Raw genomic sequence first — 55280 nt, forward strand, 5'->3', positions numbered from 1 at the left:
CTTCACGCTCACGCTCAAGGAGCCCTACGGGCTGGTGATCGATTCGCTCGGCAAGCCGAGCTCCAACGTGCCGTTCATCATGCCCAAGCGCATCGCCGAGACTCCGGGCAACACGCAGATCAAGGAGTTCATCGGCTCCGGCCCGTTCGTGTTCCGCGCCGACCTGTGGCGGCCGGGCGAGAAGACGGTCTACGACAAGTTCAAGGACTACAAGCCGCGCGCCGAGCCGCCCTCGGCCCTCTCAGGCGGCAAGAACGTCTCTGTCGCCCGCATCGAGTGGATCAACATCACCGATCCGCAGACCGCGGCCAATGCGCTGCTGACGGGTGAAATCGACATTCTCGAGCAGCCCCTGATCGAGATGCTGCCGTTGATCGAGAAGGACAAGAACATCGAGGTCAAGGACCTCAATCCGCTGGGCAGCCAGTACAGCCTGCGCTTCAACGTGCTGCACAAGCCGTTCGACAACGCCAAGATCCGCCAGGCCGCGCTCTATGCGCTGAACCAGAAGGACTTCCTGCTGGCCGCCATCAACGACCCGAGATACTTCAAGGAGTGCAAGGCGCTCTTCATCTGCGGCACACCCTATGCGACCGACGCGGGCTTCGAGGACAAGCTCGAATCCAACTTCGCCAAGTCGAAGGAGATCCTGAAGCAGGAAGGCTATGACGGCACGCCCGTCGTGCTGCTGTTCGCGACCGACACCAACACCGGCCGCCTGACCCCGATCGCGAAATCGCTGCTGGAACGCGGCGGCTTCACCGTCGACATGCAGGCGATGGATTGGCAGACCGTGCTGTCGCGCCGCGCCCGCAAGGAGCCGCTGAATGCCGGCGGCTGGAGTGCGTTCATGACCTCGTGGGTGTCAGCCGACCTGCTCAACCCCATCGTCTCGGCCTTCGTCGGCGCCGCCTGCGACAAGGCCGCCATCGGCTGGCCCTGCGACGCCAAGATCGAGGAGCTGCGCAACGCCTTCGCCAAGACGACCGATCCCGCCAAGCGCAAGGAGCTGGCGACCGCCGTGCAGGTGCGCGAGTCGGAGTATCCGACCTTCGCCCAGCTCGGCCAGTTCAACATCCCGATGGCGATCCGCAAGACCGTCACCGGCAACCTCTCCTCACCGGCGCCGGTCTTCTGGAACATCAAGAAGGCGCAGTGATCCAAGACGCGGTGAGGAGAACGGAGCGCGCCACTCCAGTGGCGCTCATCCTTTCCTCACCGACAATGCTTGAGCGCCACTGGAGTGGCGCGCTCCAATGATCAGCCGAGCTCGAGGCTGGTGATGCCGAACAGACCGGCATAATCGACCTCGGGGTCCGCGCCCGTGTACATGCGCGCGGCCTCGAAGGAGGGCTTCAGGCCGATCTGTTCGGCCAGCCGCACCGCCGGCTTGTTGCGATCCGGCACGTCGATCGCGACGGCGGTCGCGCCCAGAGTCGTGGCGAGCGCGCCCACCAGCGCGGACGCGATCTCCGGCGTCGCGCCATAGAGCGGCCCGACGCGCGAGGCGGCGGCACAGGCGCGCATCACGGCAAAGCCCACGATCTCGCCGTCACGCAGGGCGACGAGTGCGGCACGCTCCGGCAATGAGATCCATGTCGCCAGGAAGGAATCCCGTGGCTCAGGAAAGAACCGGCGGTCGTAGGCGGCGAGCCGGTCGAAGCCGATGCTGCGGGCATCGGCGAAGGTCACGCCGGCCGGTGGCTTCCCGGCCGGTGGGGCGCCTTCATGGCGGACATTGTTCCAAGCGAGCCGGAAGCCCGACTTCTTGTAGTTGCCCTGCTGCGCCACGACGCCATCGAGTCCGACATTGCGTCCCTCGAGCCGCGCCATGCCGGCGCGCCAGAGCTGGATGCCATAGCCCTTCCCGCGGACCGGCGGCCGGGCGATGTAGAAGCCCAGGAAGCCGAAGCCCGCGCCGTATTTCACGACGGAGATGCAGGCCTGCGGTGCGCCATCGAGGCGACCGATCAGGAACGCCCCGGGATCGGTGGCGAAGAAGGCCTGGGCGTCGGTATTGCCCGGATTCCAGTTCTCGTCGTTGGCCCACGAGGCCATGCGTTGAACGTCGTCGGCGCTGCCGACGTCAATATTGAAGTCCGGCATGATGCCCATCCCCCTCGCTCTTGCCCGGCAATCTGCGGATATTCGGCGGACGGTCAAGGTGCCTTGAGGCCCGTCCCCCGGCGCCGTCCGTCGGCCCGCCGCCGGATCGCCGGCGCGATCGCGAACTGTTTCAGGAGTTCGGCGCACACCAGGTAGGCCACGACCAGGGCGGCGACACTGACGGTGACGGCGGGCGGCGGCGCCTGAAAGCCAAACCAGGCGCCGGCCGGCGTGAAGGGCAGGACCATCGCCACCAGCAGCGCGGCGAGCGACGACAGGGTCAGGGCTGGATGCGGCCAGTTGCGCCACGGCCGACCGTTGGTGCGGATGATGAAGATCACCAGGATCTGGGTCGCCATGGATTCCAGGAACCACACGGTGCGAAACTCCTCGGGCACGGCGTGAAAGACCAGCAAAAGGCCGGCGAAGGTCAGCAGGTCGAAGGCGGACGATAGCGGCCCCATGATGCCCGCGAACACCATCAGGCCGCGCATGTTCCAGACCTGCGGCGCCGCCACCGCCTCGGGACGCACGGTGTCGAAGGGAATGCCGATCTCGGAGAAATCGTAGAGCAGGTTGTTGAGCAGGATCTGCGTCGGCAGCATGGGGAGGAAGGGCAGGAACAGCGACGCGACCGCCATGGACAGCATGTTGCCGAAGTTCGAGCTGGCCCCCATGCGCACGTACTTCAGGATGTTGGCGAAGGTGCGCCGGCCCTCCTCGACGCCGTCGGCGACCACTTCGAGATCGGATGCCAGCAGGATCATGTCGGCTGCAGCCTGGGCCACCCCGGTGGCGCCGTCGACCGACAGGCCGATGTCGGCGACCTTGAGTGCCGGCGCATCGTTGATGCCGTCGCCCAGGAATCCCACGACATCGCCGCGCGACTGGAGTGCCTTGATCAGCCGCGATTTCTGATCGGGGGCGAGCCGCCCATAGGCATCGACGGTTTGGACCTGGACCGCCAGCGCATCGTCGCTGAGCTCGTCGATGTCCGATCCCGACAGAACGGTCTCCGGATTGAGCCCGACCAGCCCGGCCAGCCGTTTCACCACGACCGGATCGTCGCCCGACAGGATCTTGACCCGGATCCCGGCAGCCGCCAGCCGCGCGATGGCCGCGGTGCAGGTGGCCTTGGGCGGATCGGCGAAGGCGCAGATCCCCTCGAACGTGAGACGCGTTTCATCGCTCGCCTCCAGTCCATGCGAGGCACCGGACCAGGGACGCGAGGCGACAGCCACCGCCCGTAGCCCCTGCTCTGCCAGCGCCCGCACGCGCGCCTGGGCGGCGAGATGACCGGCAGCATCCATGGCGACCAGGCCCGCCGCCGTCCGCATCGACGTGCAAAGCGGGATGAGCGCTTCCGGCGCGCCCTTGGCGATCAGCAGCTTTTCGTCCGGCCCGTCGGCCAGCACGGAGCCCAGGCGGCGATTGAAGTCGAAGGCATGGCGCGCGAGCAGGCTCCAGCCCTCGGCCGCCCCCGGCGAGCCCGCCACCAGGGCGGCGTCGAGCGCCCCGCGATCTCCGCCGAGCTCGGCGGAGATCGCGCCGAGACGCGCCGCACGGTCGTCGGCGGCACCTTCGGCATCGAGGCTCTGCGCCAGGGTGATTTCCGCCGAAGTAAGCGTCCCGGTCTTGTCGGTGCACAGGACTGTCATGGCGCCGAGATCGTGGATCGAAGCCAGCCGCTTCACGATCACCTTGCGCGCCGCCATGCGCAGCGCCCCGCGCGACAGGGTGACGGTGGTGATCATGGGCAGGAGTTCCGGCGTCAGACCGACGGCCAGCGCCACGGAGAACATCAGCGATTCCAGGACCGGCCGGCCGAACAGCACGTGCGTGACCAGCACCACCAGCACGAGGGCGATGGTCAGTCGCGCTATGAGCAGGCCGAAAGTATGCAGGTCGCGCTGGAACGGCGATGGCGCCTGTGCCTCGACCAGCGACGAGGCGGCAGCGCCGAACAGGGTCGAGCGCCCCGTGCCGACGACCAGCGCGAGGGCCTCGCCGGTCTGGGCAACGGCGCCCCGAAACAGTGCATTGGACGCTTCCCCGGCATTGCGGGCCGTCACCATGCCCGGGCGCTTCTCGACCGGATAGGGCTCGCCCGTCAGGGCTGCCTCGCCGACGGTGAAGGCAGCCGCGTCCAGCAACAGCGCGTCGGCCGGAATGATATCGCCCGCGCGCACCCGCACGAGGTCGCCCGGTACCAGGGTTTCGACCTCCACACGCACGAAGGCGCCGTCGCGCTTCGCCTCGGCCTTCAGCGCCACCGACCGCCGCAGCTCTTCGGCCGCCCTGAGCGCCCGGCCTTCCTGGAAGGTATCGAGGCCGATCGACAGCGCCAGAATGGTGACGATGATGGCGCCACCGATACTGTCGCCGGTGCCGGCCGACACGATGCCGGCGGCCAGCAGGATCAGCGACAGCGGCTCGAGCAGGCGACGGAAGATGGCGACCACGGCGTTCGCACGCCGCGGTGGCGCATCAGAGTTCGGTCCGTAGCAGGCGAGCCGCGCCGATGCCTCGGGCGAAGTGAGGCCGTCCGAACCACAACCCAATTCGGCCGCCGCCTCCTCCTTGCTGCGGGTCCAGAACGGAACGTGGTTCGGCGCGCCCATGCGGGGACATTATAGCCCCGCACCTTCAACCGGGAGCTATTCCGCCGCCTTGCGATGGACCGGGAAGAACCGGTTGTCGGGCCGCGGCAGGCCGAGGTTTTCACGGAGCGTCGTGCCCTCATACTCTGTGCGGAAGAGGCCGCGGCGCTGCAGCTCGGGCACGACCTTGTCGACGAAATCGTCGAGCCCGCCCGGTAGGTAGGGGAACATGACGTTGAAGCCGTCGCAGGCCTCCGTCACCAGCCACTCCTCCATCTGGTCGGCGATCATCGCGGGCGTGCCCAGCATGCCGAGCCCGCCATAGCCGCCGAGACGGCCGGCGATCTGGCGCACGGTCAGGTTCTCGCGCTTGCCGAGTTCGATCACCCGGTCGCGGCCGCTCTTGCTGGCTTCGGTCTCGGGAATGTCGTCGGGCAACGGCTTGTCGGGATCGAACTGGCGGGCATCGACGCCCAGCGCCATCGAGACGGCGGCGATCGAGCTGTCGTAGTTCACCAGACTGTCGAGACGCGCGCGCTTCTCCTTCGCCTCGTCGAGCGAATCGCCGACCACCACGAAGGCACCCGGCAGGATCTTGATGTGATCGGGATTGCGGCCGACCTTCTTCGCGCGTCCCTTCACATCGGCGTAGAAGGCACGCGCGCCGTCGATCGGGCCGCCGGCGGCGAACACCATCTCCGCCGTCTCGGCGGCAAGCTGGCGGCCGGCATCCGAGGCGCCGGCCTGCACGATGACGGGCCAGCCCTGCACCGGCCGGGCGATGTTCAACGGCCCGCGCACCTTCAGGTACTTGCCCTTGTGATCGAGCACATGGAGCTTCGCCGGATCGAAGTAGAGGCCGTTCTCGACGTCGCGCACGAAGGCATCGTCGGCCCACGAATCCCAAAGGCCGGTGACCACGTCGAAGAACTCGCGGGCGCGGGCGTAGCGCTCGGCATGGGGCATCTGGTCGTCGAGGCCGAAGTTCAGGGCGGCATCGGGATTGGACGTCGTCACCAGGTTCCAGCCGGCACGGCCCTCGCTGATATGATCGAGCGAGGCGAAGCGGCGGGCGATCGTATAGGCCGGCTCGAAGGTGCTCGAGGCGGTGGCGATCAGGCCGAGATGCTTCGTGGCCATCGCAAGCGCCGGCAGAAGCGTCAGAGGATCGAACGAGGTCACCGTTGCGCTGCGCTTCAGCGCGTCCATCGGCATGTTCAGCACGGCCAGGTGATCGGCCATGAAGAAGGCGTCGAACTTGCCGCGCTCCAGCGTCTGGGCGTAGTTCACCAGCGCCTTGAGATTGAAGTTGGCGTCCGGCGTGCCGCCGGGATAGCGCCACGCGGCGGTGTGGATGCTGACGGGGCGCATGAAGGCGCCGAGGCGAAGCTTCTTCTGGGTCATGGGGCGGTATGTTGCGCCGGCCGGGCGGACCGGCAAGGCCCGCTCGGACGACAAGAACTAATTCGACTGAAAATTTCTGCCGGTCAGCCGCGCGGCAGCGGCATCTTCTCCCGGCGCGTGGCCTCGCGCCGACGCGTCTCGGCGATCCCCCGATGGATCGCCTCTTCCTCGGGCTTCGGCCGCCAGATGAGCTTTGTCAGCCACAGGATGGCCGGCAGCCCGAGCAGGAGGGTCAGGATGGCGCCGATGATCAGGATCGTCGTCATGCCCGTCCTTCGTCACACGATCGGAGGATGCTTCTTGTCCGTGCCGGCCACGCGTTCCCAGGCGCGCGCGACCTGGAAGACGGTCGCCTCGTCGAAGTAGCGGCCGACGAACTGCACGGAGACGGGCAGACCGCCGACCGAGAGGCCGGCCATCATGGCGAGCGCCGGGTGGCCGGTGACGTTGAACGGCGTGCGCGCCTGGCGCGGATAGGTGCGCTCGACCTCGGCCGTATCCTCGATGCGGCAGGCCGGGTCCATCGAGCTGGCGCAGAGCAGCACGTCGACCTCGCGGAAGGCGGCCTCGACCTCGGCGATCATCTGCAGGCGGCGGCGGCTCGCCAGCATGTAGTCGCCCGCGCTCATGAAGGCGCCGGCCATCAGGCGCTGACGGCCCAGCTTCCCGTAGTCGCCGGGTCGCTCGCTGAGCCACGGTCCATGGATCGACCAGGCCTCGCTTTGCAGGATCACGCGGTTCACGGCGCCGAACTCACCGAGCGACGGCAAGGTGATGGTGCGCACCTCGGCGCCCTCGACCTGCAAGCTGCGCGCGACATGTTCCAGGGCCGCCGTGACCTCGGGGTTCGCGGGCGTGTCGATCTCGTGGAAGTGACGCACGAAGCCCACGCGCAGACCGCGTATGCCGCGGTCGAGCGCGGCGCCGTAGTGGCCTTGCGCCGCGGCCGCGCTGCCGGGATCGCGCGGATCGTGGCCGGCGATCGCCTGCAGCATCAGCGCATTGTCGGCGACGGTGCGGGTCATCGGCCCGACATGGTCGAGCGTGAAGGAGAGCGGGAAGACGCCGCGGCGCGAGACCAGCCCATAGGTCGGCTTCAGGCCGACGATGCCGCAGCAGCTCGCCGGGTTGCGCACACTGCCGCCGGTGTCGGTGCCCAACGCCATCGGGAACAGGCCGGCCGCCACGCCGGAGCCGGAGCCCGACGAGGAGCCGCCGGGATGATGATCGGTGTTCCAGGGATTGCGCGCCGGCGGCCACGGCAGATCGAAGCTCGGACCGCCGATGGCGAATTCGTGCGTCGAAAGCTTGCCCAGCACGATGGCGCCGGCGCCGCGCAGTCTCTCGACGCAGACCGCGTCGGCGGTCGCCATATTGTCCTGCAGGACCTTCGAGTGACAGGTCGTCGGCAGGCCGGCGACATTGATGATGTCCTTGATGCCGACCGGTACGCCGTGCAGGGGCCCCCGCAGCCGACCGGACTGGGCCTCGGTCTCGGCAGCGAGGGCGGCCGCCATGGCGGCGTCACCGTCGATGCGGATGAAGGCGTTGAGCCTGGGATCGAGCCTCTCGATGCGGTCGAGCAGCGCCTTCGTGAGATCGACCGGCGAGAGTTCCTTCGCAGCGATGGCGCGCGCGGCCGCCTCCACCGTCATCCAGTGCAGCTCGCTCATAGCGTCGTCCCCGCCTTCATCGGCGGCCAGGGCTCGGCCACCGGATCGGCCGGGCGCTTGATCTTCTGCGCCACGTCGGCTGCCTGTTTTGCAGCCGCGATGACATCCTCCGGGAACTCCGCCAGAGCCCGGGCGAGGCCGCTGCGACGCGCGAGCACTTCAATCGCTTCCTTGTCCACGCGATTATCCTCCTTCAGCTTTGAGGGAGGTCAGCATGAGTCGTGCCGACCGTCCATCCTTGGCAGAGAGTTTGTGTAGTGTTGATCGGGGGACGGCTTGGCTGCAGACCATACGACGGCAATTTTCATAGCCCAGCTGATCCTGCTGCTGTTCTTCGGCCGCTTGATCGGCGAAGCGATGACGCGGATCGGCCAGCCGGCGATTTTTGGTCAACTGCTGGCCGGCGTCCTTCTCGGCCCTTCCGTATTCGGCCTGCTTCTGCCCGAACTTCGGGCAATTGTGTTTCCAACCACACCCGCCCTCAAGAGCATGATCGATGCAGTCTCGCAGATCGGCATCCTGCTGCTGCTGCTGCTCACGGGAATGGAAACCAACCTCGCGCTGGTGACCCACAAACGAAAGGCGGTCGTCTCCACCTCGTTGATGGGCATCGCCATCCCGTTCGCGTGCGGCGTGGCGCTCGCCTATCTGCTGCCGGCCGAGCTGATTCCGTCGCCCACCGGCCGCCTGGTCACTGCCTTGTTCCTCGGCACCGCCCTGTCGATCTCCTCGGTGAAGATCGTCGCGATGGTGCTGATGGAGGTGGGCGCCATCCGGCGCGATCTTGGCCAGTTGATCCTGGCGACGGCCATCCTCGACGACACGCTGGCCTGGATCATCATTGCCGTCATCTCGGGCATCGCCGCCCACGGCATGGTGAGCGTCGCCGATATCGGCTCCAGCCTGGCACTCACCGCAATCTTTCTGCTGGCCAGCCTGACCGTCGGGCGGCGCCTCGTGGCGCGCATCATCCTGTGGTGCAACGACAATCTGACCATCGAAATGCCGGTCATCAGCGCCATTCTGGTGATACTCCTCTCGATGGCGCTGATGACCGAGCTGATCGGTGTGCACACGGCACTGGGGGCATTCATCGCCGGCATGCTGATCGGGCAATCGCCGATCCTGACCGAGCACATCGAGGGGGAGCTCCGCGGTTTCATCATCGCCTTCTTCAGCCCCGTGTTCTTCGCCGTCGCGGGACTCGGCATGGATATCCGAACGCTGTTCGATCCGACGCTGGCTCTCTTCACCCTTGCCATCATCCTGGTGGCCAGCATCGGCAAGTTCCTCGGCGCGCTCGTCGGCGGCAAGCTGGGCGGGTTGACGGGACTGGAATCGCTCGCCCTGGCCACCGGCCTGAACGCCCGCGGATCGACCGAGGTGATCGTCGCCAGCATCGGCCTGTCGATGGGAGCTCTGAGCAGCCAGCTCTACACGATGATCGTCGCCATGGCGGTGGTCACCACCATGATCATGCCCCCCAGCCTGCGCTACATGATGGCGCGGGTGCCCTTGCGCGAGGAAGAATCCAGGCGCCTCGACAATGAAGATGCCGAGCAGCAGCAGATCATCCCGCGAATGGAGCGCGCCCTCGTCCTCGGTGATGACAGCGGCAATGGCCAGTGGACGACCTCTCTTGCCGGCCTCTTCACGGGGAGCCACCGACTGCTGACCACGGTGCTGCACCATCCGACGGCGGCAGGAAACCCGGGAAAAGCCCAGGCGAGAGACAGGCTCACCTCGGCCATGCGGGCAGCGCTCGAACGAGGCCCCCCTGCGGCTGCCCAGCAACCGGCACCCGCGACCAGACCGCAGGTAGACCAGTTGCTGCAGGCGCGGACGGCAACGACCGCGGACGGGCTCGAGAAGGAAGTCGCCAAGGGTTACAGCATTGCCTTCGTGGGCGTCGATCAGCCGGTTTCCCCGGAAGCGGCGCGGTTCGAGGAGAGGCTTCAAAGGCTGGTTGCCGCCTTCGATGGCCCGCTCGCGATCATGCTGAACGGCGACAGGGCGGACATCGCGACCGGCCCCCTCGACATTCTGGTGCCGACGGGTGGCGGCCCCGATGCCCGACTCGCGACCGAGATTGCCGTGGCTCTGGCCGCCGCCAGCCATGGCAAGCTCTCGGCGCTGCACGTCTTCGATCCCAGCGACGACACGCTGCTGCTGCGTGGCCGCGCGCGCCGGGCTGGCATGTCGGTACTGCTCGGTGTCCATCGACTCGGCAAGCGCGCAGGCGTCCCGGTCCGGGGACTCACCGCGACGAACCATCATCCCGAGACCGAGATACGCCGCGCCGCCAGCCGCGGGCGCTACGATCTGATCGTGATCGGAACGACCCTCCGCCACGGCGATGCAAAGTTCCTGAGTTCGGGGGCGCTTTCCCTCATCCGGGAACTGCAGAGTCCAGTGCTGCTGGTGGCGCGCTGACCGGGATCAGCGCGTCGGCACGGCAGTCAGCGTTTCCAGGCCCGGCGGGTGCTTGTGCCAGGCACGGCCTTCGACGATCTGCCGCACGCCGTATTCGTAGAGCGCGTTCATGTAGGCCTGATCGAACTCGCCCTGCTTCGGCGCCTCGAAATCACGCCCGATATAGGCCAGGTTGTAATCGACCTTGTCGCGCTGCGAGACGAAGTAGGTCCTGATCACGTCGTTGACGCCGCTGGCCGCCAGCATCGTCGCAATCGCGCGGCCGGCGATGGTGATGGTGCGCCGCTCGGCCATCGCATAGTCCGGATCGAGCCGGGCGTTGCGGATGATGTAGGCGCGCCGCTCGCGCTTGACGCGGGAAACATCGATCGACGGCGGATAGAGGAAAAGCTGGGCGATGGCCCCGCCGTCGACATGCAGCTCCTGGTATTTCTTGCCGTCGAGTTCGACGTCGATCAGCACCGGCTGGAAGGCGCCGGGGATGGCGGCCGACGCGCGCAGGATCTTGCGGAAGAGATCGAGCGAACCCGGATGACCGCTGGCGGCGATGGCGCCGATGTTCCAGATGACCGGCCGCTGGGCATCGAGATCGGTCGTACCGATCATCAGCAGCCGCCCCTTGTTGTACTCGGCGGCGATCGCATCGAGCATCTTGTGGTCGGCATACCTCGCGATGATCTCGGCGAGCGGCCCCGTATCGGCCATGGCGTCGTCGAACAGGGCCGCCGTGAGACCGCGCCGGCGAAAGACCTTGTCCGGCGTCATGGTCGTATAGACCTCGCGCAACTGCCCATCGTAGTCGGAGCCCAGGAAGGCGAAGGGCGCGATCAGCGCGCCGGTGCTCACGCCGGTGACCATCTTGAAGGTCGGCCGCGTGCCGACGGCTGTCCATCCATTGATGATTCCGGCGCCGAAGGCACCATTGTCGCCGCCGCCCGAAACGGCGAGGAAATAAGCGGGCGGAACATCGGCCGGCGACCTGCCCTCGGCCCGCAGGGCGGCCGCCTCGCGCAGACCGGATTGCACGCCTTCGTCGACCATCAGCTTTGCATCGCCATCGGCGTAGAAGCGCGCATTGGGAATACCGAGCGGCATTGCCCGCGCAGTGTCGACGCGAGGCACCGCATCGCCGCGGTCCGGAATCGAACAGCCCGTTCCCAAGAGACCAACCATCGCAGCCGCCAGCAGAAGGCAGCGACGGCCTGTTGTGATTGTCGACATCCCCTCTCCCCCCCGACTCCCGTCGTCAGTCCAATTGTAGCACCATGGCCTTCAGATAGGCCGTTTCCGGCAGGTTCGGATGAACCGGATGATCGAGCGCCGCGCCGCTGCTCAGCAGGATGCGGCCGGTCCGCTGGGCATCGCGCAGGCCGCGGCGGACCTGCTCGGCAAACAACGGCAGATCGACCAGATGCGAGCAGGACGCCACGAAGAAGAAGCCGCCCTTGGCAACCAGCGGCGCCGCCAGACGCACCAGCTTGCGATAGCCCTGGGCGCCGATCTTGAGGTCCTTGCGGCTCTTCACGAAAGCCGGCGGATCGCAGATCACGACCTCGTAGCTGCGCGGCTTGTCCTTCTCCAGCGTCTCGAACACCTCGCCCTTCTGGAACGACACGATCTTGTCCACGCCGTTGAGGGCCGCCGCCTGCTGGGCCGCGTTGAGGGCGGGCTGCGAGCGATCGAGGCAGACGACGGACTTCGCACCGCGCGTCGCGGCCAGCACGCCGAAGCCGCCACTGTAGCAATAGGCGTCGAGGACGCGCGCATCCTTGGCCAGTCCCGCCATGAAGCGGCGATTGTCGCGCTGGTCGTAGAACCAGCCGGTCTTCTGCCCTTCCGAAAGATCGGCCACGAAGCGGGCGTCGTTTTCGATCAGCTCGATCGTCCCGGCCTCTCCCTTGGCGACCACGACCTCGCGCTTCAGTCCTTCGAGTTCACGCACGGGTGAATCGTTCTTGAGGATGATCGTCGTCGGCGCGAATTCCGCCTCCAGCGCCTCGAGCAGGGCCGGAGTCAGGGCCTCCATGCCGGCCGTATTGACCTGCACCACGAAGGCATCGCCGAACCGGTCGATGATCACGCCCGGGATGCCGTCGGCCTCGGCGTGGATCAGCCGGTAATAGGGTACGCCGACCAGCCGGTTACGCAGGGCTGCCGCACGCGTCAGCAGACGCCCGAAGAACAGCGCATCGGCCTGGGCTTCGGGGTTCGTGGTGAGGAGACGCGCGGCGATCAGCGAATGCGGATTGAATGTGCAGATGCCGAGCGCCTCGCCGCCGGGCGCCCGCAGGGTCGCCAGGCTGCCGACGGGAATCGCCTTGGCATCGGCGTCCATCAGGATCTCGTTCGAGAAGGCCCAGGGATGGCCGGAGCGGACGCGGCGATCCTCGCCGGCGCGCAGGATCACGGAGGGAAGTTTCTTCACGGCCAATTCTATTCTCCTCGGGCGACGCCATCGCGTCGTGGGTCGGCGCCGCCTTCCCACCCGTCGCCCGTGCGCCGGATGGCCGTCAGGCCGCCTTCATGCCGGCGGACTTGTACTTCATGGCCCAGCGCGCGCAAGGCGGCCGCCTGGTCGGCGATCGGCGTCCCCTCCTCCAGCTCGGTCGCACCGTTCAGGTTGGCGACCCGCGGCAGGTCGACGGCGGCCTGCGCCGACAGGTCCCAGTCGAGCATGCCGATCAGCGCCTGCAGCGTGTCGCCGATGATCCTGGCCCCGCCCGCCGAGCCCAGGGCGGCCACCAGCCGGCCGTCCCGGTCGAGGACGAAGGTCGGGGACATGGACGAGCGGGGCCGCTTGCCCGGCTGCACCCGGTTGGCGACTGGCTTCCCGGCAAGTTCGGGAAGGGGCGAGAAGTCCGTGAGTTCGTTGTTCAGGAGAAATCCACGCACCACGATGTGAGCGCCGAACGGCGCCTCGATGGTCGTGGTGAAGCTGACGGCATTGCCCCAACGATCGACGATGCTGACATGGCTGGTGCCGCGCTCGACATAGCCCGGGGGCACGCCGGGGCCCACCTCGCCCATGCTGCGATCCGGCGACATCAGCTTGCGCCGCTCCGCCAGGTAGGCGGGCGACAGAAGGCCGGCCACCGGCACGTCGACGAAGGCCGGGTCGGCGACGTAGCGATTGCGGTCGGCGAAGGCCAGCCGGCTCGCCTCGGCGATCAGATGGACGGCGCGAAGATCGTTGGGTGGATCGCGCTGGATGTCGAAAGGCTGGATCAGACCCAGGATCTGCAGGATCGCGATGCCACCCGAGGAGGGCGGCGGCATGCCGCAAACGGTCCAGATGCGATAGGGCCCGCACACCGCTTCGCGCTTGATCGGCTTGTAATCGGCAAGATCGGCCATCGAGAGCGTGCCCGGGCGGCGGTGATTGCGCACGCGCTCGACCATCTCCGCCGCGACCGGACCCTCGTACAGGACGCGCGCGCCCTGCGCGGCCAGCAGGCCCATCGTATCGGCAAGCGCCGGGTTGACGATGCGCTCGCCCGGCTTGCGCGGCGCTCCGTCGGCATCGAAGTAAGTCTCGCGAATCGCCGCCTCCTCGCGCAGAGCAGGAATCCTCTGCAGCCAGGCGGCCAGACGGGACGATACCGGAAAGCCGTCGCGTGCCGCGGCGATCCCAGGTCCGAACAGCTCACTCCAGGCGAGCTTGCCCTTCTCCTTGTGCGCGAGCTCGAGCATCGCCAGGAGGCCGGGAACACCGACGGAAGTGCCGGAGGCCACGGCTTCGCGGTACCCAAGGGGCTTGCCGTCAGGCGACAGGAACATGGTCGGACTGGCGCCAGCCGGCGCCGTCTCGCGCCCGTCATAGACGGTGATGGCATGGCTCGCGCCGTCGTAATGCAGCAGGAAGCCGCCGCCGCCGATCCCCGAGGCGTGCGGCTCGACGACGCCCAGCACCATCTGGACGGCGATCGCCGCATCGACGGCCGTGCCGCCGCGGCGCAGCATCTCCAGTCCCGCTTCGACCGCCAGCGGATGGGCCGCCGCCACCATCGACTGCGGCGCCGCCTGCACGGCCGGCACGCGCACGGCCGCGAGCAGCAGCAGCGCGACGCCCAGCACGCGCCGGAACATCATGCGCGCCGCGCCACGATGAAGAGGCGGCGGAAGGGAAACAGCGTGATGCCGTCGGGACGCGTCGGATAGGCCTTGCGCAGCAGCGCGGCATAGGCCTCGTAGAATTCGCTGCGTTCCGGCTCCTGCAGCAGCTCGAGATAGGGCCGCAGGCCGGTCGACGACGTGTACTGCGCGACCGGGTCCTTCCCGGTGAGCGGTTGCTGGTAGATCGTCTCCCACACTTCGAGGTCCGAACAGAGCGGCTTCAGCACGTCGTAGTAGCGCTCCGGCTCCTCGACGCGAACGATCGGACGCACCCTGGTGAGTTTCTCGCGCCACGGACCCGCCTGCGCCGCTTCGTTCATCGAGGCATGCGAAGGCGCCTCGTGATTGCGCGGCATCTGGATCGCGAGCTGGCCGCCCGGCGGCAGAAGCTTCAGCAGGCCCGGAAACATGTCGATGTGTCCGTCGAGCCATTGATAGGCGGCGTTGCTGTAGAGGATGCCGGGCGGCAGGGTCGGTTCGAAATGCGCGAGGTCGCCCTTGGCAAAGGTGACCCGCGTATCGACCGTCTGGCTGCGCGCCTTGGCGAGCATCTCTTCCGACGAATCGATGCCGATGACCGGCGCTCCAGGGAAGCGCTCGGCGAGGATGCGCGAGATGTTGCCCGCGCCGCAGCCGAGATCGTAGATCGCATGCCCCGGCCGCGCGCCGTTGGCCGGATCGAGTCGGCCCATCAGATCGAGCGCCGGCCGCGTGCGATGATCGGCGAACTTCAGGTAGAGATTGGCGTCCCACACCGTGGACTTGGCGTCGCTCACGTCACTTCTCCTCGAAAGCCTCGTCGATCGGCACGCGATAGCCGGTCGCGATCTTGTTGCCCTTCTGCGCCGCCAGCACGACTGCCATGAACTCGTCGAACATCTCCTCGGTCATGCCCTTCTGGCGCGCCATGTAGCCGTGCGAGTTGATGCAGTAGTCGCACTGGTTGGCGACCGAGACGGCGAGATAGATCAATTCCTTGGTGAGTCCGTCGAGCGCGCCCGGCGCCATCACCGACTTCATCTCGGTGGCGAAGCGCTCCATCGTGTCGGGATGGCGGGCCAGCGCCTTCCACACATTGTTGATGCCTGCCGGATCGATGCCGCGCGCCTTGGCGATGCCCTCGACGACGGCCTTGGCCCGCGGGTTCATGTCCTCGTATTCGGTCAGCTTGGCCATGCGTGATTGCTCCAGAAATGAAAAGGGCCGGCAGTGTGCCGGCCCATCTTGGCGTTTCTGCGCCGATTGTCAGTATGGAAGACTGGTCAGTACATATGCTGGCCGCCGTTGATCGACAGGGTCGAGCCGGTGATGAAACCGGCATCGTCGGCGATCAGGAACATCACGCCGCGGCCGATCTCCTCGGCCTTGCCCAGCCGCCCGACCGGGATCTTGGCCACGATCTTCTCCAGCACGTTGGCCGGCACAGCCGACACCATGTCGGTGTCGGTATAGCCCGGCGCGATGGCGTTGACGGTGATCCCCTTGGGCGCGCCTTCCTGGGCCAGCGCCTTGGTGAAGCCGTGGATGCCCGACTTGGCGGCGGCATAGTTCACCTGGCCGTACTGTCCGCCCTGGCCGTTGATCGAGCCGATGTTGACGATGCGGCCGAAGCCGCGCGCGTTCATGCCGTCCCAGACTGCCTTGCTCATGTTGAAGCAGGAGCCCAGGTTCGTGTCGATGACCGCTTCCCACATGTCGCGCGTCAGGCGGCGCATCGTCGAATCGCGGGTGATGCCCGCATTGTTCACCAGCACCTCGACAGGCCCGAGATCCTTCTCGATCTGCGCCACTGCCTCCTGGCAGGCGGCGAAATTGCCGACGTCGAACTTGTAGGCGTCGATACCATGCTCGGCCTTGAACTTGTTGGCGGCCTCGTCGTTGCCGGCATAGGTCGCGGCAACCTTGTAGCCCTTGTCCTTCAGCATCCGGGAGATGGCGGCACCGATGCCACGCGTTCCGCCCGTTACGACTGCTACCCGTCCGGCCATTTTTTCCTCCCTGATGATATCGCGCGTACAGTCTAGCCGGTTATCCCCCATCGCGGGCAAGAGTCAGATTGATGTCGCTCGACGTTCGAATTGACCGACGCCGCCGGATAGAGGCAATCGGCAGCATGGTCCTAGAACGGCGGCATGAAACCTTTCACCGCCCTGCTCGGCGCCGCCGCCGGAACCCACGCCGCCGACCAGATGGCGCTCGCCACCCTGCCCCTGACGGCGACCCTCGTCCTGGGTGCAGGGCCTGACCTGCTCGGCCTGCTCGTCGCCGCGCAGAGTGCAGCCTGGCTGCTGATCTCCCTGCCCGCCGGCACCTGGATCGACCGCCTGCCGCGCCGCCGCATGCTGATCGTGGCGCTGACGCTCGGTCTCGCCGCTTCGCTCGTCGCGGTTGCGGCGGCGGCCACGGGCTACGTCTTCCTTCTCGGCCTCGCCGCCATAGCCGGCGCGTCGGGCACCGTCGTCTATGTCCTGACCTCGGTCTCGCTGCTGCCGAGCCTCGTGGCACCCGGCGACCTGCCCCGCTCCAATGCGCGCCTCGAACTGGCGCGCGCCATCGTCAGTCTCGCCGCTCCCTTCGTCGCCGGCCTGCTCGCCCAGCATCTGTCGCCGACCTGGGGCTACGCGCTCGCAGCCCTGGGCGCCGCCCTGGCGCTGGTCTGCGTGCTCGCCTTGCCGGAAGGCGCCGCCCCGACGACGGCGGGTGCCGAGCGTCCCACCCTCGCCAGCGCCATCCGCCTCGGCACGGCCTTCGTGGTGCGCAACGAGCTGCTGCGCGGCATCAGCCTCTGCGCGGTTTTCTGGAACTTCGCCTTCTTCGCCCTGCTCGCGGTCTGGGCGCCGCTGGCGCTGGGACCGCTCGGCCTCGACCCGGCGCATATGGGCCTCGCGCAATCGACCTACGGCGCCGGGCTGATCCTGGGTGCGCTGGTGGCGCCCGCGACGGCCCGCCGCCTGCCGCCGTTCGTGACCCTGACCTTCGGGCCGGCCGTATCGATCGTAGCGGCCCTGATGTTCCTGGCCGCTCCGTCCGGTAACGGCCTCGTCCTCGCTGCCGGCGGCTATTTCCTGGTCGGCTTCGGTCCGATGCTGTGGCTGATCTGCCAGACGACGGTACGCCAGCTCGTGACGCCCTCAGCCCTGATGGGTCGGGTCAACGCCACGGTGCAGACCGCGATCTACGGCGTCCGTCCGCTGGGCGCCCTGGCCGGCGGGCTGGTGGCGGCCCACGCCGGGATGCACGCCGCCCTGCTGTTGATTGCCGTGGCTTTCGCGCTGTCGACCCTCGTCATCGTCCTGTCACCGCTGGCGCGCCTGCGCGTCCTGCCGGCACCAGCGACAGCCTGAGGCTTGACCCGCAGGCCGGTCCGTCGGACTTTGCCGCCGGAGGTCGTTGCATGATGAAGTTTCTAGGCGCCGCGTTGATGGCGCTTTCCCTGTCCGCTTGCCAGAACTCGCCTTCGCCCTGGTATCAGGCCTATGGCACGACGTCCTTCCCCGTCGCCAAGGACGGCATGGCGGCGCTCTACATAGTGCGCGACACCGCGCCGCCGGACGCGCCGAGCATTCCCATCTCGATGAGCCGCCATCCCGTCGGCGGGCTGACCGGTTCAACCTGGATGCGCCTCGACCTGCCGCCCAATCCCTACGATCTGCGCGCCTTCGGCAGCAGCGAGAGCACCGAGGTGATCATCACCGTCGTGCCCGGCGAGACGCGATTCCTGCTGGTGCAGCCCAAGGGAACCTACGATGCCGAACTCACCTGGCTGTCCCAGGAGGACGGGCGCCGCCTCGTCCGCGCGGGCACCCAGGTCGGCAGCTACTACAATCCCTGAACAGAAAACGCCCGAAGGAGCGATCCTTCGGGCGTTTGATCTCCAAGCGTCGACGGTAGATCAGTCGCGCTGGACGCACATCGCGATGCCCATGCCGCCGCCGATGCACAGCGTGGCAAGGCCCTTCTTGGCGTCGCGCTTCTGCATTTCATAGAGCAGCGTCGTCAGCACGCGCGCGCCCGAGGCGCCGATCGGATGGCCGAGCGCGATCGCGCCGCCGTTGACGTTGAGCTTCGCGGCATCGAGGCCGAGTTCCTTGCCGACGGCGACCGCCTGGGCCGCGAAGGCCTCGTTGGCCTCGACGAGGTCGAGATCCTTCACCGTCCAGCCGGCCTTCTTCAGCGCCGCCTGCGAAGCCGTGACCGGACCGATGCCCATGATCGACGGATCGACGCCCGTCGTCGCCCAGGACACGATCTTGGCGAGTGGGGTAATGCCGCGCTTCTTGGCCTCGTCGGCGCTCATCAGCACCAAAGCCGCGGCGCCGTCATTGATGCCCGAGGCGTTGCCGGCCGTGACCGAGCCGCCTTCCTTGGCGAATGCCGGCCGCAGCTTGGCCAACGTCTCGACCGTCGTGCCGTGACGCGGGAACTCGTCGGTGTCGACGACGACCTCGCCCTTGCGCGTCTTCACCGTCACCGGGACGATCTCGTCCTTGAAGCGACCGGACTTCTGCGCCGCCTCAGCCTTGTTCTGCGAGGAGGCCGCGAAGGCATCCTGCTCGGCGCGGGTGATCTGGTACTTCTGCGCGACGTTCTCGGCCGTGTTACCCATGTGATAGCCATGGAAGGCATCCCACAGCCCATCCTTCAGCATGGTGTCGAGCATCTTGAACTCGCCCATCTTCGTGCCGTCGCGCATATAGGCGGCGTGCGGCGCCTGGCTCATGCTCTCCTGGCCGCCGACCACCATGATGCTGGCGTCGCCGTTACGGATCGCCTGCCAGCCGAAGGCAACGGCGCGCAGGCCGGAGCCGCAGAGCTGGTTGATGCCGAGCGCGGTCTTCTCGACCGGGATGCCCGAATTGACGGCCGCCTGACGCGCCGGGTTCTGGCCCTGACCGCCGGTCAGGATCTGGCCCATGATGACTTCGTCGACTTCCTCGGGCTTCACCTTGGCACGCTCGAGCGCACCCTTGATGGCGACCTTGCCGAGATCGTGTGCCGCCACGGCACCGAATGCGCCGTTGAACGAGCCGATTGGCGTGCGAGCCGCACTCGCGATAACGATGTCCGTCATGAAATCCTCCTTGGCAGGCCGCCCTTGGCGATATTTATAGGCCTGCCGCGCGGCGGGGCAAGGACCGCCGCTCGCCTGGAGGGGCGGGCTTCATTCCGAACAGCGGCCGGATCCAGCGCCATGGACGCACCAGGACTGCGTAAATCAGCCAGGTCCCGGTGAAGGTCGCCACGACAGCCGCCATGAAGCCCGCGACCGGCGGCGCACCGATCTTCAGGAGTCCATAGACCGCCACGACCGTCACCGTCTGGTGGATCAGATAGAACGGATAGACCGCCTCGGTCGCCTCGGCGAGGAAGGCTGGCCGCCGGGTCAGGTGGCGGTGCGCGAAGCCGATGATCGCGAACAGCCAGGCCATGACGTTGACCCCCGACAGCAACGCGAAGAGCGGCCGCGCCTCGGGCGCGATGGACGGCCGGACCGTACCCACGAAGTAGCCGGCATAGAGACAGGCATAAGCGAGAACGCCGACCGCCAGCGAGAAGAAGCGCTGGCGCTCCAGCGCCGCCAGCAGATCGGACGAGCCGAAGAGGAAGGCGCCGTAAAGCAGCAGCGCGCCATAGGAGACGAGGCCGTGCCAGTCGCCGACCAGCCCGTTGATGTTCCAGGAGATCGGCGCCAGCCACAGGGTCGAGGCGGCGAGCGGCAGGACCATCGCCCAGTGCAGGCCGAAGTGCGCGGCGGTGCGGCCGGCCCGCGCCCAGGCCGCCTGCCCCGACGCCGACCGGGCCCACAGAAAGACCGGCAACAGTACCAACGTGAGGACGAGGACGTAGGCCACGAACCAGAGGTGGTGCCAACTCAGATTGCCCGCAGGATAGACGCCTCCGAACGCATGCGGCAGCCATTGCAGGAACGAGCCGGTGAACTGGCCGCGATAGAGACGCTCCAGATAGACCTGCGGCGGCACGATCACGACCATGCCGAAGGCCAGCGGCAACAGCAGGCGTTTCAGCCGGTCGCGAACGAAGGCCGATGGGGTGCGGTCGCCGAGCGCCAGCATGATGGCCGCGCCAGAGACCAGGAAGATCAGCGGCATGCGCCAGCGGTTCAGGAAGCGCATGGCCTCGCGCAGTCCCTCGAGACTGTCCGGGCTGGTGACGTGCCAGTTCCAGCCCGACCACGCCATGCCGGCGTGGTAGAAGATCAGCAGGCCGAAGGCGAGCACCCGCAGCCAATCCAGATCGGCACGGCGAAGGGCGGAGGCAGGAACGGCAGGATGCATGTCGGGGCTCCAGGGGGAACCCGTCCGACCTATCCTGCAAACCATTGAGTTCGTGTCGTTTTGTGACGACCGGCGCAGCCGGTGGGACGACCGGCAGGCGCCACGGGACGTCCGGTCAGGCCCTGACGGGCGCCAGGGCCTCGAAGCGCTGCCGATAGCGTCGGCTCAGGTTGACCTTGGCGCCGCTCTGCAGCCGGATGCGCCAGTCGCCGCTCACCCACGGCGTCACCTCGACGACGCGGGCGATGTTCACCAGATGGGACTTGTGCACCCTCACGAACCGTTTGGGATCGAGTTCGCCCTCCAGCCGGGTGAGCGAGGAGCGGATCTCGAACGTCTCGTCGCCGACATGCAGCATGGCGTAATTTCCCGAGGCCTCGATCCAGTCGATGTCGGCGACTTCCACCATCACTTCCCGGCCCTTGCGGCGAACGGCGAATCGCTCGGGCCGCGGTTCCGACGGCGCCGGCTCGGCCCGAGGCGTGGTCTCCACGACCAACGACGGGGCCGGAGGTGACAGATAGTGACGCAAGGCCACCGTGCCGGCGCTCAGCAGGCCATAGGCGATGATGTCCTTGGCGAATTCGTAGAGCATGCGGTCGAAGGTCAGCGGGAAACTGTGCGTCTCGCCCAGGATACCGCCGAACCAAACGAACCGGAGCGCCGCCATGCCGACCGTATGGGCGATGCTGAACGGCACGACCGCCGCGACATGGATGAGCAGGTTGCGCGGACGTTCGGCGATGGGCCAGCGTCGATGGAGCCAGTAGATCGCCGGCACCAGCGCCGCCACCACCAGATGGCTGGAAATCTGGATCGCGAGCGCCGTCCCGTAGGACATCCGCACGCCGCGCGCCGTCTCGTTGGCGATCTCGACATGGGCATGGGCGAACACCGAGACGGTGAGCAGCACCGCCCAGACCGCCGGCACGCGCCAGTCGACGGATCTAGCCGGCGGCGACACGGGCTCGCCGGGACGAAAGCGCCGCCAGCCACTCGATCAAAGGAGTCCAGCAGAGCTCGCGGGCACGCCCGCTGACGACCATGCCGATGTGGCCGAGGGGCAGGTCGATCCGGGTCGTGTTCTTCAGACCCTTCTTCGGGTCCACGAGAGCGGCCGCCGACAACGGCGGCACGATGCGGTCGCCCGACGGAATCATGACCAGCGACGGCAGCTTGATCTTCGACGGCACGACGCGCTTGCCGCCGACGACCCACTGGCCACGGCCCGGCGTGTTCTCCCCGTACCAGTCGACCAGGCATTCGCGGGCCGTCGGGCCGGCGAGCGGCGCGCCGCCGTTCAGCCAGTCCTCGAGCAGGACGAACTCCTTCGCGCTCTCGCCCTTGGGATCGAGCCCCACGAAGCGCCCGAACTTCTTCACCGACAGCCAGGGATCGAGCGACCAGAACAGGGTCTGCAGGATGTCGACCGGCAGTTCGCCCACGCGATCGGCGACCTCCGCGAGCAGCGGGCCGGTCGACAGGAGGAAGGCTTGCCCCGTGCGGTCGGCGTGGAAATCCCATGGCGCCGCCATCAGCGCGAGGCCCGCGACGCGACGCGGCCGGCGCGCCGCCAGGGCCACCGCGAGTGTGCCGCCCATGCAGTAGCCGAGGACCGCCGGCGCCCGACGCGCCCGCCTGGCGACGTAGCCGAGCGCCCGTTCGAGGCGAGCGACATAGGCGGTGGTGTCGAAGCGGCGCTCGTCGTCGTCGGGCGTTCCCCAGTCCACCAGATAGGGCCGCAGCCCCTGCGCCGCCATGGCGCGCAGGAGGCTCTTCTCCGCCGTCAGGTCGAGCACCTCCCAGCGATTGATCAGCGAGGGCACGACCAGAACCGCACGCGTCCCGCGCTTGCGCGCCGCGCGGTCGGTCGCGCCGTAATCGAGCAGGCGCGTATTGCCTTCGCGCCAGACGGCAGGCGGATCGACCAGCGTGCGATGAACGTCGTTGCGTTGATAAGCGAGCACGCCGTCGGCCAGCCGGATCTGGCGCCGACGAATCTCGCGCTGCAGCGCCTGTTCGAACTGGCCGGCGCCGGCCCTGGCTTCGAGCGAGGCGATCTCCGGCAGCAGGGCCGAGAGCGATTCAGGAACCTCGGAGGCGGGCTTCGAGGTCGGCGAGCCTTGCTTCAAGAGACTCCACGCGCTTTCGGAGCTCGCCCACGTCATCAGGGCCGTTCCCAGATGGAGCGGCAGCGGACGGGGACCTAGTCGTGTCTGCATGGGATGCTCCTTGTGCAACCTGCAATGCCGAAGCGACCTGGGAATTCGCGGCCGCGAACAAGCGGGCGATCTGCTCGGTGACCGCCTGATCCGACGCGAGGCCCGCCAGCTGGGCCTGCCACAGATCGAGGTAGCGCCGGGCCAGCCTGTCGAACTCGGCGCCGGAGTCGGTTGTACCAGCCGTCTTGTCGTCGTTTCCGGAGACCATGTCCGCACTATAACGCATAGCCGTGCCAGCGCTGCTTCCATCGGCGAAGGCCGGGTTGTCGCACTGCGGCATCGGCGCTAAGGTGCCCGTCCCTGAGTAAACGAGCGTTCACAGCGCGCGGGAGCTAGAGGAGCGAAGCGTAATGGCCGACCAGGCAGTACCCGACGGCGGACCGAAAGCGGCGCCGGTGGTGATCAAGAAGTACGCGAACAGGCGGCTCTACAATACCGCGACCTCGGCCTATGTGACGCTGGATCATCTGTCCCAGATGGTGAAGGACAAGACCGACTTCGTCGTCTACGACGCCAAGACCGGCGACGAGATCACGCGCTCGGTGCTGACGCAGATCATCTTCGAGGAAGAGAGCAAGGGCGGCCAGACGCTGCTGCCGATCCCGTTCCTGCGCCAGCTCATCTCCTTCTACGGCGACAGCCTGCAGGGCGTGGTGCCGCAATATCTCGAAATGTCGATGACGCAGTTCGCCCGCAACCAGGACCAGATGCGGCGCTACATGCAGAATGCCTTCGGCTTCAATCCGTTCCAGCAGTTCGAGTCGATGGGCAAGCAGAACATGGCGATGTTCGAGAACGCCATGCGGATGTTCAACCCGTTCGGCACGGGGCCCGGCGGCCAGCCCGATGGCCAGGCCTCGCCGCCGGCAGCGGCGAACGGCCACGAGGCGCCCAAGCCTTCGGAAACTTCGGCAGCCTCCGGCGAAACGGCGATCGACGACCTGAAGCGCAAGCTCGACGAGTTGCAGAGCCAACTCGCGGAACTCGGCAAGAAGCCCTGACCGCTCCATGACGTCGTCGCCATCGTCCATGGTCCGTCGCGTGATGTCGCCCTGCATCGGCATCTGCAAGCTCGATCAGAAGAGCGGCCTTTGCCTCGGCTGCCGGCGCACGATCGACGAGATCGGCCGCTGGGCGATGCTCGACGATCCCGCGCGCCAAGCCATCGTCGACCAGCTGCCGACCCGGAAGTTCTAACGTCCCTTGAACGACGGCTTGCGCTTCTCGCGGAAGGCCGCGGTGCCTTCCTTGTAGTCCTCGGTCAGGCCGGTCAGCACGTTCTGGTCGGCATCCATGTGGCTGCCGAGATCGTCGAGCGCATGGGCAAGGCGGTTGACGGTGGTCTTGGTCATGCGCACCGGAATCGGCGGCTGGCGCGCGATGCGTTCGGCGAACGCCATCGACGCGGCGAGCGCCTGGCCGTCGTCCACGACGTTCTCGACCAGGCCCCAGTCGAGCGCCTCAGCCGCACCGATCCGGTCGGACGCCAGGATCACCGCCTGCTTGGTGCGCGCCGGGCCCATCAGCGCCAGCATCCGCGGGATCGAGCCCCAGCTCATGTTCATGCCCAGCTCGATTTCGGGAATGCGGAAATGCGCCGAGCGGCCGCAGGTGCGGAAGTCCAGCGACACGACCAGCGCCGCGCCGCCGCCGATGCAGTGACCCTCGATCGCGGCAATCGTGATCTGGTCCATGTCCTGCCACGCCTTGCACATCTTCGGCCCCAGACGTTGGCGATGGATGCGCTCGCCGATCGGCAGGCCGTCGCGGGCACGGCCGTCTGTGTCCTTGAGGTCGAAGCCGGCGGAGAAGGCCTTGGATGAGCCCGTCAGGATCACGACCGAGGTTTCGAGATCATCCTCGAACGCGCGCGGCACGTCGCGCAGCTCGCGCATCGCCTGCTGGCTCAGCGCATTGATGTTGTCGCCGCGGTCGAAACGCACGACGGCGATGCGCCCCTGCGGGCCCAGCCCCTTCTCGATCCTGACGAACTGACGATCCATCGTGCGTTTCCTTCCGACTCTTTGCGCAAGCCTAACGGCTCGCCTTTACAAGGGCGAGCCGCTTCGATTGACTGGCCTGCATGTCGAAAGCCATTGAATCCGCCGTCTTCGAGCGCCGCGTCAACGCGTTGTTTGCCCCTTACACCAAGCCCGGTTCGCCCGGCGCCGTCGTCGGCGTGATGCGCGGCGGCGGGATCGAGTTCTGCAAGGGCTTCGGCCTGGCCAGCATCGAGCTCGGCGTGCCGATCCGGCCCGACACCCGCTTCCGCATCGCCTCGGTGAGCAAGCAGTTCACGGTGACGGCCGCCCTGATGCTGGCGGCCGAAGGCAAGCTCAAGCTCTCCGATCCGCCGCACAAATACCTGCCCGAGCTGCCGCCGCTGCCGGTCACGATCGACCAGATGATGCGCAATTCGAGCGGCCTGCCCGATTTCCTCGAGCTGCTGCGACTGGGCGGTCACGGGCTCGACAAGCCGGCGCGGCCCGAGGACCTGTTCGATGCCTGCACGCGCAACCGACATCTCAATTTCGCGCCGGGCAGCCGCTTCCTCTACAGCAACACCAATTTCCTGCTGCTCGGCCTGATCGTCGAGAAGCTTGCGGCCAAGAAGCTGGGCGAGGTCCTGGCCGAACGAATCTTCAAGCCGCTCGGCATGGCGCAGACCTCTCTGGTCGCCGAGATCGACGCCGTGATCCCGAACCTCGCCACCGGCTATCTCGGGGACCGCGAGCAGGGCTTCCGCCGTGCCGCCCATGCCTATCCGCAGGGTGGCGAAGGCGGCCTCACCTCGACCGTCGAGGATCTGCTGATCTGGAGCCGGCACTTCGACAAGCCAATCCTGGGCAAGACGATTCCCACCCAGCTCACCGCCATCGCCGGGCTCACCGGCGGCCATGCCAACAACTACCGCCGCGGCGTCGCGGTCGAGGAGCTGCGTGGCCTGCAGACGGTCGGCCATGGCGGCCTGTGGCCGGGCTTCCGCACGGAGTTCCTGCGCGTGCCGAAGGCCGGGCTGACCGTCGTGGTCATCGCCAATCTGGGCAGCATCGATCCGTGGCGGCGCGCCCGCACCATCGCGGCGCTCGCCCTGGAAGACGACAGGAGGATGAAGCCGGCCCTGCCGCCGATCACGGCGGCAGAGATCAAGCCGCTCGCCGGGACCTGGTTCAACGCGGCGGAACCGTCGCTGTTCGACCTGGCCTGGCGCAACGGCGAGGCGGTCGTGACACAGAATGGCATGCCCTTCGCGCTGGGCCGCCGTGCCGGCGGCTGGCTGGCGGCCGAACGCGGCTCCTACGAATTCGCCCTGAAGCCCGGCCCCAAGGGCACGCTCAAGGTCGATCTCGGCGCCGGGCGCATCGTCACCTTCGACACGCTCGCCAAGCGCGCGGCCGTACCGGCCGACCTCGCCGGCACCTATGTCTCGTCCGACTGCTCTGCAGTGTGGCGCATCACGCGCGACGGCAAGGACTGGACGATGGAAGTCGGCGGACCGTTGATCTCGGGCGGTGCGACGTGGATCGTGCGCGGCCTCGACGCCGACACGGTGGAGGTCGAATCGCCGGGCAGCTGGATCAAGGCCACCCAGCTCGCCCATCTGGTCCGCGACCGCGACGGCAAAATCGCCGCGCTCGAGGTCTCGACCGGCCGCATCAAGAAGATGCGGTTCGATCTCACGCCGTGAAGCTCTCAAAAAATAAAACCGTCGTCTCGACCGGAGCCGAGCGCAGCGAGGCGGAGCGGAGAGACCTTCGTTCCACCAAAAGCCGGCTAATTGGGGAGAGAAGGTCTCTCCACTCCGCGCTGCGCGCTACGGTCGAGACGACGGAAATTTTTTGAACTCCAAATCAGCGGAACGGGATCGCGTACATCAGGCCGCCGTTGGTCCACAGCGCGTTCTGGCCGCGCTCGAGCTTGAGCGCCGTGGCCGGGCCGACATGGCGGTCGTAGCTCTCGCCGTAGTTACCGACCTGCTTGATGACGTTGTACATCCACTTCTCGTCGACACCGGCGGCCTTGCCGAAGCCCGGCGTGACACCGAGGAAACGCTTCACCGCGGGATCGTCGCTCTTCAGCATCTCGTCGACGTTCTTGGACGTGATGCCCATCTCCTCGGCCTCGATCATCCCCATCAGGGTCCATTTCACGAGATCGAACCACTGGTCGTCGCCGTGGCGCACGATCGGGCCGAGCGGTTCCTTGGAGATGCGCTCGGGCAGGATGACATGCTCGCCCTTGCCCGCAAGCTGGCCCGCGCGCACCGCGGCGAGCCCCGACGCGTCGGTCGTATAGGTGTCGCAGCGGCCTGACGCATAGGCCTGCAGCAGCTCGTCGAGCTTCTCGATCAGCACCGGCTTGAAGGTCATCTTGTTCTTGCGGAAATAGTCCGCGAGGTTGAGCTCGGTCGTCGTGCCCGGCTGGACGCAGACCGTGGCGCCGTTCAGATCCTTGGCGCTCTTGATGTTGCTCTTGGCCGGCACGATGAAGCCCTGGCCGTCGTAGAAATTCACGCCGGCGATGTTGAAGCCGAGCGAGGTGTCGCGCAGCAGTGTCTGCGTCGCGTTGCGGGTGATGGCGTCGACCTCGCCCGACTGCAGGGCGACGAAGCGCTGCTGGGAGGTGGTGGGGGTGAACTTGACCTTTTCGGCGTCGCCGAACATCGCCGCGGCGATCGCCTTGCAGAGATCGACGTCGAGGCCGGTCCATTTGCCCTGGCTGTCGGCGAAGGAGAAGCCGGCCAGCCCCGTGTTGACCGCGCACTGGACGAAGCCCTTGGCCTTGACCGCGTCGAAGGTCTGGCCGGCCGACGCCGGCCCCGTTGCAAGTGCTAGCGACCCTGCGAGCGCGGCCGCTACGGTGATGGATTTGAATGACATTGCTGAAGCCCCCTTTTATCTCCCGGTGGCTTCAGCATAGCAAAAGACGCGCCGCCTAGATGGTGCGCTCGACCATCAGCTTCTTGATCTCGGCGATCGCCTTGGCCGGATTCAGGCTCTTCGGGCAGGTCTTGGTGCAGTTCATGATCGTGTGGCAGCGATAGAGCCGGAACGGATCCTCGAGATTGTCGAGGCGCTCGCCCTTGGCTTCGTCGCGGCTGTCGGCGATCCAGCGATAGGCCTGCAGCAGGATGGCCGGCCCCAGATAGCGGTCGCCGTTCCACCAGTAGCTGGGGCACGAGGTCGAGCAGCAGAAGCACAGGATGCACTCCCACAGGCCGTCGAGCTTGGCGCGCTCCTCCGGCGACTGCAGGCGCTCGCGCGTCGGCGGCTGGGTGGAAGACTTCAGCCACGGCTCGATCGAGGTGAGCTGGGCGTAGGGCACGTTGAGGTCGGGCACCAGATCGCGGACCACCGGCATGTGCGGCAGCGGGTAGATCTTGATGTCGCCCTTCATCTCGTCGATGAACTTGGTGCAGGCCAGCGTGTTGGTGCCGTCGATGTTCATCGCGCACGAACCGCACACACCCTCGCGGCAGGAACGCCGGAAGGTGAGCGAGCTGTCCATCTCGTTCTTGATCTTGATCAGCGCGTCGAGAACCATCGGCCCGCAGGTGTCCATGTCGACTTCGTAGGTGTCGACGGACGGGTTCTTCCCGTCCTCCGGGGTCCAGCGGTAGACCTTGAACTTCCGGATGTTCTTGGCGCCCGCCGGAGCGGCGTAGGTCTGGCCGACGCCGACCTTGGAATTGGCGGGAAGAGTGAACTCGGCCATTTGGTCCTCTCGAACTCAGTACACGCGGGCGGTTAGTACACGCGGGCTTTTGGCGGGAACGACTGGACGTCGTTGCTCATCGGCTGCAGGTTGACCGGACGATAGTCGATGCGGGTCTTGCCGGTCTTCTCGTCGACCCAGACGACCGTGTGCTTCAGCCATTCCTTATCGTCGCGGCTCGGAAAGTCTTCCTGCGCGTGGGCGCCGCGGCTTTCCTTGCGGTTGGCGGCCGAGCGGATCGTGCCCTGCGCCTGGAGGATCAGGTTCTCGAACTCCAGCGTCTCCATGAGATCGGAGTTCCAGATCATCGAGCGGTCCTTGACCTTGATGTCGTCCTTGCCGGCGAACACCTTGTCCATGTTGACGCAGCCCTCGTCGAGGGTCTTGGTCGTGCGGAACACCGCGCAGTCGTTCTGCATGGTCTTCTGCATCATGGCGCGCAGCTGGGCGGTCGACGTGCCGCCGTTGGCGTGGCGGGCCTTGTCGAGGCGGGCGATCGCCTCCTCTCCGGCGCGCGGCATGTCCTTGTGCGGCTGGCCCGGCGTCATCTGCTCGGCCACGCGATTGGCAGCGGAGCGGCCGAAAACGACCAGTTCGAGCAGCGAGTTGGAGCCGAGACGGTTGGCACCATGGACGCCGATCGAGGCGGCCTCGCCCAGCGCCATCAGGCCGGGCACGACGGTGTTGGGATTGCCGTCCTTCACCGTCATGACTTCGCAGTGATAGTTCGCCGGGATGCCGCCCATGTTGTAGTGGCAGGTCGGCAGGATCGGAATCGGCTGGCGGGTGACGTCGACGCCGGCGAAGATGCGCGCGGTCTCGGCGATGCCCGGCAGGCGCTCGTGGATGATCTTCGGATCGAGATGCTCGACGTGCAGCTCGATGTAATCCTTGTTCGGACCGCAGCCTCGGCCCTCGCGAATCTCGACGGTCATCGAGCGGCTCACGACGTCGCGCGAGGCCAGATCCTTGGCCGACGGCGCATAACGCTCCATGAAGCGCTCGCCGCTCGAGTTGGTGACGTAGCCACCTTCGCCGCGCACGCCCTCGGTGATGAGGCAGCCCGCGCCGTAGACGCCGGTCGGATGGAACTGCACGAACTCGAGGTCCTGCAGCGGCAGGCCGGCACGCAGCGCCATGGCGCCACCGTCACCGGTGCAGGTGTGGGCCGAGGTCGCCGTCTGGTAGACGCGGCCGTAGCCGCCGGTCGCCAGCACCACCTTGTGGGCGCGGAAGCGATGGATCGTGCCGTCGTCGAGGTTCCAGGCCATGACGCCGCGGCACACGCCTTCGTCCATGATCAGGTCGAGGGCGAAATACTCGATGAAGAACTCGGCGTGGTTCCGTAGCGATTGCTGGTAGAGCGTGTGCAGGATCGCGTGGCCGGTGCGGTCGGCGGCGGCGCAGGTGCGCTGGGCGATGCCCTTGCCGTACTCCGTCGTCATGCCGCCGAACGGGCGCTGGTAGATCTTGCCCTCGGGCGTGCGGCTGAACGGCACGCCGTAATGCTCGAGCTCGATGATCGCGCCGATGCCGTCGCGGCACATATATTCGATCGCGTCCTGGTCGCCGAGCCAGTCGGAGCCCTTGACCGTGTCGTACATGTGCCAGCGCCAGTCGTCCGGGCCCATGTTGCCCAGCGCCGCGGAGATGCCGCCCTGCGCCGCCACGGTGTGGCTGCGGGTCGGGAACACCTTGGTGATGCAGGCCGTCTTGAAGCCCTTGTTGGCCATGCCGAAGGTCGCGCGAAGACCGGCGCCACCGGCACCGACGATGACCACGTCGTATTCGTGGTCGATCACCTTGTACGCGGTGTTACCGATGTTGACGGTACCCGCGACGGGCGGGTTGCTCTTGCCGCTGCTCGCCTCGGCCATGACTTAGCCTCCGAATCCAATACGCATGATGGCCACGACGGCAGCCAGCCCGAACAAGACCGCGATAAACTTCACCGCCACGATCAGCGCCAGCTTGGCGCCGTCATTGTGGACATAGTCCTCGATCACGACTTGGAGGCCGAGCTGGCCATGATGCAGTCCGATGACGATCGTCAGGATCAGCAGCACCATCGCGACCGGCGATCCGATCCAGGCACGCACCATGCCGTAGTCGGCACCGCTCATCGTTACGAGCGAGATGGCGAACCAGATCACGAGCGGGATCAGGGCGAGCGCCGTCAGGCGCTGCACCCAGAAGTGATGTACGCCGCTCTTGGCCGAGCCGAGGCCGCGCGCGCGATTGAGGGGGCTTCTGAGATCGCTGTTCATCCGTCGCTCCTCAGATCAGCCGCAGGCCGACGATCCACGAGATCGCCGTCACCACGAGGGAAGCCACCACGACCAGCCAGCCGCTGCGATAAGCGTCCTTAATCTCGAAGCCGTAGCCCGCATCCCAGAAGAGATGCCGGATGCCGTTGAACAGGTGGAAGAACATGCAGAACAGCCAGCCGCCCAGCACGAAGCGGCCGACGATCGAACTGTTGAAGCCCTGGAACTTCGCATAGGTCTCGGGGCCCGCAGACGCGCACATCACCCAGACGGCGAGATAGAGCACCCCCACCGACAACGCGATGCCTGTGGCGCGATGCAGGATTGAAAGCATGGAGGTGAGCTGCGGTCGATAGACCTGCAGATGCGGAGAAAGCGGCCGATGCACCGGCCGGTTGGCGACGCTCATCCGGAATGACCTCTAATGCCGATATCGGCTGGCGCTGTTTTTAGCGCGCAGCCGCATCAAGTCAACGAATGTCGGCGTTGCGTGGCGTTAAGTCCCGGATTTGCAAGCGGGAATCCGCCTGCCGGGCGGTCGGCTAGGCTTTGCGCCTCGGCATCAGCAGCCAATAGTCGAGATCGAGCACCACCGCCGGATGGTATTTGCCATCCGCACCCTTGCCCGGCCACTCGCCACACGGGCAATCCTTCGCCGCAATGCTTCTCATTCGCAGAGCGCCAACATCGTCGCGACCCGGCAACGGCGCGGTCTCCAGCACTTCGGACCAGGCATAGATCGTGTCACCTCCAAAGGTCGGGGCAACGTGACTGCCGGCGTTGAAGGCGGCGACCCGGAAACCGTTGGCCAGCCCGTTGAACGACAGCGCGCGCATCAGCGAGATCACGTGACCGCCGTAGGCGAGACGGCGGCCAAAGCGCGTCTGCTTGCCGGCGAAAGCGTCGAAATGCACGCGTGCGGTATTCTGGTAGAGCCGCGTCGAGAACATGTGGTCGGAGTCCTCGAGCGTGAGGCCGCTCACATGGTCGATGCGCTCGCCCGGCGCGTAATCTTCCCAGCGATGCGACGAACCGGCCGCGCCGTCGTCATAGCCTGCGAGCGAGAGGCCGGCAGGCACCACGAGATCCTCCGGCTTCACCGCCGGTGCGGTCTTCGGCACGAGGGGCGCCTGCACCGGCGCCTCGGGATCGCGCTTGTGCACCATCACCCAGCGCACATAGTCGAGCACCATTTCGCCCTTCTGGTTGACGCCGGTCGAGCGCACCCAGACGACGCCGCTGGTCTTGTTCGAATTCTCGCGCAGGCCCAGCACGGTCGACTTCGCCGACAGCGTGTCGCCCGGATAGACCGGCACGCCCCAGCGGAACTCGGCGTAGCCGAGATTGGCGACGGCATTCAGCGAGATGTCCGGGACCGTCTTGCCGATCACCACATGGAAGACGAGCATGTCGTCGAGCGGCGCGCGCGGCAGGCCGATTGCCTGGGCAAACACGTCCGAAGAGTTGATGGCGAAGCGCGAACCGTAGAGCGCGATGTTCAGCGCCGCATCGGCCTCGGTCAGCGTCCGCGGCGTGGCATGGTGGAATTCCTGCCCGACGCGGAAATCCTCGAAGAAGTTGCCGTTGTTGGTCTTGCTGGTGCTGGTCTTGCCAGTGCTCTTGGGGCTCATGCTCGTGGGACTCATGGGGCGGCCTGCAGTTCCTTGATCGCGGTGGCGAGCGCCAGCGCGCGCTCGGCCTGATCGACGTGAAGGTTCTCGATCATGCGCCCGTCGACGGTGACGACGCCCTTGCCTTCGGCCTGCGCCGCCTTGAACGCCGTCACGATCTTGGCCGCCATTTCCAGTTCGGCCGCGGAGGGCGCGAACACCTCGTTGCAGGGCTCGACCTGCGTGGGATGGATCAGCGTCTTGCCGTCGAAGCCCATCTCCAGCCCCTGCTGGCAGACGGCGCGGAAGCCTTCGGCATCCTGGATGTCGTTATAGACGCCATCGAGGATGGTGAGACCGTGGGCGCGGGCGGCAAGCATGCCGAGGCCAAGCGCCGTGATCATCGGCAGGCGCATCGGCGTGTGGCGCGCGCGCATGTCCTTCACCAGATCGTTGGTGCCCATGATGAAGAGGGTGAGCCGCGGATGGGCGCCCGCCACCTCTTCGGCGCGCAGGATGCCCTTCGGCGTTTCCATCATCGCCCAGACCGCCATCGACTCGGGCGCGCCGGCAGCATCGAGCAGGCCGATGACGCTCGCCACCTCAGCCGCGCTCTCGACCTTCGGCACCACGACCGCATCGGCGCCCGACTTGGCGATCGCGGTGATGTCGGCCGCGCCCCAAGGCGTCGCGAGACCGTTGCAGCGGATCGCGATCTCGCGCTTGCCGTAGCCCCTGCTCTGCGCCGCGGCCACCACATTGGCGCGCGCTGCCTCCTTGGCATCGGGCGCCACCGCGTCCTCGAGGTCGAAGATCAGCGCATCGGCCGGCAGGGTGCGCGCCTTTTCCAGTGCACGCGTATTGGCGCCGGGCATGTAGAGCACGCTGCGGCGCGGACGGACGGACTTCGACATCTCTAGGCCTCCCCGAAAACGCGGCGGACTATAATGACGGCCTTCCTTGTGGCAAGGTGGCGCCGGCCATGCGCTTCCTCTCCCTCCAGAGCCATGTCGCCTACGGCTACGTCGGCAATCGTGCAGCTGCCTTTCCCCTGCAACGATTGGGCCACGAAGTCTGGGCGGTGAACACGGTCGAATTCTCGAACCACACGGGCTATGGCGCCTGGCGCGGTCGCGCGGCCTCGGCGGAGCAGGTCGCAGAGATCGTGCAGGGCATCGAAGCGTTGGGTCAATTCTCGCGCTGCGATGGCTTGCTTACGGGATATGTGGGTGACGCGGCGCTGGCCGATGTCGTCCTGGATACCGCACGCCGTGTGCGGGCGGCCAATCCGCGCGCCGTCTGGTGCTGCGATCCGGTCCTGGGCGACATCGACACCGGCATCTACGTCAAGCCGGGCATTGATACCTTCTTCCGCGATCGCGCGATTCCGGCCGCCGACCTCGTGACACCCAACCATTTCGAGCTCGAACACCTGACCGGCCGCACCGTCTCGACCATGGACGAGGCGCTGGCGGCCGCGCGCACCCTGCTCCAGGGAGAGCGCCGGGGCCCGCGGCTCGCCCTGATCACCAGCCTGCGCCGCGCCGATGCCCCGCCGGACACGATCGAGATGGTGGCGGTGACGCGCGAGACCGCCTGGCGCGTGGCAACGCCGATGATCGGCTTCGAGATCGCCCCGAATGGCACTGGCGATGCCGTCGCCGCCCTCTTCACCGCGCACTGGATCTCGGGCGACGAGATTGCGGACGCGCTCGGCAAGGCCGCTTCGTCGATCTTCGCGGTGCTGGAAGCCACACATGCGATGGGCGAGCGCGAACTGCAGCTGGTGGCGGCCCAGGACCGGCTGGTCGCACCGCCGCGTGCGTTCAGGGCCGAGAAGCTGTAGGCGCGCGATGACCGTGCCCGGTTTCGTGTTCAACCCTCTTGCGCTCGCCATCGAAGGGGCGGCGATCGGTTTCCTGATCGCCGTGCCGGTCGGGCCGGCGGCCGTGCTCTGCATGCGGCGTTCCATCACCGTCGGCGCCATGGCCGGCTACATGACCGGCATCGGCGCGGCGCTGGGTGACGCGGTGTTCGGCGCGGTGGCGGCGTTCGGCCTGTCCTTCGTGCAGCAGTTCGTGATCGAGCGCGAAGCCTGGCTGCTGGGGATCGGCGGCCTCGTGCTGGTGATCATGGGCTGGACCACGATGCGCCATCGGCCGCGCAATGTCGGCGATCCCGTCGCCGACGACCGCGAGCACCAGTTCTCGACGCACTTCCACTATGCCAGTTCGAGCTTCTTCATCACGGTGTTCAATCCTCTCACCGTGATGGCCTTCGGCGCCGCCTTCGCCGGCCGCAACCTGGCCGGCGTCGGCGCGAGCCTGCCCGACGCCACCCTGTTGGTCGCCGCCGTGTTCTGCGGCGCGCTGGCCTGGTGGACGATCATCTGCACGGCGTCGGTGGCGCTGCGCGGCCGCTTCACCGGCGCCGGGCTGCTGTGGCTCAACCGCGGGTCCGGCGCCATCATCCTGGGCTTCGGGCTGGCGGCCTTGATTTCCCTGCTGCCGCTGCCCTGGAAGAAGATCGGCGCCTTCTTCGGGATCTAGCTCAGACGATCTTGCAGACCTCGTCGAATTCGAAACGCGGGCTGCGCGCGAACACCTTCGAGTGATCGCCGAAGCCGATGTTGCACAGGAAGTTCGTCTTGAACTTGCCGTCGGGAAAGAACGCCGCGTCGACCTTGGCATTGTCGAAGCCGCTCATGGCACCGCAGTCGAGACCCAGCGCGCGGGCCGCGACGATCAGGTAGGCGCCCTGCAGGGTGCCGTTGCGGAAGGCAGTCGGCTCGGCCGCCGGCTTGCCCTTGAACCAGTGGATGGCGGTCTGGTCATGAGGGAACATCCGCGGCAGGTGTTCGAAGAACTCTGGATCGTAGGCGAGGATCGCCGTCACCGGCGCGGTCATCGTCTTTTCGGTGTTGCCCGCGCTCAGCGCCGGCTTGAGCTTCTCCTTGCCCTCCTTGGTGCGCACGAACACGATCCGCGCGGGCTGGCAGTTGGCCGAGGTCGGGCCCCATTTCATGAGATCGTAGATCGCGTGCAGCTGGTCGTCGGTCACCGGCTTGTCGAGCCAGCCATTGTGCGTGCGGGCGTCGCGGAAGATGGTGGCAAGCGCCTTGTCGTCGAGCATTAAAATCCCCTCAGGTGTTGGTGAACCGTAGCGAAGCGCCGTCGCGCGGTCGAGACGCCGCGGCGTGAGCGAGTTACGGTTTCGGAACCCGCCCTTTCGCGGCCACCATTGCATTGCACGAATTGTGCTAGCCTCTGCCGCCTTCCTTTGCGCAGGATTGTCCGATGCTGCCCGCTCTGCTCGATCCCGCGAAATTCAAGGATGCCTGGATTACCGCCCGGGGCGAAACGCGCGCCCATGTCGGCCTGAAGGCGCTCGAGACGCTGTGGTTCAACACCGGCACCCTCTGCAATCTCACCTGCCGCAACTGCTACATCGAATCCTCGCCGCGCAACGATCGGCTGGTCTATCTCACGGCGGGCGAGGCCGCGGCCTATCTCGACGAGATCGAACGCGACGGTCATGGAACACGGCTGATCGGCTTCACCGGCGGCGAGCCCTTCATGAACCCTGACCTCCCGGCAATGCTCGACGATGTACTGGCGCGCGGCTTCGAGGCGATCGTGCTGACCAACGCCATGAAGCCGATGCACAGGATGAAGCCGGCGCTGCTCGACCTGCTGGCGCGGCATGGTCGCGACAATCTCGCGATCCGGGTCTCGGTCGATCACTACGAGAGAGCATTGCACGAGGAGGAGCGTGGCCTGCGAAGCTGGAAGCCGACGATCGATGGGTTGGTCTGGCTGGCCGAGGCCGGCTTTCAGGTGCATGTGGCCGGCCGCCACTTTTCCGACGAGAGCGATGATGAAGTCCGCACCGGTTATGCTCGGCTGTTCGAGCGACTGGGCGTCGCGATCGATGCGCACGATCCTGCGACCCTGGTCCTGTTCCCCGAGATGGATCCGACCGTCGACGTTCCCGAGATCACGACGGCCTGCTGGGGCATTCTCAAGAAGTCGCCGGACAGCGTGATGTGTGCGTCGGCCCGCATGGTGGTGAAGCGCAAGGGTGCGTCACGGCCTTCCGTCGTGGCCTGCACCCTGCTGCCTTACGATCCGCAGTTCGAACTGGGCGAGACGCTGGCCGAAAGCGTCGGCGAGGTGCGCCTCAACCATCCGCATTGCGCCAAGTTCTGCGTCCTGGGTGGGGCCGCCTGCAGCGCGTGACGACGGCGATCGACATCGTCATCCCGACACTGAACTCAGGCCCGGCGCTCGTGTCGACTCTCGCGGCGCTTCCTGCCCATCCCGACCTCGCTTTCTCGGCCACCGTCTGCGACGGCGGTTCGCGGGACGATACGGTCACCATCGCACGCCGGGCGGGCGCTGCCGTCCTGACGGCACCCGCCGGACGCGGTGGCCAGCTCTCGGCCGGTGCCGCCATCGGCCTCGCGCCCTGGCTGCTGTTCCTGCATGCCGATACGAGGCTGGGGCCCGGTGCCGGCGACGTCATCGCACGCTTCGTCGCTTCGGCCGCCGGCAAGGCCGGCTATTTCCGGCTGCGCTTCGATGCCGCCGAGCCCGGCGCCCGGAGGGTGGAGCAACTGGCGGCGTGGCGCTGTCGCGCGCTCGGCCTCCCTTATGGCGATCAGGGCCTGCTGATTTCCCGCGCGCACTACGCGCGGCTCGGGGGATTTCGGCCACTGCCTTTGATGGAAGACGTCGATCTCGTCCGCCGCATCGGCCGCAACGATCTGGTCCTCCTCGAAGCCGACGCCATCACCTCGGCGGCCCGCTATCGGCGGGACGGCTGGTGGCTTCGCCCTGCGCGCAACCTCACCTGTCTGTCGCTCTATTTCGCCGGCCTTCCGCCGCAGACGCTGCGACGTCTCTACGGCAGATGAAGCGTCATCTCGTCATCTTCGCCCGGACGCCGCAGGCCGGCCGCGTGAAGCGCCGTCTCGGTGCGGCGATCGGCATGAGGGAAGCCGTCCGGTTCTATCGCCGGATTCTCGGGGACCAGATCCGGCGAATGACACTCGATCCGCGATGGACCGTCTGGCTGTTCGTGACGCCCGACAATACGCTCGGCCATCCCGCTTGGCACCTCGTGCCCGTCTCCCGCCGCAAGCCGCAGCGGCAGGGCGATCTGGGTCGGCGCATGAAGCTGCCGTTTGCGTCATTGCCGCCCGGCCCCGTCGTGCTGGTCGGCAGCGACATCCCGGAAATGCGCGCGTCGCACATCGCGCGGGCTTTCGCGCTTCTCGGCGCGCACGATCTCGTCTTCGGTCCGGCACGCGATGGCGGCTTCTGGCTGGTCGGGGCACGGCGCGTTCGCCCCCTGCCCCGTTCACTTTTTGCGAGGGTTCGGTGGTCGATTCCGACGGCGCTCGCCGACACCTTGGCCGGCCTGCCCGATCACATCACCGTGGCTCTGGCCGACACACTGGAAGACGTCGACGATGCCGAGGCCCTGCGGCGGCTGGCCGGCTAGGCCGGCGCCGCCTTCTTCAATACATCGAGTTCGCGCCGCACGTCCCCGAAGACGTCGTTCCAGGTACCGGAAACAGTCTGGCGGAAGAGGCGCGCCGAAGGATGCCAGGGCGCCTGCGTCCCCCCGAGCTGCCAGCGCCAGTCCGCGGTCGAGGGCAGCAGCACCCATGTCTTCACGCCCATCGCTGCCGCGAGATGCGCGACCGGTGCGTCGATCGAGATCAGCAGGTCGAGTTGCGACAGCGCGGTGGCGGCCTCGGCGAAATCGAAGATGCCGCGGCCGACATCGTGCACCAGCCCGCCGGCGCCGTACGACTGGATGTCCTTCTGGTGGACGCCGCCCTGCAGGCTGAAGAACAGCAGCTCCGGATCGCCGGAAAGTGCCAGGAACTGCTCGAACGAGACCGATCGCTGGCGGTCCTGCGCCTGTCCCGGCATGGCGGCCCAGTAGATGCCGACGCGCAGCTTCGCCCGCTCCCGCTGGCCAAGCTTGATACGGCTTTCCTCCGGCGCCTTGAGATAGGGCGTTGCGGACGCAAGCGCGGCGAACTCCACGCGGCAGAGGTGCGGCAGCGATACCATCGAGGCATGGACGTCGAACGCGGGCAGCGTCTCGCCCTCGGCGATGACCTCGTCGATATAATCGACCGCCCGCAGCAAGTCCTTGAGCAGTGCCTGGCAAAGCACGAGCACCGTGGCACCGCGCTGCTTCAGCTCGCGGGCGAAGCGCACGAACAACAGCACGTCGCTCAGGCCCTGCTCCGGATAGAGCAGGATGCGCTTGCCCTGAAGCGGTCCGCCTTCCCAGGCCGGTTGCGCGAAATCGGGCGTCGGCGTCTCGGGCAGGCGCTTGCGGATCTCGTAGGCGGCGAACCCTGCCTCGAGCTCACCCTGCATCAGGAGCGCGATCGCGAACTCGACCCGGGCGCGCCGGTTGTCGGGATGGATCGTCAGCGCGCGGCTGAAACAGCCGATCGCCTCCTCGAGGCGGCCAAGGTCGCGCAGACAGAGCGCCAGATTGAAGAAGCCTTCCGCATAATCGCGGCTGAGCGCGATCGACCGGTAGTGATGCTTCACCGCCTCGTCGAAACGGTTCACGGCACGCAGCGCGTTGCCGAGATTGGAATGCAGGGCCGGATTCTGCGGGTCGGCCGCCAGCGCCAGCCGATGATGCGACACCGAGGCTTCGAGCTTGCCCGCGAGGCGCAGCGCGACCCCGAGATTGTTGTGCAGTTCGGCATGATCGGGGCGAACGGCGAGCAGCCGCAGATAAGAAGTGATCGCCTCGTCGAGACGCCCCGCGCGATGGGCTTGCGACGCCAGGCGCAGTTGCTGGACGAAGCTGTCGGCCGCGTTGCCGAACAACGGCGTCGGTGCGCCGGAGGCCGCGGATTCACGCTTCGTCGGGTGGATGTGGGGCGTGTCGTTCACGCTCGCACTTTAGCCCAGCGGCTTCTCACAAGCATCCCGCCGCTCAAACGAAAATGGCGCGGACCGCGAGGTCCACGCCATTCAAATCATCAGAATGGTCCGTTTGGGAGCCTAGATGTAGCCCTTGATCAGCTCCTCGGCGATCTGGACGGCGTTCAGCGCCGCGCCCTTGCGCAGATTGTCACTGACGACCCACATCGCGAGGCCATTCTCGACCGTGGGATCGGAGCGGATGCGGCTCACGAACACGCCGTCCTGGCCGGTGACTTCCTTCGGCGTCACGTAACCGCCCGGCTCGCGCTGGTCGACCACCAGGACGCCGGGCGCCGCTGCAAGGATGCGCCGTGCTTCGTCGTCTTCGAGCGGCCGCTCGAGCTCGAGGTTCACCGCCTCGGCGTGACCGACGAAGGTCGGCACCCGCACGCAGGTCGCGTGGATCTTGATCTTGGGGTCGAGGATCTTCTTGGTCTCGACCACCATCTTCCATTCTTCCTTGGTCGAGCCGTCATCCATGAAGACGTCGATCTGGGGAATGACGTTGAAGGCGATGTTCTTGGTGAACTTCACCGGGTCGAGCGTCTGGTTGACGAAGAAGCTCTTGGTCTGGCTGACCAGCTCGTCCATCGCTTCCTTGCCGGCGCCGGACGTCGACTGATAGGTCGACACGACGACGCGCTTGATGCCGGCCGCGTCGTGGATGGGCTTCAGCGCGACGACCATCTGGATGGTCGAGCAGTTGGGATTGGCGATGATGCCGCGGCCCTTGTAGCCGGCGATCGCCTGCGGATTGACCTCGGGGACGACCAGCGGCACGTCCGGATCCATGCGCCAGTAGGAAGTGTTGTCGATCACGACCGCGCCGGCCCTGGCGGCGCGCGGGCTGTGTTCGGCCGACACCTTGGCGCCGGGCGAGCTGAGCACGATGTCGATGCCCTTGAAGTCGAACTTGGCGAGGTCCTGGACCTTGAGCACGGATTTGTCGCCGAACGAGGCCTGCAGGCCGACCGAGCGGGCCGAGGCCAGCGCGACCACGTCATCGGCCGGGAAGTTCCTCTCGGCCAGGATCTGCAACATTTCGCGACCGACGTTTCCGGTCGCGCCGACGACGGCGACTCTGTAGCCCATGACTATATGCGCCCGATGTGCGCGCACCCCTGATTGAAGGACAGGGGGAGATACGCGCACGGCCCCGCTTTGGCAAGGATAGGGCCGGCGCGGCCCGCTATTCGGCCGTCGCTCCCGAGGCCTTGATGATGGGCAGCCAGAGCGCCAGCTCGTCGCGGATGAGCTTGTCGACGGCCGCGGGCGGCTGGGGCGGCATCATGTCGATACCCTGCCCCTTCGTCTTCTCGCGCACGGCCGGCATGTTGGCGATGCGGATGATCTCACCATTCAGCTTCTCGATGACCGGTGCCGGCGTGCCCTTCGGCATGGCGAACCCCATCCACGTGCTGAACACGTAATCCTTCATGCCCTGCTCGACCATCGTCGGCACGTCTGGCAGCAGCTCGGAGCGCTGCGCGCTCGTGACCGCGAGGGCCTTCAGCTTTCCGCCCTTGATCTGACCGACCACGGTCGGCGTGTTGTAGAAGGCCATCGTCACCTCGCCATTGGCGACGCCCATGATTCCGGCCGGCGTCGTCCGATACGGAACGTGCTGCAGCTTCACGCCGGCATCGCGCTCGAACAGGACGGCCGACAGGTGATGGCTCGTCCCCGTCCCGCCCGAAGAATAGGTCAGCTCGCCCGGCTTCGCCTTGGCCTGGGCGATCAGGTCGGCCACCGTCTTCGCTGGATTGTCGGGATGCACGATCAGCACGTTGGAAACCGAGCCCGCGACCGCCACCGGATCGAAGCTCTTCACCGGATCGTAGCCGGGCTTCGGGTAGAGCCCCATGTTGAACACCATGGTGCCCTGGGAGATCAGCAGCATCGTGTAGCCGTCGGGGGCTGCGCGCGCCGCTTCGGCGGAGGCGATCGTGCCGCCTGCGCCGGTCTTGTTGTCGACCACGACGGTCTGGCCGAGCGCCTTGCCGAGTTCGTCGGCATAGAGGCGGGCGATGATGTCGGCCGTGGCGCCGGGCGCCAGCGGCACGATCATGCGGATCGGCTTGGAAGGCCAGGCCTGCGCCATGCTCCTCGTCGAGACGACGGCCAATCCGGCCGCCAGCAGGCTTCTCTTCGTCAGGACCATGGCTATCAGTCTCCTAGAGGCCGACGGACTTCGCGACCAGGGACGCGAGCTGCTTGCGCAGGCGCGCAATCAGCCCCTTCTCCGATCGCTTGCCGATCAGGTTTTTCATTTCGTAGGGATCGCTCTTCAGGTCGTAGAGTTCGTCGCACGCGACGCCGTCGAGCGATTTCTGCGTCCAGTGGATGTACTTGTGACGCTTGGTCCGGATCGCCTTGTAGCTCATGCCCACGAGCCACGGCATGGCGTTCTCGCTGAAGTACTCGCACATGAACGAGGTCCGCCAACCCTTGGGTTTGGCCCCCTTTGCCAGCGGCTTCAGCGATTGACCCTGCATTGTCTTGAAGTCCGCCGCTTTCCCGCCCGCCAGATCGACGAGCGTCGGCGCGATGTCGAGCGCCAGCACCAGCTCGTCGTTCATCGTGCCCGGCTTGAACCAGGCGGGGTAGCGGATGAGGAATGGAGACTTGATGCCTTCTTCGTAGGCGAAGCGCCGCTCGGGCCCGAGCCCGTGCTCACCGAAGAAGTAGCCGTTGTCGCCGAAGAACAGGATGAAGGTGTTGTCGAGTTCGCCCTGCTCCTCCAGCACCTTGAAGATATCGCCCATGCCCTCGTCGACCGAGGCCATCATGGCGGCGCGCAGGCGGATTTCCTCGTCCGTGCCGGCAAGAATTCCGTCCAGCACCTTGCGCGAGGCTTCGTTGACCCTCAGCGCATGGGCTTCGGTCCACGCCGGCTTGTCTTTCACGACATCGGCCGCCGGAAGCGCATTGGGCCGGCGCGGAAAGTGTTCGCCCTTGTAGAGGTCGGCATGGCGCGGCGCCGGACGGTAGCCGCCATTCGTGAAGTCGATCGTGCCGTCGGCCGCCTGGAAGGCGTCGGGATGCACCGCCTTGTGCGCGAAGAACAGCGCGAAGGGCTTGTCGCGCTTCTTCTTCAGGAAGTCGACAGCGTGCCCGTTCAACAGGTCGGTGATGTAGCCTTCGTATTTCTTCTCCTTGCCGTCGATGTTCAGCACGGGATCGATGATCGAGCCATGGCCCGGGAAGCTCACCCACTTGTCGTAGCCCGGCCGCGGACCGCCGGAATTGCCCATGTGCCACTTGCCGATATGGGCGGTCTCGTAGCCCAGGCGCTGCAGGATGACGTGGTAGTTCGGCAGGCGATGGCTGTGGGCGTCGCGCGCCACGTTGTCGATGATTCCATGGCGGCTGGCATACTGGCCGGTCAGGATCGAGGCGCGGTTGGGCGAGCAGAGCGGCGTCGTGTGGAACGCCGAGGTAAACATCGCGCCTTCATGTCCGATTCGATCGATATGCGGCGTCTTCATGTAAGGATGGCCGCAGATCCCCAGCTCGTCGAACCGGAGGTCGTCGATCAGCACGATCAGAAAATTCGGTTTGCGCTTCTTTGCCACTATCGGGTTCCTCGTTCTCAAATTCCGGCAAGCACACCGCGTGCCGAAATCAAGCTAACGAGCGGTGTTGACGGCGGCCAGAGCGTCGCGCCCATATCGGCCGCGAAAGGGAGAATCCATGACCGAGACTGCCCTGCCGCTGGCGGGATTGCGCGTACTGGACATCAGCTCATTCATCGCCGCACCGGCCGCTGCCGTCGTGCTGGGCGACTGGGGCGCCGACGTGATCAAGGTCGAAGGACCGGACGGCGATCCCAACCGCCGGATCATGCAGGATTCGGCGAACTATCCGAAAAGCGAGGTCAATTACCCCTGGCAGATGGATTCGCGGAACAAGCGCTCCATCGTGCTCGATCTCAAGCAGGAGGATGCCCGCGCGGCGCTCGACCGGCTGATCGCGATCTCCGACATCCTGATCTGCAACTTCCCGCCGCCGGTGCGCGACAAGCTGAAGCTCGCCTACGACGACGTGAAGCAGGTCAATCCGAAGCTGATCTATGCCTCCCTCACCGGCTATGGCGAAAGCGGCCCCGATCGCGACCGGCCCGGCTTCGACGCGACCGCCTACTTCGCCCGTTCGGGCCTGCTCGATGCCCAGCGCTACGAAGGCGGGCCGCCGGGCGTGCCCGGCCCCGCGCAAGGCGATCGCGCCACGGCGATGGCGCTGGTCTCGTCCATCCTGATGGCGCTCATGCATCGCATGAAGACGGGCGAAGGCTCGTGGGTCGGCACCTCGCTGCTCGGCAACGGCCTGTGGTCATGCGGCGTGATCGCGCAAGCAGCCCTCGTCGGCGCTTTCCTGCCGCACCGGCCGCCGCCCGACCGGCCCCGGTCGGCGCTGGGCAACATCTACCGCACGGCCGACGATCGCTGGCTGCAACTCACCATCGTACGGACAGACAAGCTCTGGGCACCGCTCTGCCGCGCGATGGGACTGGAGTCGTTGATCGACGATCCGCGCTTCGCCACCGAGCCCGAGCGTCGCGCCCGCGCCGGCGAACTGGCCGGCATCCTCAGCGACACCTTCGCCACGCAGCCCTATGAGCATTGGCGCGACGCGCTGGCCACGCACAGCGTCACCTTCGGCGTGATCAGCCGCCCGCAGGATGTTCCGGACGATGCACAGGCCGTGGCCTGCGGCGCCGTGGTCGAGACGGCGATTCCCGACATGCCGCGCACCCTGGCCGATCCGATCCGCCTCAGCTTCGCCAGCCAACGCATCGCGCATCCCGCACCGGACCTCGGCGAGCACAGCGAGCAGGTGCTGCGCGAGGCCGGCATGAGTGCCCAGGAAGTCGAGGCGCTCAAGGCGAGCGGTGCGCTTCGATGACGCCGGACGAACCGCTGCCGCTGGCCGGCCTCACCGTCCTCGACATCAGCTCGTTCATCGCCGCGCCGGCGGCCGCCGCCGCGCTTGGCGATTTCGGCGCCGACGTCATCAAGATCGAACCACCGGTCGACGGCGACCCGCACCGCAACAGCTTCCGCAACGCCAGCTACCCGCAGAGCGACCGGAACTTCCCGTGGCAGCTCGACGGCCGCCACAAGCGCTCGCTGGCGCTCGATCTCAAGACCGACGGCGCCCGCACCATCCTCGAACGGCTGCTGAAGCGGGCCGACGTGATGATCGTGAACTTCCCGCCGCCGGCCCGCGAACGGCTGCGGCTTCGCTGGGAGGACATCGAGCCGATCAACCCGCGCCTCGTCTACTGCTCGCTCACCGGCTACGGCGAGACCGGACCCGACCGCGACCGGCCGGGCTTCGACATCACCGCCTATTTCGGCCGCTCCGGCATCCTCGATGCGGCGCGTTACGACGGCGGACCGCCGGGCGTCTCGCTGCCAGCGCAGGGCGACCGCGCCACCGCCATGACCCTGGTGGCGGCAATCCTGATGGGCCTGCGGCGGCGCGACCAGACCGGCAAGGGCGGCTGGGTCGGCACCTCGCTCTATGCCAACGGCGTCTGGGCCAACGGCACCACCGCCGCCGGCGCGCTGATCGGCGCGCAGCTGCCGGTGCGCCCGCCACCCGACAAGCCCCGCAATGCGCTGACCAACCTCTACCGCACGCAGGACGATCGCTGGCTGCAGCTCCTGATGGTGCGCGACGACCGGCTGTGGGCCACCTTCTGCGACATCATCGAGCGACCCGACCTGATCGCGGATCCGCGCTTCACCGGTCGGCCGGAACGGCGCGCCCATGCCCAGGAACTGCACGACCTGCTGGCGCCGGTCTTCGCCGCGCGCACCTATGAGGACTGGGAGAAGCGCCTGTCGGGCACCGGCATCCCGTTCGGGGTCATCGGACGCCTGTCCGACGTGATCGACGACGAGCAGGCCGAACATGCCGGCATCTTCGCCGACACGACCAACCCCGAGATCCCGCGTACGGTGAACACGCCGATCCGGCTGGGCTTCGCCACGCCGCGCCCTGCCGGCCCGCCCCCCGAGGTCGGCCAGCACAATGATGAGGTGCTGCGCGAGACCGGCTTCAGCGAGGCCGAGATCGATGCCCTGAAAAAGTCCGGCGCTTTGGGGTAGGGTCTCCGGATGGCCTCCCGCTTCCGGACCTATGCCGAGTTCTGGCCGTTCTATCTGCGCGAGCACGCGAAACCGTCCACGCGCGCCGTCCACTATGTCGGCACCATCGCCTCCGCCGCGCTCCTCGTCTGGGCGATCGCGTCGCAGAACTGGTGGTGGCTGCTGGGTGTCCCCGTGTTCGGCTACGGACCAGCCTGGTTCGGTCATTTCTTCATCGAGAAGAACAGGCCTGCCACCTTCGAGGCACCCTTCTGGTCGCTGATCAGCGATTATCGGATGTGCGGCCTGTTCCTCACCGGCCGGCTGGGTGACGAGTTGATGAAACACCAGGTTCGCAGCCCTTAGAACGGGCCCGAATCAGAGGCGCCCTCGCCCCTTGCTTCCCGGGGGGGCCGACGCCACATTGCAGGCCACCCTCCCAATTCCGCTCGAGGACTCATGGAAACGATGCTGCAGGGCGCCGCGCCGCAGGCTGCCCCCGCCGACCTGATCAAGGACAGCGACCAGACGAAGTTCGCCAAGGACGTGCTCGAGGCCTCGCGGACCGTTCCGGTCATCGTCGATTTCTGGGCGCCGTGGTGCGGGCCGTGCAAGACGCTCCAGCCGATGATCGAAAAGGTCGTCAAGGAGGCCAAGGGCGCGGTCAAGCTGGTCAAGATCGACATCGACAAGAACCAGATGCTGGCTCAGCAGCTGCGCATCCAGTCGATTCCGGCCGTCTATGCCTTCTTCGGCGGCCGTCCGGTCGACGGTTTCATGGGTGCGGTCCCCGAAAGCCAGCTGAAGGAATTCGTCGCCCGCCTCATCCAGGCTTCCGGCGGCGCCACCGGCGATCCGGCGGCCGCGGAGCTGGCCGAACTGCTCGAACAGGCCAAGGCCGCGGTCGCGCAGAACGACATGGATACCGCCGCGCAGATCTACAGCGAGATTCTCGGCCTCGAGCCCACCAACGTCGCGGCCCTGGCCGGCCTCGCGCGCTACCAGGTCTCTCTCGGCGACGTCGAGCAGGCCAAGGAGCTGCTCGAGCAGATTCCGGCCAAGGAGCGCACCGGCACCGACGTCGTGGCGGCCCAGGCCGCCATCGATCTCGCCGAGAAGGCCAAGGACGCCGGCCCGATCGGCGACCTCAAGGCCAGGGCGGAGGCCGATCCGAAGGACTTCCAGACTCGCCTCGACCTCGCCATGGCCTATTGGGCCGGCAACCAGAAGCAGGAAGCCGTCGACGAGCTGCTCGCCATGATCAAGGCCGACCGCAACTGGAACGAGGCCGCCGCGCGCCAGCAGCTCCTGAAGTTCTTCGAGGCGCTGGGCTTCAGCGATCCCATTTCCGTCGACGGCCGCAAGCGGCTGTCGACCATCCTGTTCTCATGAGCGGCCCTTCATGAGCGACGAAGAGCGCTCCTCGCAAAGGCCGGCGCGCAATCCGTTCGAGCCGAGCTTCGAGCAGCTGCCCGAGACGCTGCCGATCTTTCCGCTGTCGGGCGTCCTGCTGCTGCCCGGCGGCAAGCTGCCGCTCAACATCTTCGAGCCGCGCTACCTCGCCATGATTTCGGACGCACTGGCCGGTTCGCGCATGATCGGCATGGTGCAGCCGGTTCAGCCCGGCGGCTTTGCCGGCGACGGAATGCCGACCGAAGACGGCCCGCCCAAGGTGCACCGGGTCGGCTGCGCCGGGCGCATCACCAACTTCAACGAGACCGAGGACGGACGGCTGATGCTCGTGCTGAGCGGCATCTGCCGCTTCGACATCGTGCGCGAACTCGACCTCGCCCAGGGCGGCTACCGCCGCGTCTCCTCGGTCTTCTCACCCTATCGCGCCGACCTCGACCACGCGGAAGACATCGTCGAACTCGACCGCGACCGGCTGATGGCGGCGCTGGCTGCCTTCTTCCGCGGGCGCCAGCTCTCGACCGACTGGGACGCCGTGAACAAGGCGGCCGACGCCAACCTCGTCACCTCGTTGTCGATGGTGCTGCCGTTCGGCCCGGCCGAGAAGCAGGCACTGCTGGAGGCGGCCGACAGCACGGCGCGCGCCAAGCTGCTGATCGCCTTCCTCGAGATGAACGCCTTCGGCGACGCATCCGACACGCCGCCCAGCCGCCGGAACTGATCGTCAGTCGACGTAAGACACAGGGGTGGACAGCGCCGGCTCCTCGTGTCGCGCCCAATAGAGTTCCTCCATGCGGCGCGTCAGCGTGCCGGGCCGGCCGTCACCGACGGAACGGCCCTCGTAGTTCACGACCGGCATGATGCCGCCGGCCGTGCTGCTGATGAAGATTTCGTCCGCCTCGGCCACCTCGCGCGCTTCTACGGGCCGCACCTCGACGCGCATCTGGAGGGCCTCGGCGATCTCCATCACGGTGCGGCGCGTGATCCCCTCGAACATGCCGCGGGCCGGCGTGGCGAGGGCGCCGTCGCGGACGACGAAGACATTGAAGCCCGGCCCCTCCGTCACCGTGCCGTCGGCGGCCGGCAGCAGCGCGATGGTCGCATCGCGGTCATAGGCCTCGAAGATTCCCATCGTCAGGTCGAGCCAGTGGAAATTCTTGATCCGCTGATCGAGTGATTCCGGCGGGATGCGCTGGGTATGCGACAGGATCATGCGCAGGCCCTCGCGCCGCTGGGTCTCGTCGGCGATCCAGACGAAGGGCTGCGCGAAGGCATAGAGGCGGTTGCGGCACAGGCGCGGGTCGCGCGTGCCCACCGGCGGCAACCCACGGGTACAGGTCACCTGAACGTAGGCATCGCGCAGGCCCGAGCGGCTGGCGCACTCGATCATGATGTCCGCGATTTCCTGTCCCGTCAGCGGCAGCGACATGCGGAGGCCGGCCATCGATGCCTGGAAGCGTTCGACATGGTCCATGAGGCGGAAGAAGCGGCCCTTCCAGACATGCGCCACATCGTAGGTCGCATCCGAGCGGACGAAGCCGCGATCGAGAATCGGGACCGCCGCCTCCGACAGCTTCATCCAGCGTCCGTCCATGTAGGCCACGCCCTGGATGGCGGCGGTCTCGCTGTCATTTTCCATCGCCAGGCCCTCGATCTGTTTCAGCGTCTCGGACCCGACCATGACTCATCGCGTCTCGATCGTCACATGCGCGAGTTCGTGCACCGGCACGAGCCGTTCGCGGATGGTCTCGCGGTCCACGGTGCCGGCGACGCTGACGATCGCGGCATGGGCGCCGGGACCGATCCGCCAGACATGGAGATCCGTGATGCGCGCGTCGCCCGGCCCCTCGACTTGTTCCCGCACCTCCGCTTCGAGATGCGGGTCGCTCGTGTCGAGCAGCACGGCGGCGGTATCGCGCAACAGGTTCCACGCCCAGACGGCGATCACGATGCCGCCGACGATGCCCATGGCAGGATCGAGCCAGACCCATCCGAGATAGCGCCCAGCCATCAGTGCGACGATCGCCAGGACGGAGGTCAGCGCATCGGCCAGCACGTGGGCGAACGCCGAACGCAGATTGTTGTCGTGGTGGGGATGATCGTGCCCGTGGTCATGATGATGCTCGTGGTGGTGTTCGTGACCCGGTCCGCCCGACAGCAGGAACACGCTGGCCACGTTGACGCCCAGCCCCAGGATCGCGACGACGGTCGCCTCCCCGAAGGCCACGGGCGACGGATCGAAGAGGCGCCCGATCGACTCGACGGCGATCCCCAGTGCGACCAGCGCCAGGACCAGCGCCGACGCGAAGCCCGAGAGATCGCCGACCTTGCCCGTCCCGAAGCTGAACCGGCGATCGGCGGCATGCCGCCGGGCGAAGGCGTAAGCGCCGGCCGCCACGGCGAGCGCGCCGGCATGGGTCGCCATGTGGAAGCCATCGGCCAGCAGGGCCATCGAATTGAAGACGATGCCGGCGGCGATCTCGCCCACCATCATCAGCGAGGTCAGGCCGACGACCCAGAGGGTGCGCCGTGCATTCTCGTCGTGCCGCTCGCCGAGGAACACGTGATCGTGGGACGGGGGCTCCGCCATCATGCCGCCCGCGTCATTTCGCGTAACGGCGGACGACGGCGATGAGCTCCTCGGCGCCGGCCGCGCGCGCCGCAGCGTCGAGCCCGGGCCGGGCAACATGCTCGCGGACGTGATCCTCGATCAGCTCGCCCATCAGCCCGGTGAGCGCGCCACGTGCACCGGCGACCTGCTGCAGGACCGCGGAACAATCGGCATCCTGCTCGATAGCCTTCTCGATGGCCGCCATCTGACCGGCGATCCGGCGAACCCGCGCGACCAGCTGCGCCTTCTTCTTCTGGAGATGTGCCATAGTATACCCCCCTATACTATTTCGGCCGACTGGGAAACCCGATCGGGGCGTCATCGGCACGGGCTAGGGGCCCCGACGGACGCCATGCTATAAGAAAAGGCACAAGAAGCAGGGAAACCCCGAACGATGAACCCTCCATCGGACGACTCCGCAGCCCCCCGCCGCGCCGGCGTGGATCCCAAGCTGCTCGAGATCCTCGTCTGCCCGGCGACCCACGGTCCGCTGGAATACGACGCCGCCGCCGGCGAGTTGATCAGCCGCAAGGCCGGCCTCGCCTATCCGATCCGCGACGGCATCCCCATCATGCTGGTCAGCGAAGCGCGCGTGCTGCGGGACGTGCCGTGACGGCCGAGTTCCCCAAGGCCGTGCCCGATGGCGGCAGCTACGAATCCGACGCGGCGCCCTGGCCCACCGAGTTGCGGGTCTTCAAGGAGGAGGGTCGGCTCGAGATCGACTTCTCCGACGGCCATGCCTGCGCGCTCCCCGCAGAATATCTGCGGGTCGAGAGCCCGTCCGCCGAGGTCCAGGGGCACGGCCCCAATCAGAAGAAGATCGTCGGCGGTCGGCGCCATGTGAAGATCGCCTCGGTCGAGCCGGTCGGCCACTATGCGATCCGCATCGTATTCGATGATCGCCATGACAGCGGCATCTACAGCTGGGCCTACTTGCGCGAGCTCAGCGAAACGCGGACCGAACGATGGGCCGCCTACGAGACGGCGCTGGCCCAGCGCGGCCTGAGCCGGGACACCTGAAGCGACCAACGAGCCACCCATGAAGATCATCATTGCCGGCGCCGGAATCGGCGGATTGACCGCAGCCATGTGCCTGCACCGCGCAGGACACGACGTGCACGTCTACGAGGCCGTGTCGGAGATGCGACCGCTCGGGGTCGGCATCAACATCCAGGCCGGGGCGGTCCGCATCCTGTGCGGCCTCGGTCTCGAGCCCGCCCTCGCCGCCACCGCCATCGAGACCCGCGAGTTGCGCTACGCCAACCGCCACGGGCAGACGATATGGGCCGACCCGCGCGGCCGCCATGCCGGCCTTCCCTGGCCGCAGTTCTCGATCCATCGCGGCGACCTGCAGATGATCCTGGTCCAGGCGGCCCGGGAAATGCTGGGCGCCGACCGTATCCGGATGGGGCGGCGCATCGCACGCTTCGCGCAGCATCACGGCAAGGTCTCCGCACAGTTCGTCGATCGCGACGGCATGCCTGTCGAGAATGTCGAGGCAGACATCCTCATCGGCGCCGACGGCATCCACTCCGCGGTGCGTGCGCACTACTACCCGGACGAGGGCCCGCCCAAGTGGCAGGGCATCCTGATGTGGCGCGGCGTCACCCTGGGCAAGCCCTTCCTGGGCGGCAACACGATGGTGCAGGCCGGTCATCACAATCAGAAATTCGTCTGCTATCCGATCAGCCGCGCCCACGCCGAACGCGGCGAAGCGCTGATCAACTGGATCTGCGACCTCCATATGGGCGATGGCGCGCTGCCGTCGCGCGAGGACTGGAACAAGCCGGGCCGGCTCGAGGACTTCCTGCCACGCTTCGCCGACTGGAACTTCGGCTGGCTCGACGTGCCCGAAGTCATCCGCAACGCCCATACGATCCTGGAATTCCCCATGGTCGATCGCGATCCGCTGCCGCGCTGGAGCCATGGCCGCATCACGCTGCTGGGCGATGCCGCTCATCCCATGTATCCGATCGGCTCGAACGGCGCCTCGCAGGCGATCCTCGACGGCGAGGCGATCACGCAGGAGCTGGCCGTCGGCGACGATCCCGAGGCCGCGCTCAAGCGTTACGAGGAGCGGCGCCTGCCGCCCACCGCGCGCATCGTCGAGAGCAACCGGCGCAAGGGAATCGACGTCATGCTCGACATCGTCGAGCAGCGCGCGCCGCAGGGCTTCACCGATCTGGAAACCGTGCTGCCGGCGGACGAACTCGAGAAGATCGTCGGCGACTACAAGAAACTCGTCACGCAGGACCGCGAGACGCTGCTGAAGCTCGCTGCTGCCTCGAAGTAGCCGGCACAAAAGAAAACCCGCCCCTCTCGGGACCGGCCGTGGCAGCGGTTTAAACCGACCATCACATCGCCGGCCGCTACCGAGGGAAAATATGCCAGAGAGCGATGACGAATTTATGGCGTTCAGATCAGCTTCTCGCTTCCTCTCCCCCGCCACGGGGAGAGGTTAGGTGAGGGGGTTACAGGAGGCGCGTCGCCCCCTCACCCGGCCTCTCCCCGTGGCGGGGGAGAGGAGACAGAAGAGAAGCGCGTGAGTCTCGCCCGGGCCATCGCGACGGTCGGCGGCTTCACGCTGTTGAGCCGGATCGTGGGATTCGTGCGGGACATCGTGCTGTCGGCGGTGCTGGGCTCCGGCGCCGTGGCGGACGCCTTCTTCGTCGCCTTCAAGCTTCCCAACTTCTTCCGCCGCCTGTTCGCCGAGGGCGCCTTCTCGGCCGCCTTCGTCCCGCTGTTCGCCCGCGAACTGACGGGCCACGGCCGTGAAGAGGCGATGGCGTTCGCGCGCCAGGCCCAGGCCGCGCTGCTGCTGGTGCTGGTTCCGTTCACCGCCCTGTTGATCCTCGCGATGCCCTGGGTGATGGCTTTGCTCGCGCCCGGCATGCGCGACGATCTGCCGACCTTCGCCATGGCCATCGAGTTCGGACGCATCGCCTTTCCCTACCTGCTGTTCATCTCGCTGACCTCGCTCTACGGCGGCGTGCTGAACGGCATCGACCGCTTTGCCCATGTCGCGGCGACGCCGGTCCTTCTCAACCTCGCGCTGATCGCCGCCGTGCTGGGGCTGACGCCGCTGTTGCCCAATGCGGGCTATGCAGCGTCCATCGGCGTGGCGATCGCCGGCGTGCTGCAATGGGTCTGGCTGCTGGTCGCCTGCGGGCGCGAGGAAGTCGGCATGACGCTGGTGCGGCCGCGCTGGACGCCGCGGGTGGCACGGCTGGTGAAGCTCGCGACGCCGGTCGCGATCGGCGGCGGCGCGCAGCAGATCAGCGTCGTGCTCGACGTCGTCTGGGCCTCGCTGCTCCCGGTGGGCACGATCTCGGCGCTCTATTATGCCGACCGCATCGCACAGTTGCCGCTGGGTGTCGTCGGCATCGCGGTCGGCACGGCGCTGCTGCCGTTGCTGGCGCGCGAGCTGCGGGCCGGCAACATGCAATCGGCCATGACCAACCAGAACCGCGCCCTCGAGTTCGGCCTGCTGTTCAGCCTGCCGGCCGCTGTGGCCCTCTGGCTGCTGGCCGATCCGATCATCCGCGTGCTGTTCGAGCGCGGCCGCTTCCTGCCCGAGGACACGCTGCGCACGGCGAGCGCGCTCGCCGCCTTTGCCGTTGGCCTGCCGGCCTTCGTACTGGTCAAGGCGCTGGCGCCCGGCTTCTTCGCCCGCGAGGATACCCGGACGCCGCTGTACATCGCCCTGGCCGCGATCAGCGCCAACGTCCTGCTGAACGTCTATTTCCTGTTCGCCACGTCGCTGGAGCTGGTCGGTATCGCGCTCGCCTCCTCGCTCTCGGGCTGGCTGAACGCAGCGCTGCTCGCCACGGTATTGCGTCGGCGCGGCCAGTGGATCCCGGACGGACGATTGATCTCGCGCGGCCTCCGCATTGCGGCTGCAAGCGCGGGGATGGGCGCGAGCCTCTGGTTCGGACTCCTGTGGCTCGCCCGGCCGCTGTCCCGTCCCGACATCGAGGGTGGCGTGGCGCTGGCCGGCATCTGCCTGATCGGGGCAGCGGCCTATGCGCTGCTGGGCGCCGCGCTGGGCGTGGTGCGGATCTCCGAGCTGCGCTACGTGATGCGCCGCCAGCCCGGCCTCAAATCAGCCGACCCAGGCGAACAACCGTGACGCCGGGCCGCAACGGCCGGGTCGACGAGGGCATGACCAGCACACAGTCGTCGTAAGGCGTCGTCACCGGCTCGTCGTCGTCGTGGCCGAGCACGGTGCCGGCCTTGGCGATCACGTCCTGGCCTTCGAAGCGCCGCGCCGGCGTGAAGTTGCCGCGCTTGGTGGCGACCGCATGCGTCACCTCGACGACGCGCTGCTTCGCCGGCGTGGGCTGGCGCCCGCCGACGGGCAGGTCGGCCTCTTCCAGGACACCCGTCTCCACGAGGAAGCGCGCCGTCACGTCCTTGGCAACGACGACCGACGAGGCCCGCCAGTGCTGGCCGGTCTCGATCAGCAGCGCGTTCTTCGGGCTCTTCGGATCGCCGAACCCGCCATAGTCGCGCATGCGCATGCCGGCGGCGTGACCGGCGTCGCTCACGATGTCGACCGGTGTTCCGATCCTCTTGGCGAACGCCACGCCCTTGTCCAGCGGGCCCGACAGCATCAGCGGCACGCAATCGTCATGCATGGAATGCAGGTCGAGCAACAGGTCCGCACGTTCGACGAACGGCTTCAGCACCTGCGCCCGCTTCGTCTCGACGGTGGTCGCGGGCTCATCGAGGCGGCCCCAGACGCGGTTGAAGTCCTCGTCGACCAGGCGCGACTTGAACGGCGTCCGCCGGTCGAACGCGTGATAGGCCTCGATGTTGTTGAAGGACAGGATCAGCGTGCCCTGGCGCGGCTTCACCTTCGCCGCGAGCAGCGCATCGACCACGATGGCGCCCGAGACCTCGTTACCGTGCGTCAGCGACGCCACCATGACCGTCGGACCCGGCTCGCCGCTCTCCAGCACGTGGATGTAGGGTGCGGCACCCTTCTCCCACTTGCGCAGGTCGGGGAAGGCGAATTCGATCGGCGGCGTGTCGGGCATAGCGTCGAGACCGTTGTAATACTCAAGGGGATACTGAACACTAAGCTCAACCCATCCAATCTCAAAGCTCTACCACGTCGTTCAAAATTCGATGTTCTTCAGCCGGCCCGACCTCAAGCCTCTCAACATCGATCTCATTTCGATCGAGGGCGGTGGCAGTTGTCCCTCTCAATTCTGGGGGCAGACAGCCGATGGACGCTCCCTCTACATCCGGTACAGGGGCGGCCATTTCGGCGTGGAGTGCGAAGACGTCAAACTGATCGATGCTTGCATCGGCCCAGGATTGCACGGCGACCTGCTGGTGGAGCAAGCATGCGATCTGGCCGGCCTCACAGTTCGCGGGAAGCGGCTGGTCCTTTCGGAAGAAGCGCGGCTCGAAGCGGCAGAACATGGACCCATTCTCGATTGGTCGGGGCGAACGACTTACTGGGAGAGACATTTCCAGGGCGCGCCGGCACAGGCCCTGCACTTCATCGATACCCTCCAGCTTCGCCATCCCCTTGGCGTTCTGCTGGAGATTTATTTCGAAAGCCTGCCACTGAAGGGCAAAGACACTCGCGGTCTCTTCCGCGCTTGCCGTTTGCGCAAGAGGTTATCGGAATGTCCGGACCTAGGCGCGGTTGTCTTCGGTGTCGAGGCAGACGATCAGAAAATCGCCGGCATCGTGGAGAGCCGTGACGTCAAGCTGAGCGCCGTGGCGACTGCGTTCCGATACTCG

Annotated in this window: 55 protein-coding genes (2 of these 55 running past the window's edge); 22 read left to right on the forward strand and 33 right to left on the reverse strand. The window is 67.0% G+C overall.

Annotation, left to right across the window (positions count from 1 at the left end; translation table 11 throughout):
- A protein-coding gene (locus ACT6UX_RS08765; protein ID WP_444774765.1) for an ABC transporter substrate-binding protein crosses the window boundary here: on the forward strand, positions 1-1159 show its 3' portion. 407 nt of this gene lie to the left of the window's left edge; 1159 of the gene's 1566 nt are visible here — the last part of the coding sequence; the start codon falls outside the window, past its left edge; it ends in the stop codon at positions 1157-1159.
- 101 nt (positions 1160-1260) lie between these two features.
- On the opposite strand, the gene ACT6UX_RS08770 is transcribed toward ACT6UX_RS08765, so the two are convergent.
- The 6 genes from ACT6UX_RS08770 to ACT6UX_RS08795 all read right to left on the reverse strand — a co-directional run bounded on the left by ACT6UX_RS08770 (position 1261) and on the right by ACT6UX_RS08795 (position 7962).
- Positions 1261-2106 (reverse strand): GNAT family N-acetyltransferase, encoded by an 846-nt coding sequence (locus tag ACT6UX_RS08770; RefSeq protein WP_444774766.1) that lies wholly within the window; start codon positions 2104-2106, stop codon positions 1261-1263.
- 53 nt (positions 2107-2159) lie between these two features.
- Complete coding sequence (gene mgtA / locus ACT6UX_RS08775) at positions 2160-4727, reverse strand: magnesium-translocating P-type ATPase (RefSeq protein WP_444774767.1); 2568 nt, start codon at positions 4725-4727, stop codon at positions 2160-2162.
- Positions 4728-4763: 36 nt separating this feature from the next.
- Positions 4764-6110: an LLM class flavin-dependent oxidoreductase gene (locus tag ACT6UX_RS08780; RefSeq protein WP_444774768.1), complete on the reverse strand. Its 1347-nt coding sequence runs from the start codon at positions 6108-6110 to the stop codon at positions 4764-4766.
- 83 nt (positions 6111-6193) lie between these two features.
- The gene (locus ACT6UX_RS08785) at positions 6194-6376 is read right to left on the reverse strand and encodes a hypothetical protein (protein ID WP_444774769.1); all 183 of its coding nucleotides are present in this window, start codon (positions 6374-6376) and stop codon (positions 6194-6196) included.
- 12 nt (positions 6377-6388) lie between these two features.
- Positions 6389-7783 (reverse strand): amidase, encoded by a 1395-nt coding sequence (locus tag ACT6UX_RS08790; RefSeq protein ID WP_444774770.1) that lies wholly within the window; start codon positions 7781-7783, stop codon positions 6389-6391.
- Positions 7780-7962: a hypothetical protein gene (locus tag ACT6UX_RS08795; protein WP_444774771.1), complete on the reverse strand. Its 183-nt coding sequence runs from the start codon at positions 7960-7962 to the stop codon at positions 7780-7782. The genes ACT6UX_RS08790 and ACT6UX_RS08795 overlap by 4 nt, the downstream gene beginning before the upstream one ends.
- Before the next feature lie 97 nt (positions 7963-8059).
- Between ACT6UX_RS08795 and ACT6UX_RS08800 the strand changes: the two genes are divergently transcribed.
- The gene (locus tag ACT6UX_RS08800) at positions 8060-10216 is read left to right on the forward strand and encodes a cation:proton antiporter domain-containing protein (RefSeq protein ID WP_444774772.1); all 2157 of its coding nucleotides are present in this window, start codon (positions 8060-8062) and stop codon (positions 10214-10216) included.
- Between the two features lie 6 nt (positions 10217-10222).
- Here ACT6UX_RS08800 and ACT6UX_RS08805 read toward each other — a convergent pair whose 3' ends face one another.
- The 6 genes from ACT6UX_RS08805 to phbB form a co-directional block, all read right to left on the reverse strand.
- Positions 10223-11437, reverse strand: coding sequence for a patatin-like phospholipase family protein (locus tag ACT6UX_RS08805; protein WP_444774773.1), 1215 nt, complete (start codon positions 11435-11437; stop codon positions 10223-10225).
- Between the two features lie 25 nt (positions 11438-11462).
- Positions 11463-12641, reverse strand: coding sequence for a class I SAM-dependent rRNA methyltransferase (locus tag ACT6UX_RS08810; protein WP_444774774.1), 1179 nt, complete (start codon positions 12639-12641; stop codon positions 11463-11465).
- 8 nt (positions 12642-12649) lie between these two features.
- Positions 12650-14305 carry a gamma-glutamyltransferase gene (gene ggt / locus ACT6UX_RS08815; protein WP_444774775.1) on the reverse strand — a complete coding sequence of 552 codons (1656 nt, stop codon included), beginning with the start codon at positions 14303-14305 and terminating at the stop codon, positions 12650-12652.
- The gene (locus tag ACT6UX_RS08820) at positions 14302-15105 is read right to left on the reverse strand and encodes a methyltransferase domain-containing protein (protein ID WP_444774776.1); all 804 of its coding nucleotides are present in this window, start codon (positions 15103-15105) and stop codon (positions 14302-14304) included. Before ACT6UX_RS08820 ends, ggt begins: the two co-directional genes overlap by 4 nt.
- Before the next feature lies 1 nt (position 15106).
- Positions 15107-15505 (reverse strand): carboxymuconolactone decarboxylase family protein, encoded by a 399-nt coding sequence (locus ACT6UX_RS08825; protein WP_444774777.1) that lies wholly within the window; start codon positions 15503-15505, stop codon positions 15107-15109.
- Positions 15506-15591: 86 nt separating this feature from the next.
- Positions 15592-16317, reverse strand: coding sequence for an acetoacetyl-CoA reductase (gene phbB, locus ACT6UX_RS08830; protein WP_444774778.1), 726 nt, complete (start codon positions 16315-16317; stop codon positions 15592-15594).
- A 144-nt stretch (positions 16318-16461) separates the two neighbouring features.
- Here phbB and ACT6UX_RS08835 point away from each other — a divergent pair, with 144 nt between their 5' ends.
- Both ACT6UX_RS08835 and ACT6UX_RS08840 read left to right on the forward strand, forming a co-directional pair.
- Positions 16462-17673, forward strand: coding sequence for an MFS transporter (locus tag ACT6UX_RS08835; protein WP_444774779.1), 1212 nt, complete (start codon positions 16462-16464; stop codon positions 17671-17673).
- A 50-nt stretch (positions 17674-17723) separates the two neighbouring features.
- Positions 17724-18161 carry a hypothetical protein gene (locus tag ACT6UX_RS08840; protein ID WP_444774780.1) on the forward strand — a complete coding sequence of 146 codons (438 nt, stop codon included), beginning with the start codon at positions 17724-17726 and terminating at the stop codon, positions 18159-18161.
- Between the two features lie 60 nt (positions 18162-18221).
- Here ACT6UX_RS08840 and ACT6UX_RS08845 read toward each other — a convergent pair whose 3' ends face one another.
- From ACT6UX_RS08845 to ACT6UX_RS08860, 4 genes are all read right to left on the reverse strand, one after another.
- Positions 18222-19400: an acetyl-CoA C-acetyltransferase gene (locus ACT6UX_RS08845; RefSeq protein ID WP_444774781.1), complete on the reverse strand. Its 1179-nt coding sequence runs from the start codon at positions 19398-19400 to the stop codon at positions 18222-18224.
- A gap of 34 nt (positions 19401-19434) precedes the next feature.
- A complete protein-coding gene (locus ACT6UX_RS08850; protein WP_444774782.1) occupies positions 19435-20625 on the reverse strand; it encodes an acyltransferase family protein in 1191 nt (396 codons plus the stop codon).
- Positions 20626-20740: 115 nt separating this feature from the next.
- Positions 20741-21589 carry a LytR/AlgR family response regulator transcription factor gene (locus tag ACT6UX_RS08855; RefSeq protein WP_444774783.1) on the reverse strand — a complete coding sequence of 283 codons (849 nt, stop codon included), beginning with the start codon at positions 21587-21589 and terminating at the stop codon, positions 20741-20743.
- Positions 21573-22847 carry an alpha/beta fold hydrolase gene (locus ACT6UX_RS08860; protein WP_444774784.1) on the reverse strand — a complete coding sequence of 425 codons (1275 nt, stop codon included), beginning with the start codon at positions 22845-22847 and terminating at the stop codon, positions 21573-21575. The genes ACT6UX_RS08855 and ACT6UX_RS08860 overlap by 17 nt, the downstream gene beginning before the upstream one ends.
- 350 nt (positions 22848-23197) lie before the next feature.
- Between ACT6UX_RS08860 and phaR the strand changes: the two genes are divergently transcribed.
- Together phaR and ACT6UX_RS08870 are read left to right on the forward strand one after the other, a co-directional pair.
- Positions 23198-23848 carry a polyhydroxyalkanoate synthesis repressor PhaR gene (phaR, locus tag ACT6UX_RS08865; RefSeq protein WP_444774785.1) on the forward strand — a complete coding sequence of 217 codons (651 nt, stop codon included), beginning with the start codon at positions 23198-23200 and terminating at the stop codon, positions 23846-23848.
- A 7-nt stretch (positions 23849-23855) separates the two neighbouring features.
- Positions 23856-24044: a DUF1289 domain-containing protein gene (locus tag ACT6UX_RS08870; RefSeq protein ID WP_444774786.1), complete on the forward strand. Its 189-nt coding sequence runs from the start codon at positions 23856-23858 to the stop codon at positions 24042-24044.
- On the opposite strand, the gene ACT6UX_RS08875 is transcribed toward ACT6UX_RS08870, so the two are convergent.
- Entirely contained in the window at positions 24041-24850 is an 810-nt protein-coding gene (locus ACT6UX_RS08875) for an enoyl-CoA hydratase/isomerase family protein (protein ID WP_444774787.1), read from the reverse strand. The genes ACT6UX_RS08870 and ACT6UX_RS08875 overlap by 4 nt on opposite strands.
- An 80-nt stretch (positions 24851-24930) precedes the next feature.
- Between ACT6UX_RS08875 and ACT6UX_RS08880 the strand changes: the two genes are divergently transcribed.
- A complete protein-coding gene (locus ACT6UX_RS08880; RefSeq protein ID WP_444774788.1) occupies positions 24931-26535 on the forward strand; it encodes a serine hydrolase domain-containing protein in 1605 nt (534 codons plus the stop codon).
- Positions 26536-26698: 163 nt separating this feature from the next.
- Here the strand turns inward: ACT6UX_RS08880 and ACT6UX_RS08885 are convergent, their stop codons facing one another.
- From ACT6UX_RS08885 to ACT6UX_RS08915, 7 genes are all read right to left on the reverse strand, one after another.
- Positions 26699-27727 (reverse strand): amino acid ABC transporter substrate-binding protein, encoded by a 1029-nt coding sequence (locus ACT6UX_RS08885; RefSeq protein ID WP_444774789.1) that lies wholly within the window; start codon positions 27725-27727, stop codon positions 26699-26701.
- Between the two features lie 55 nt (positions 27728-27782).
- Positions 27783-28562, reverse strand: coding sequence for a succinate dehydrogenase iron-sulfur subunit (locus ACT6UX_RS08890; RefSeq protein WP_444774790.1), 780 nt, complete (start codon positions 28560-28562; stop codon positions 27783-27785).
- 32 nt (positions 28563-28594) lie between these two features.
- The gene (sdhA, locus tag ACT6UX_RS08895; protein ID WP_444774791.1) at positions 28595-30439 is read right to left on the reverse strand and encodes a succinate dehydrogenase flavoprotein subunit; all 1845 of its coding nucleotides are present in this window, start codon (positions 30437-30439) and stop codon (positions 28595-28597) included.
- A 3-nt stretch (positions 30440-30442) separates the two neighbouring features.
- Complete coding sequence (gene sdhD / locus ACT6UX_RS08900; protein WP_444774792.1) at positions 30443-30829, reverse strand: succinate dehydrogenase, hydrophobic membrane anchor protein; 387 nt, start codon at positions 30827-30829, stop codon at positions 30443-30445.
- A gap of 10 nt (positions 30830-30839) precedes the next feature.
- Complete coding sequence (gene sdhC / locus ACT6UX_RS08905; RefSeq protein WP_444774793.1) at positions 30840-31238, reverse strand: succinate dehydrogenase, cytochrome b556 subunit; 399 nt, start codon at positions 31236-31238, stop codon at positions 30840-30842.
- Between the two features lie 133 nt (positions 31239-31371).
- The gene (locus ACT6UX_RS08910; protein WP_444774794.1) at positions 31372-32460 is read right to left on the reverse strand and encodes a MaoC family dehydratase; all 1089 of its coding nucleotides are present in this window, start codon (positions 32458-32460) and stop codon (positions 31372-31374) included.
- An 11-nt stretch (positions 32461-32471) separates the two neighbouring features.
- The gene (locus ACT6UX_RS08915; RefSeq protein ID WP_444774795.1) at positions 32472-33353 is read right to left on the reverse strand and encodes an HpcH/HpaI aldolase/citrate lyase family protein; all 882 of its coding nucleotides are present in this window, start codon (positions 33351-33353) and stop codon (positions 32472-32474) included.
- A 68-nt stretch (positions 33354-33421) separates the two neighbouring features.
- Between ACT6UX_RS08915 and pdxY the strand changes: the two genes are divergently transcribed.
- Together pdxY and ACT6UX_RS08925 are read left to right on the forward strand one after the other, a co-directional pair.
- Positions 33422-34285, forward strand: coding sequence for a pyridoxal kinase PdxY (pdxY, locus tag ACT6UX_RS08920; protein WP_444774796.1), 864 nt, complete (start codon positions 33422-33424; stop codon positions 34283-34285).
- 7 nt (positions 34286-34292) lie between these two features.
- A complete protein-coding gene (locus tag ACT6UX_RS08925) occupies positions 34293-34988 on the forward strand; it encodes a LysE family translocator (RefSeq protein WP_298318356.1) in 696 nt (231 codons plus the stop codon).
- Position 34989: 1 nt separating this feature from the next.
- On the opposite strand, the gene ACT6UX_RS08930 is transcribed toward ACT6UX_RS08925, so the two are convergent.
- Positions 34990-35571 (reverse strand): malonic semialdehyde reductase, encoded by a 582-nt coding sequence (locus ACT6UX_RS08930; RefSeq protein ID WP_444774797.1) that lies wholly within the window; start codon positions 35569-35571, stop codon positions 34990-34992.
- 164 nt (positions 35572-35735) lie between these two features.
- On the opposite strand from ACT6UX_RS08930, the gene ACT6UX_RS08935 reads away from it, so the two are divergent.
- The 3 genes from ACT6UX_RS08935 to ACT6UX_RS08945 are packed head-to-tail and all read left to right on the forward strand — an operon-like array spanning position 35736 to position 37944.
- Positions 35736-36677: a radical SAM protein gene (locus ACT6UX_RS08935; protein ID WP_444774798.1), complete on the forward strand. Its 942-nt coding sequence runs from the start codon at positions 35736-35738 to the stop codon at positions 36675-36677.
- Positions 36674-37354: a TIGR04283 family arsenosugar biosynthesis glycosyltransferase gene (locus ACT6UX_RS08940; RefSeq protein WP_444774799.1), complete on the forward strand. Its 681-nt coding sequence runs from the start codon at positions 36674-36676 to the stop codon at positions 37352-37354. Before ACT6UX_RS08935 ends, ACT6UX_RS08940 begins: the two co-directional genes overlap by 4 nt.
- Positions 37351-37944, forward strand: coding sequence for a TIGR04282 family arsenosugar biosynthesis glycosyltransferase (locus ACT6UX_RS08945; protein ID WP_444774800.1), 594 nt, complete (start codon positions 37351-37353; stop codon positions 37942-37944). Before ACT6UX_RS08940 ends, ACT6UX_RS08945 begins: the two co-directional genes overlap by 4 nt.
- On the opposite strand, the gene ACT6UX_RS08950 is transcribed toward ACT6UX_RS08945, so the two are convergent.
- The 4 genes from ACT6UX_RS08950 to ACT6UX_RS08965 form a co-directional block, all read right to left on the reverse strand.
- Positions 37941-39374, reverse strand: a complete 1434-nt coding sequence (locus ACT6UX_RS08950) for a tetratricopeptide repeat protein (RefSeq protein ID WP_444774801.1) — start codon at positions 39372-39374, stop codon at positions 37941-37943. The two genes, ACT6UX_RS08945 and ACT6UX_RS08950, sit on opposite strands and share 4 nt — an antisense overlap.
- Before the next feature lie 111 nt (positions 39375-39485).
- Positions 39486-40499, reverse strand: coding sequence for an aspartate-semialdehyde dehydrogenase (locus ACT6UX_RS08955; protein WP_444774802.1), 1014 nt, complete (start codon positions 40497-40499; stop codon positions 39486-39488).
- A gap of 97 nt (positions 40500-40596) precedes the next feature.
- The gene (locus tag ACT6UX_RS08960) at positions 40597-41568 is read right to left on the reverse strand and encodes a Bug family tripartite tricarboxylate transporter substrate binding protein (RefSeq protein ID WP_444774803.1); all 972 of its coding nucleotides are present in this window, start codon (positions 41566-41568) and stop codon (positions 40597-40599) included.
- A gap of 13 nt (positions 41569-41581) precedes the next feature.
- Positions 41582-42982, reverse strand: coding sequence for a sulfatase-like hydrolase/transferase (locus ACT6UX_RS08965; protein ID WP_444774804.1), 1401 nt, complete (start codon positions 42980-42982; stop codon positions 41582-41584).
- Positions 42983-43100: 118 nt separating this feature from the next.
- Between ACT6UX_RS08965 and ACT6UX_RS08970 the strand changes: the two genes are divergently transcribed.
- The 5 genes from ACT6UX_RS08970 to ACT6UX_RS08990 all read left to right on the forward strand — a co-directional run bounded on the left by ACT6UX_RS08970 (position 43101) and on the right by ACT6UX_RS08990 (position 47633).
- Positions 43101-44312, forward strand: a complete 1212-nt coding sequence (locus ACT6UX_RS08970; RefSeq protein WP_444774805.1) for a CaiB/BaiF CoA transferase family protein — start codon at positions 43101-43103, stop codon at positions 44310-44312.
- Positions 44309-45523 (forward strand): CaiB/BaiF CoA transferase family protein, encoded by a 1215-nt coding sequence (locus ACT6UX_RS08975; protein WP_444774806.1) that lies wholly within the window; start codon positions 44309-44311, stop codon positions 45521-45523. Before ACT6UX_RS08970 ends, ACT6UX_RS08975 begins: the two co-directional genes overlap by 4 nt.
- A 9-nt stretch (positions 45524-45532) precedes the next feature.
- Positions 45533-45868, forward strand: coding sequence for an Mpo1-like protein (locus ACT6UX_RS08980; RefSeq protein WP_444774807.1), 336 nt, complete (start codon positions 45533-45535; stop codon positions 45866-45868).
- Between the two features lie 93 nt (positions 45869-45961).
- Complete coding sequence (gene trxA / locus ACT6UX_RS08985; RefSeq protein ID WP_444774808.1) at positions 45962-46894, forward strand: thioredoxin; 933 nt, start codon at positions 45962-45964, stop codon at positions 46892-46894.
- Between the two features lie 10 nt (positions 46895-46904).
- Positions 46905-47633, forward strand: a complete 729-nt coding sequence (locus tag ACT6UX_RS08990) for an LON peptidase substrate-binding domain-containing protein (protein WP_444774809.1) — start codon at positions 46905-46907, stop codon at positions 47631-47633.
- A gap of 3 nt (positions 47634-47636) precedes the next feature.
- On the opposite strand, the gene ACT6UX_RS08995 is transcribed toward ACT6UX_RS08990, so the two are convergent.
- From ACT6UX_RS08995 to ACT6UX_RS09005, 3 genes are read right to left on the reverse strand one after another with little or no spacing between them, the layout of a single operon-like run.
- Entirely contained in the window at positions 47637-48593 is a 957-nt protein-coding gene (locus ACT6UX_RS08995) for an aminotransferase class IV (protein ID WP_444774810.1), read from the reverse strand.
- A gap of 3 nt (positions 48594-48596) precedes the next feature.
- Positions 48597-49505 (reverse strand): CDF family Co(II)/Ni(II) efflux transporter DmeF, encoded by a 909-nt coding sequence (gene dmeF, locus ACT6UX_RS09000; protein WP_444774811.1) that lies wholly within the window; start codon positions 49503-49505, stop codon positions 48597-48599.
- Between the two features lie 10 nt (positions 49506-49515).
- Entirely contained in the window at positions 49516-49791 is a 276-nt protein-coding gene (locus ACT6UX_RS09005) for a metal/formaldehyde-sensitive transcriptional repressor (protein ID WP_444774812.1), read from the reverse strand.
- A 126-nt stretch (positions 49792-49917) separates the two neighbouring features.
- On the opposite strand from ACT6UX_RS09005, the gene ACT6UX_RS09010 reads away from it, so the two are divergent.
- The 4 genes from ACT6UX_RS09010 to murJ all read left to right on the forward strand — a co-directional run bounded on the left by ACT6UX_RS09010 (position 49918) and on the right by murJ (position 53652).
- The gene (locus ACT6UX_RS09010; RefSeq protein WP_444774813.1) at positions 49918-50136 is read left to right on the forward strand and encodes a Trm112 family protein; all 219 of its coding nucleotides are present in this window, start codon (positions 49918-49920) and stop codon (positions 50134-50136) included.
- Positions 50137-50156: 20 nt separating this feature from the next.
- Entirely contained in the window at positions 50157-50543 is a 387-nt protein-coding gene (locus ACT6UX_RS09015) for a gamma-butyrobetaine hydroxylase-like domain-containing protein (protein ID WP_444774961.1), read from the forward strand.
- Positions 50544-50562: 19 nt separating this feature from the next.
- Positions 50563-51816 (forward strand): flavin-dependent oxidoreductase, encoded by a 1254-nt coding sequence (locus ACT6UX_RS09020; protein WP_444774814.1) that lies wholly within the window; start codon positions 50563-50565, stop codon positions 51814-51816.
- Between the two features lie 249 nt (positions 51817-52065).
- Positions 52066-53652, forward strand: a complete 1587-nt coding sequence (gene murJ / locus ACT6UX_RS09025) for a murein biosynthesis integral membrane protein MurJ (RefSeq protein ID WP_444774815.1) — start codon at positions 52066-52068, stop codon at positions 53650-53652.
- Here the strand turns inward: murJ and ACT6UX_RS09030 are convergent.
- Positions 53621-54562 (reverse strand): succinylglutamate desuccinylase, encoded by a 942-nt coding sequence (locus ACT6UX_RS09030; protein ID WP_444774816.1) that lies wholly within the window; start codon positions 54560-54562, stop codon positions 53621-53623. The genes murJ and ACT6UX_RS09030 overlap by 32 nt on opposite strands.
- A 91-nt stretch (positions 54563-54653) precedes the next feature.
- Between ACT6UX_RS09030 and ACT6UX_RS09035 the strand changes: the two genes are divergently transcribed.
- A protein-coding gene (locus tag ACT6UX_RS09035; protein ID WP_444774817.1) for a hypothetical protein crosses the window boundary here: on the forward strand, positions 54654-55280 show its 5' portion. The gene runs 201 nt beyond the window's last position; 627 of the gene's 828 nt are visible here — the first part of the coding sequence; its start codon is at positions 54654-54656; its stop codon lies beyond the right edge, outside the window.

This window comes from Reyranella sp., assembly GCF_052439685.1.
Classification (GTDB): Bacteria; Pseudomonadota; Alphaproteobacteria; order Reyranellales; family Reyranellaceae; genus Reyranella.

What these genes read in the sequence shown, in the direction of transcription:
- ACT6UX_RS08770 (WP_444774766.1), bottom strand. Translation starts at nt 2,106, where the DNA reads ATGCCGGACTTCAATATTGACGTCGGCAGCGCCGACGACGTTCAACGC.
- mgtA (WP_444774767.1), bottom strand. Translation starts at nt 4,727, where the DNA reads ATGGGCGCGCCGAACCACGTTCCGTTCTGGACCCGCAGCAAGGAGGAG.
- ACT6UX_RS08780 (WP_444774768.1), bottom strand. Translation starts at nt 6,110, where the DNA reads ATGACCCAGAAGAAGCTTCGCCTCGGCGCCTTCATGCGCCCCGTCAGC.
- ACT6UX_RS08785 (WP_444774769.1), bottom strand. Translation starts at nt 6,376, where the DNA reads ATGACGACGATCCTGATCATCGGCGCCATCCTGACCCTCCTGCTCGGG.
- ACT6UX_RS08790 (WP_444774770.1), bottom strand. Translation starts at nt 7,783, where the DNA reads ATGAGCGAGCTGCACTGGATGACGGTGGAGGCGGCCGCGCGCGCCATC.
- ACT6UX_RS08805 (WP_444774773.1), bottom strand. Translation starts at nt 11,437, where the DNA reads ATGTCGACAATCACAACAGGCCGTCGCTGCCTTCTGCTGGCGGCTGCG.
- ggt (WP_444774775.1), bottom strand. Translation starts at nt 14,305, where the DNA reads ATGATGTTCCGGCGCGTGCTGGGCGTCGCGCTGCTGCTGCTCGCGGCC.
- ACT6UX_RS08825 (WP_444774777.1), bottom strand. Translation starts at nt 15,505, where the DNA reads ATGGCCAAGCTGACCGAATACGAGGACATGAACCCGCGGGCCAAGGCC.
- phbB (WP_444774778.1), bottom strand. Translation starts at nt 16,317, where the DNA reads ATGGCCGGACGGGTAGCAGTCGTAACGGGCGGAACGCGTGGCATCGGT.
- ACT6UX_RS08835 (WP_444774779.1), top strand. Translation starts at nt 16,462, where the DNA reads ATGAAACCTTTCACCGCCCTGCTCGGCGCCGCCGCCGGAACCCACGCC.
- ACT6UX_RS08840 (WP_444774780.1), top strand. Translation starts at nt 17,724, where the DNA reads ATGATGAAGTTTCTAGGCGCCGCGTTGATGGCGCTTTCCCTGTCCGCT.
- ACT6UX_RS08845 (WP_444774781.1), bottom strand. Translation starts at nt 19,400, where the DNA reads ATGACGGACATCGTTATCGCGAGTGCGGCTCGCACGCCAATCGGCTCG.
- ACT6UX_RS08850 (WP_444774782.1), bottom strand. Translation starts at nt 20,625, where the DNA reads ATGCATCCTGCCGTTCCTGCCTCCGCCCTTCGCCGTGCCGATCTGGAT.
- ACT6UX_RS08860 (WP_444774784.1), bottom strand. Translation starts at nt 22,847, where the DNA reads ATGCAGACACGACTAGGTCCCCGTCCGCTGCCGCTCCATCTGGGAACG.
- phaR (WP_444774785.1), top strand. Translation starts at nt 23,198, where the DNA reads ATGGCCGACCAGGCAGTACCCGACGGCGGACCGAAAGCGGCGCCGGTG.
- ACT6UX_RS08870 (WP_444774786.1), top strand. Translation starts at nt 23,856, where the DNA reads ATGACGTCGTCGCCATCGTCCATGGTCCGTCGCGTGATGTCGCCCTGC.
- ACT6UX_RS08875 (WP_444774787.1), bottom strand. Translation starts at nt 24,850, where the DNA reads ATGGATCGTCAGTTCGTCAGGATCGAGAAGGGGCTGGGCCCGCAGGGG.
- ACT6UX_RS08880 (WP_444774788.1), top strand. Translation starts at nt 24,931, where the DNA reads ATGTCGAAAGCCATTGAATCCGCCGTCTTCGAGCGCCGCGTCAACGCG.
- ACT6UX_RS08885 (WP_444774789.1), bottom strand. Translation starts at nt 27,727, where the DNA reads ATGTCATTCAAATCCATCACCGTAGCGGCCGCGCTCGCAGGGTCGCTA.
- ACT6UX_RS08890 (WP_444774790.1), bottom strand. Translation starts at nt 28,562, where the DNA reads ATGGCCGAGTTCACTCTTCCCGCCAATTCCAAGGTCGGCGTCGGCCAG.
- sdhA (WP_444774791.1), bottom strand. Translation starts at nt 30,439, where the DNA reads ATGGCCGAGGCGAGCAGCGGCAAGAGCAACCCGCCCGTCGCGGGTACC.
- sdhD (WP_444774792.1), bottom strand. Translation starts at nt 30,829, where the DNA reads ATGAACAGCGATCTCAGAAGCCCCCTCAATCGCGCGCGCGGCCTCGGC.
- sdhC (WP_444774793.1), bottom strand. Translation starts at nt 31,238, where the DNA reads ATGAGCGTCGCCAACCGGCCGGTGCATCGGCCGCTTTCTCCGCATCTG.
- ACT6UX_RS08910 (WP_444774794.1), bottom strand. Translation starts at nt 32,460, where the DNA reads ATGAGCCCCAAGAGCACTGGCAAGACCAGCACCAGCAAGACCAACAAC.
- ACT6UX_RS08915 (WP_444774795.1), bottom strand. Translation starts at nt 33,353, where the DNA reads ATGTCGAAGTCCGTCCGTCCGCGCCGCAGCGTGCTCTACATGCCCGGC.
- pdxY (WP_444774796.1), top strand. Translation starts at nt 33,422, where the DNA reads ATGCGCTTCCTCTCCCTCCAGAGCCATGTCGCCTACGGCTACGTCGGC.
- ACT6UX_RS08925 (WP_298318356.1), top strand. Translation starts at nt 34,293, where the DNA reads ATGACCGTGCCCGGTTTCGTGTTCAACCCTCTTGCGCTCGCCATCGAA.
- ACT6UX_RS08930 (WP_444774797.1), bottom strand. Translation starts at nt 35,571, where the DNA reads ATGCTCGACGACAAGGCGCTTGCCACCATCTTCCGCGACGCCCGCACG.
- ACT6UX_RS08935 (WP_444774798.1), top strand. Translation starts at nt 35,736, where the DNA reads ATGCTGCCCGCTCTGCTCGATCCCGCGAAATTCAAGGATGCCTGGATT.
- ACT6UX_RS08945 (WP_444774800.1), top strand. Translation starts at nt 37,351, where the DNA reads ATGAAGCGTCATCTCGTCATCTTCGCCCGGACGCCGCAGGCCGGCCGC.
- ACT6UX_RS08955 (WP_444774802.1), bottom strand. Translation starts at nt 40,499, where the DNA reads ATGGGCTACAGAGTCGCCGTCGTCGGCGCGACCGGAAACGTCGGTCGC.
- ACT6UX_RS08960 (WP_444774803.1), bottom strand. Translation starts at nt 41,568, where the DNA reads ATGGTCCTGACGAAGAGAAGCCTGCTGGCGGCCGGATTGGCCGTCGTC.
- ACT6UX_RS08970 (WP_444774805.1), top strand. Translation starts at nt 43,101, where the DNA reads ATGACCGAGACTGCCCTGCCGCTGGCGGGATTGCGCGTACTGGACATC.
- ACT6UX_RS08975 (WP_444774806.1), top strand. Translation starts at nt 44,309, where the DNA reads ATGACGCCGGACGAACCGCTGCCGCTGGCCGGCCTCACCGTCCTCGAC.
- ACT6UX_RS08980 (WP_444774807.1), top strand. Translation starts at nt 45,533, where the DNA reads ATGGCCTCCCGCTTCCGGACCTATGCCGAGTTCTGGCCGTTCTATCTG.
- trxA (WP_444774808.1), top strand. Translation starts at nt 45,962, where the DNA reads ATGGAAACGATGCTGCAGGGCGCCGCGCCGCAGGCTGCCCCCGCCGAC.
- ACT6UX_RS08990 (WP_444774809.1), top strand. Translation starts at nt 46,905, where the DNA reads ATGAGCGACGAAGAGCGCTCCTCGCAAAGGCCGGCGCGCAATCCGTTC.
- ACT6UX_RS08995 (WP_444774810.1), bottom strand. Translation starts at nt 48,593, where the DNA reads ATGGTCGGGTCCGAGACGCTGAAACAGATCGAGGGCCTGGCGATGGAA.
- dmeF (WP_444774811.1), bottom strand. Translation starts at nt 49,505, where the DNA reads ATGATGGCGGAGCCCCCGTCCCACGATCACGTGTTCCTCGGCGAGCGG.
- ACT6UX_RS09005 (WP_444774812.1), bottom strand. Translation starts at nt 49,791, where the DNA reads ATGGCACATCTCCAGAAGAAGAAGGCGCAGCTGGTCGCGCGGGTTCGC.
- ACT6UX_RS09010 (WP_444774813.1), top strand. Translation starts at nt 49,918, where the DNA reads ATGAACCCTCCATCGGACGACTCCGCAGCCCCCCGCCGCGCCGGCGTG.
- ACT6UX_RS09020 (WP_444774814.1), top strand. Translation starts at nt 50,563, where the DNA reads ATGAAGATCATCATTGCCGGCGCCGGAATCGGCGGATTGACCGCAGCC.
- ACT6UX_RS09030 (WP_444774816.1), bottom strand. Translation starts at nt 54,562, where the DNA reads ATGCCCGACACGCCGCCGATCGAATTCGCCTTCCCCGACCTGCGCAAG.